Annotated in this window: 51 protein-coding genes (2 of these 51 cut by a window edge); 33 read left to right on the top strand and 18 right to left on the bottom strand. The window is 68.0% G+C overall.

Annotated features, from left to right (window positions below; all coding sequences use genetic code 11):
* The 4 genes from DQ353_RS01100 to DQ353_RS01115 form a co-directional block, all read left to right on the top strand.
* Nucleotides 1–36 carry the 3' end of a proteasome assembly chaperone family protein gene (locus DQ353_RS01100; RefSeq protein WP_113760952.1) on the top strand. It extends 900 nt beyond the left edge of the window, so only the last 36 of its 936 coding nucleotides appear in the window; its start codon lies beyond the left edge, outside the window; its stop codon occupies nt 34–36.
* Nucleotides 36–1,355 carry an MFS transporter gene (locus tag DQ353_RS01105; RefSeq protein ID WP_113760953.1) on the top strand — a complete coding sequence of 440 codons (1,320 nt, stop codon included), beginning with the start codon at nt 36–38 and terminating at the stop codon, nt 1,353–1,355. Before DQ353_RS01100 ends, DQ353_RS01105 begins: the two co-directional genes overlap by 1 nt.
* A gap of 142 nt (nt 1,356–1,497) precedes the next feature.
* Nucleotides 1,498–2,655 carry a DUF4192 domain-containing protein gene (locus DQ353_RS01110; protein WP_181578187.1) on the top strand — a complete coding sequence of 386 codons (1,158 nt, stop codon included), beginning with the start codon at nt 1,498–1,500 and terminating at the stop codon, nt 2,653–2,655.
* A 295-nt stretch (nt 2,656–2,950) separates the two neighbouring features.
* A complete protein-coding gene (locus DQ353_RS01115) occupies nt 2,951–4,183 on the top strand; it encodes an RNA polymerase sigma factor (RefSeq protein ID WP_113760955.1) in 1,233 nt (410 codons plus the stop codon).
* Nucleotides 4,184–4,389: 206 nt separating this feature from the next.
* On the opposite strand, the gene DQ353_RS01120 is transcribed toward DQ353_RS01115, so the two are convergent.
* Nucleotides 4,390–4,614 carry a DUF7455 domain-containing protein gene (locus tag DQ353_RS01120; RefSeq protein WP_113760956.1) on the bottom strand — a complete coding sequence of 75 codons (225 nt, stop codon included), beginning with the start codon at nt 4,612–4,614 and terminating at the stop codon, nt 4,390–4,392.
* 198 nt (nt 4,615–4,812) lie between these two features.
* On the opposite strand from DQ353_RS01120, the gene DQ353_RS01125 reads away from it, so the two are divergent.
* On the top strand, nt 4,813–6,918 hold the full coding sequence (locus DQ353_RS01125; protein WP_113760957.1) for a DNA gyrase/topoisomerase IV subunit B: 2,106 nt from the start codon (nt 4,813–4,815) through the stop codon (nt 6,916–6,918).
* 89 nt (nt 6,919–7,007) lie between these two features.
* On the opposite strand, the gene DQ353_RS01130 is transcribed toward DQ353_RS01125, so the two are convergent.
* Together DQ353_RS01130 and DQ353_RS01135 are read right to left on the bottom strand one after the other, a co-directional pair.
* Nucleotides 7,008–7,970, bottom strand: coding sequence for a M56 family metallopeptidase (locus DQ353_RS01130; protein ID WP_113760958.1), 963 nt, complete (start codon nt 7,968–7,970; stop codon nt 7,008–7,010).
* Between the two features lie 24 nt (nt 7,971–7,994).
* Nucleotides 7,995–8,369: a BlaI/MecI/CopY family transcriptional regulator gene (locus tag DQ353_RS01135; RefSeq protein ID WP_113760959.1), complete on the bottom strand. Its 375-nt coding sequence runs from the start codon at nt 8,367–8,369 to the stop codon at nt 7,995–7,997.
* Nucleotides 8,370–8,573: 204 nt separating this feature from the next.
* Here DQ353_RS01135 and DQ353_RS01140 point away from each other — a divergent pair, with 204 nt between their 5' ends.
* The 3 genes from DQ353_RS01140 to cydC are packed head-to-tail and all read left to right on the top strand — an operon-like array spanning nt 8,574 to nt 14,566.
* On the top strand, nt 8,574–10,148 hold the full coding sequence (locus tag DQ353_RS01140; RefSeq protein WP_113760960.1) for a cytochrome ubiquinol oxidase subunit I: 1,575 nt from the start codon (nt 8,574–8,576) through the stop codon (nt 10,146–10,148).
* A 31-nt stretch (nt 10,149–10,179) separates the two neighbouring features.
* Entirely contained in the window at nt 10,180–11,202 is a 1,023-nt protein-coding gene (cydB, locus tag DQ353_RS01145; RefSeq protein WP_113760961.1) for a cytochrome d ubiquinol oxidase subunit II, read from the top strand.
* Between the two features lie 25 nt (nt 11,203–11,227).
* The gene (cydC, locus tag DQ353_RS01150) at nt 11,228–14,566 is read left to right on the top strand and encodes a thiol reductant ABC exporter subunit CydC (protein ID WP_113760962.1); all 3,339 of its coding nucleotides are present in this window, start codon (nt 11,228–11,230) and stop codon (nt 14,564–14,566) included.
* Nucleotides 14,567–15,360: 794 nt separating this feature from the next.
* On the opposite strand, the gene DQ353_RS01155 is transcribed toward cydC, so the two are convergent.
* The gene (locus DQ353_RS01155) at nt 15,361–18,018 is read right to left on the bottom strand and encodes a DNA gyrase/topoisomerase IV subunit A (protein ID WP_113760963.1); all 2,658 of its coding nucleotides are present in this window, start codon (nt 18,016–18,018) and stop codon (nt 15,361–15,363) included.
* 125 nt (nt 18,019–18,143) lie between these two features.
* Here DQ353_RS01155 and DQ353_RS01160 point away from each other — a divergent pair, with 125 nt between their 5' ends.
* The 3 genes from DQ353_RS01160 to DQ353_RS01170 are packed head-to-tail and all read left to right on the top strand — an operon-like array spanning nt 18,144 to nt 22,760.
* A complete protein-coding gene (locus DQ353_RS01160; RefSeq protein ID WP_113760964.1) occupies nt 18,144–20,846 on the top strand; it encodes a bifunctional acetate--CoA ligase family protein/GNAT family N-acetyltransferase in 2,703 nt (900 codons plus the stop codon).
* A gap of 31 nt (nt 20,847–20,877) precedes the next feature.
* The gene (locus DQ353_RS01165; RefSeq protein WP_113760965.1) at nt 20,878–21,552 is read left to right on the top strand and encodes a DUF5998 family protein; all 675 of its coding nucleotides are present in this window, start codon (nt 20,878–20,880) and stop codon (nt 21,550–21,552) included.
* Between the two features lie 23 nt (nt 21,553–21,575).
* Entirely contained in the window at nt 21,576–22,760 is a 1,185-nt protein-coding gene (locus DQ353_RS01170; RefSeq protein ID WP_113760966.1) for an alkaline phosphatase family protein, read from the top strand.
* Nucleotides 22,761–22,884: 124 nt separating this feature from the next.
* On the opposite strand, the gene sepH is transcribed toward DQ353_RS01170, so the two are convergent.
* Nucleotides 22,885–23,973, bottom strand: coding sequence for a septation protein SepH (gene sepH, locus DQ353_RS01175; protein WP_113760967.1), 1,089 nt, complete (start codon nt 23,971–23,973; stop codon nt 22,885–22,887).
* A gap of 332 nt (nt 23,974–24,305) precedes the next feature.
* Here sepH and DQ353_RS01180 point away from each other — a divergent pair, with 332 nt between their 5' ends.
* Nucleotides 24,306–24,614 carry a DUF4193 domain-containing protein gene (locus tag DQ353_RS01180; RefSeq protein WP_113760968.1) on the top strand — a complete coding sequence of 103 codons (309 nt, stop codon included), beginning with the start codon at nt 24,306–24,308 and terminating at the stop codon, nt 24,612–24,614.
* A 118-nt stretch (nt 24,615–24,732) separates the two neighbouring features.
* On the opposite strand, the gene DQ353_RS01185 is transcribed toward DQ353_RS01180, so the two are convergent.
* Nucleotides 24,733–25,266 (bottom strand): DUF3093 domain-containing protein, encoded by a 534-nt coding sequence (locus DQ353_RS01185; protein WP_353616655.1) that lies wholly within the window; start codon nt 25,264–25,266, stop codon nt 24,733–24,735.
* Nucleotides 25,267–25,425: 159 nt separating this feature from the next.
* Here DQ353_RS01185 and dut point away from each other — a divergent pair, with 159 nt between their 5' ends.
* From dut to DQ353_RS01205, 4 genes are read left to right on the top strand one after another with little or no spacing between them, the layout of a single operon-like run.
* Nucleotides 25,426–25,896 carry a dUTP diphosphatase gene (dut, locus tag DQ353_RS01190; protein WP_113760970.1) on the top strand — a complete coding sequence of 157 codons (471 nt, stop codon included), beginning with the start codon at nt 25,426–25,428 and terminating at the stop codon, nt 25,894–25,896.
* 48 nt (nt 25,897–25,944) lie between these two features.
* Nucleotides 25,945–26,748, top strand: a complete 804-nt coding sequence (locus DQ353_RS01195; protein WP_113760971.1) for a DUF3710 domain-containing protein — start codon at nt 25,945–25,947, stop codon at nt 26,746–26,748.
* Between the two features lie 4 nt (nt 26,749–26,752).
* Nucleotides 26,753–27,163 (top strand): hypothetical protein, encoded by a 411-nt coding sequence (locus tag DQ353_RS01200; RefSeq protein WP_113760972.1) that lies wholly within the window; start codon nt 26,753–26,755, stop codon nt 27,161–27,163.
* A gap of 59 nt (nt 27,164–27,222) precedes the next feature.
* Nucleotides 27,223–27,951, top strand: coding sequence for a DUF3159 domain-containing protein (locus DQ353_RS01205; protein WP_113760973.1), 729 nt, complete (start codon nt 27,223–27,225; stop codon nt 27,949–27,951).
* 20 nt (nt 27,952–27,971) lie between these two features.
* Here the strand turns inward: DQ353_RS01205 and DQ353_RS01210 are convergent, their stop codons facing one another.
* Nucleotides 27,972–28,646, bottom strand: a complete 675-nt coding sequence (locus DQ353_RS01210; protein ID WP_113760974.1) for a potassium channel family protein — start codon at nt 28,644–28,646, stop codon at nt 27,972–27,974.
* Complete coding sequence (locus tag DQ353_RS01215) at nt 28,643–29,329, bottom strand: potassium channel family protein (protein ID WP_113761229.1); 687 nt, start codon at nt 29,327–29,329, stop codon at nt 28,643–28,645. The genes DQ353_RS01210 and DQ353_RS01215 overlap by 4 nt, the downstream gene beginning before the upstream one ends.
* 156 nt (nt 29,330–29,485) lie before the next feature.
* Here DQ353_RS01215 and DQ353_RS01220 point away from each other — a divergent pair, with 156 nt between their 5' ends.
* The 4 genes from DQ353_RS01220 to DQ353_RS01235 all read left to right on the top strand — a co-directional run bounded on the left by DQ353_RS01220 (nt 29,486) and on the right by DQ353_RS01235 (nt 36,395).
* Complete coding sequence (locus DQ353_RS01220) at nt 29,486–31,534, top strand: APC family permease (protein WP_181578188.1); 2,049 nt, start codon at nt 29,486–29,488, stop codon at nt 31,532–31,534.
* On the top strand, nt 31,531–32,883 hold the full coding sequence (locus tag DQ353_RS01225; RefSeq protein WP_113760976.1) for a class I SAM-dependent RNA methyltransferase: 1,353 nt from the start codon (nt 31,531–31,533) through the stop codon (nt 32,881–32,883). The genes DQ353_RS01220 and DQ353_RS01225 overlap by 4 nt, the downstream gene beginning before the upstream one ends.
* Before the next feature lie 181 nt (nt 32,884–33,064).
* The gene (acnA, locus tag DQ353_RS01230) at nt 33,065–35,770 is read left to right on the top strand and encodes an aconitate hydratase AcnA (RefSeq protein ID WP_113760977.1); all 2,706 of its coding nucleotides are present in this window, start codon (nt 33,065–33,067) and stop codon (nt 35,768–35,770) included.
* 205 nt (nt 35,771–35,975) lie between these two features.
* Nucleotides 35,976–36,395 (top strand): hypothetical protein, encoded by a 420-nt coding sequence (locus DQ353_RS01235; RefSeq protein WP_146755169.1) that lies wholly within the window; start codon nt 35,976–35,978, stop codon nt 36,393–36,395.
* 37 nt (nt 36,396–36,432) lie between these two features.
* Here DQ353_RS01235 and DQ353_RS01240 read toward each other — a convergent pair whose 3' ends face one another.
* The gene (locus DQ353_RS01240; RefSeq protein WP_113760979.1) at nt 36,433–36,852 is read right to left on the bottom strand and encodes an arsenate reductase/protein-tyrosine-phosphatase family protein; all 420 of its coding nucleotides are present in this window, start codon (nt 36,850–36,852) and stop codon (nt 36,433–36,435) included.
* A 230-nt stretch (nt 36,853–37,082) separates the two neighbouring features.
* Between DQ353_RS01240 and DQ353_RS21505 the strand changes: the two genes are divergently transcribed.
* The 6 genes from DQ353_RS21505 to DQ353_RS01260 all read left to right on the top strand — a co-directional run bounded on the left by DQ353_RS21505 (nt 37,083) and on the right by DQ353_RS01260 (nt 42,160).
* A complete protein-coding gene (locus DQ353_RS21505; protein ID WP_181578190.1) occupies nt 37,083–37,412 on the top strand; it encodes a hypothetical protein in 330 nt (109 codons plus the stop codon).
* Nucleotides 37,413–37,592: 180 nt separating this feature from the next.
* A complete protein-coding gene (locus DQ353_RS01245) occupies nt 37,593–38,642 on the top strand; it encodes a molybdopterin-dependent oxidoreductase (protein ID WP_181578191.1) in 1,050 nt (349 codons plus the stop codon).
* Nucleotides 38,624–38,827 carry a molybdopterin-dependent oxidoreductase gene (locus tag DQ353_RS21510; RefSeq protein WP_286166537.1) on the top strand — a complete coding sequence of 68 codons (204 nt, stop codon included), beginning with the start codon at nt 38,624–38,626 and terminating at the stop codon, nt 38,825–38,827. The genes DQ353_RS01245 and DQ353_RS21510 overlap by 19 nt, the downstream gene beginning before the upstream one ends.
* Before the next feature lie 183 nt (nt 38,828–39,010).
* A complete protein-coding gene (dxs, locus tag DQ353_RS01250; RefSeq protein ID WP_113760980.1) occupies nt 39,011–40,978 on the top strand; it encodes a 1-deoxy-D-xylulose-5-phosphate synthase in 1,968 nt (655 codons plus the stop codon).
* Nucleotides 40,975–41,574, top strand: coding sequence for a DUF402 domain-containing protein (locus tag DQ353_RS01255; RefSeq protein WP_113760981.1), 600 nt, complete (start codon nt 40,975–40,977; stop codon nt 41,572–41,574). The genes dxs and DQ353_RS01255 overlap by 4 nt, the downstream gene beginning before the upstream one ends.
* A gap of 13 nt (nt 41,575–41,587) precedes the next feature.
* Entirely contained in the window at nt 41,588–42,160 is a 573-nt protein-coding gene (locus DQ353_RS01260) for a hypothetical protein (protein ID WP_113760982.1), read from the top strand.
* 73 nt (nt 42,161–42,233) lie between these two features.
* Here the strand turns inward: DQ353_RS01260 and DQ353_RS01265 are convergent, their stop codons facing one another.
* Nucleotides 42,234–42,857: a maleylpyruvate isomerase family mycothiol-dependent enzyme gene (locus DQ353_RS01265; protein ID WP_113760983.1), complete on the bottom strand. Its 624-nt coding sequence runs from the start codon at nt 42,855–42,857 to the stop codon at nt 42,234–42,236.
* Between the two features lie 135 nt (nt 42,858–42,992).
* Entirely contained in the window at nt 42,993–43,628 is a 636-nt protein-coding gene (locus DQ353_RS01270) for a maleylpyruvate isomerase family mycothiol-dependent enzyme (RefSeq protein ID WP_113760984.1), read from the bottom strand.
* Nucleotides 43,629–43,813: 185 nt separating this feature from the next.
* Between DQ353_RS01270 and DQ353_RS01275 the strand changes: the two genes are divergently transcribed.
* Nucleotides 43,814–44,566 (top strand): DinB family protein, encoded by a 753-nt coding sequence (locus DQ353_RS01275; RefSeq protein WP_113760985.1) that lies wholly within the window; start codon nt 43,814–43,816, stop codon nt 44,564–44,566.
* Between the two features lie 95 nt (nt 44,567–44,661).
* On the opposite strand, the gene argG is transcribed toward DQ353_RS01275, so the two are convergent.
* Complete coding sequence (gene argG / locus DQ353_RS01280) at nt 44,662–46,089, bottom strand: argininosuccinate synthase (RefSeq protein ID WP_113760986.1); 1,428 nt, start codon at nt 46,087–46,089, stop codon at nt 44,662–44,664.
* A gap of 183 nt (nt 46,090–46,272) precedes the next feature.
* On the opposite strand from argG, the gene DQ353_RS01285 reads away from it, so the two are divergent.
* The 6 genes from DQ353_RS01285 (at nt 46,273) to DQ353_RS01310 (ending at nt 52,101) form a co-directional block, all read left to right on the top strand.
* Nucleotides 46,273–47,256, top strand: coding sequence for an aldo/keto reductase (locus tag DQ353_RS01285; protein WP_113760987.1), 984 nt, complete (start codon nt 46,273–46,275; stop codon nt 47,254–47,256).
* A 3-nt stretch (nt 47,257–47,259) separates the two neighbouring features.
* Entirely contained in the window at nt 47,260–48,330 is a 1,071-nt protein-coding gene (locus tag DQ353_RS01290; RefSeq protein WP_113760988.1) for a nucleoside hydrolase, read from the top strand.
* Between the two features lie 79 nt (nt 48,331–48,409).
* On the top strand, nt 48,410–49,216 hold the full coding sequence (locus DQ353_RS01295; RefSeq protein WP_113760989.1) for an ECF transporter S component: 807 nt from the start codon (nt 48,410–48,412) through the stop codon (nt 49,214–49,216).
* Nucleotides 49,217–49,224: 8 nt separating this feature from the next.
* On the top strand, nt 49,225–49,983 hold the full coding sequence (locus DQ353_RS01300; protein ID WP_113760990.1) for an energy-coupling factor transporter transmembrane component T family protein: 759 nt from the start codon (nt 49,225–49,227) through the stop codon (nt 49,981–49,983).
* Nucleotides 49,980–51,410, top strand: a complete 1,431-nt coding sequence (locus DQ353_RS01305; protein ID WP_181578193.1) for an ATP-binding cassette domain-containing protein — start codon at nt 49,980–49,982, stop codon at nt 51,408–51,410. Before DQ353_RS01300 ends, DQ353_RS01305 begins: the two co-directional genes overlap by 4 nt.
* 28 nt (nt 51,411–51,438) lie before the next feature.
* Nucleotides 51,439–52,101, top strand: coding sequence for a hypothetical protein (locus DQ353_RS01310; protein WP_113760992.1), 663 nt, complete (start codon nt 51,439–51,441; stop codon nt 52,099–52,101).
* A gap of 6 nt (nt 52,102–52,107) precedes the next feature.
* On the opposite strand, the gene DQ353_RS01315 is transcribed toward DQ353_RS01310, so the two are convergent.
* From DQ353_RS01315 to DQ353_RS01340, 6 genes are all read right to left on the bottom strand, one after another.
* Nucleotides 52,108–52,743 carry a cysteine hydrolase family protein gene (locus DQ353_RS01315; protein WP_113760993.1) on the bottom strand — a complete coding sequence of 212 codons (636 nt, stop codon included), beginning with the start codon at nt 52,741–52,743 and terminating at the stop codon, nt 52,108–52,110.
* 110 nt (nt 52,744–52,853) lie between these two features.
* Entirely contained in the window at nt 52,854–53,333 is a 480-nt protein-coding gene (locus DQ353_RS01320) for a Rieske (2Fe-2S) protein (protein ID WP_181578194.1), read from the bottom strand.
* A gap of 84 nt (nt 53,334–53,417) precedes the next feature.
* Nucleotides 53,418–53,849 carry a QcrA and Rieske domain-containing protein gene (locus DQ353_RS01325; RefSeq protein ID WP_113760995.1) on the bottom strand — a complete coding sequence of 144 codons (432 nt, stop codon included), beginning with the start codon at nt 53,847–53,849 and terminating at the stop codon, nt 53,418–53,420.
* 148 nt (nt 53,850–53,997) lie between these two features.
* Nucleotides 53,998–56,127: a 3-hydroxyacyl-CoA dehydrogenase NAD-binding domain-containing protein gene (locus DQ353_RS01330; RefSeq protein ID WP_113760996.1), complete on the bottom strand. Its 2,130-nt coding sequence runs from the start codon at nt 56,125–56,127 to the stop codon at nt 53,998–54,000.
* A gap of 3 nt (nt 56,128–56,130) precedes the next feature.
* Nucleotides 56,131–57,369 (bottom strand): thiolase family protein, encoded by a 1,239-nt coding sequence (locus DQ353_RS01335; RefSeq protein WP_113760997.1) that lies wholly within the window; start codon nt 57,367–57,369, stop codon nt 56,131–56,133.
* A 148-nt stretch (nt 57,370–57,517) separates the two neighbouring features.
* Nucleotides 57,518–57,671, bottom strand: the 3' portion of a protein-coding gene (locus DQ353_RS01340; RefSeq protein ID WP_113760998.1) for an HRDC domain-containing protein. The gene runs 1,163 nt beyond the window's last position; the window shows 154 of its 1,317 coding nt (coding positions 1,164–1,317); its start codon lies off the right edge, out of view — the gene reads right to left on this strand; the stop codon is at nt 57,518–57,520.

Genomic DNA, 57,671 nt, shown 5'->3' on the forward strand with positions numbered 1-57,671 from the left:
CCCGAACAAGGTGGCACGGCTGCCAAGGAATCCTAGTGACCAAGGCCGAACACCTCGACTCCGCCCGATCATGGGTGGTGTGGGCAGCCAGCCTCGGCGCCTACCTCATTGCCGTCACTCAGCGCACCAGCTTTGGCGTGGCCGGGCTGGAGGCCACAGACCGCTTTGATGCCACGGCCTCGATCCTGGCCACCTTCTCAGTGGTGCAACTGGTGGTCTACGCCGGGCTGCAGATCCCCGTGGGCATCCTGGTGGACCGGTGGGGCCCGCGGGCCATGATCACCGGGGGAGCGGCATTGATGATGGTCGGCCAATTCCTGCTGGCCATGGCCGATTCGGTCGCCTCCGGCCTGGTGGGAAGGTTCTTCGTCGGAGCCGGGGACGCGATGACGTTCGTCTCGGTGATCCGGCTGCTGCCGATCTGGTTCTCCGGCTACCGGATCCCCATGCTCACCCAGGTGACGGGCATGATCGGCCAGCTGGGCCAGTTGCTCTCGCTGATCCCGTTCGTGGCCCTGCTTCACCTGTGGAGCTGGACCCCGGCGTTCCTCTCCCTTGCAGCCCTGTCCATGGTGGGCTTTGCCCTGGCGCTGGTGCTGGTCAGCAACGGCCCGCGCACCGACGAGGCACCGCCGGCACAGGTCAAGGCCCGGACGCTTCTGGCCGACGCCTGGCGGGAACCGGGGACCCGGCTGGGGTTCTGGACGCACTTCACCACCCAGTTCACCACCAACGTCTTCCTGCTGACATGGGGATACCCCTTCCTGGTCTCGGGCCAGGGAATCAGCCCCGCGGTCGCCTCCGGGCTGCTGTCGATCTTCGTGGTTGTGGCGATGGTGGCCGGCCCGCTGCTCGGTGCTGCAGTGGCCCGATATCCCCACCGCCGCTCGGCGATCGCGTTCAACATCATCGGGATGATCGCACTGACCTGGCTCGCGGTGATCCTCTGGCCCGGCCGGGCCCCCATCTGGATGCTGGTCATCCTGATCATCTGCGTCGCCTCGGGCGGGCCGGCATCGATGATCGGCTTCGACTTCGTGCGCACCTTCAACCCGGCCCACGTCATTGGCACGGCAACCGGGATCGTGAACGTCGGCGGGTTCCTGGCGGCACTTGTCACCGTCTACGTGGTGGGCTGGCTGCTGGACATCCAGCAGCGGGCCGCCGGTGCCGGTGCCGAGCTCTACAGCCTCGACGCCTTCAGGTGGGCCCTGTCCTTCCAGTTCGTGATGATGCTTGGCGGCATCATCGGCATGGTGGTCACCCGCAACAAAGCCCGCCGGGCCATGGCCCTGCGCGGCGAGTACACCCCGCGCAGCCAACGGCGCCAGGACAACACCCCCGGGAACCGGTAGCACCTCCCCGCGGTCCCACCGGCGCCAACGGACGGTCCCTCAACTGTTCCGCACATGCCGCAGGGGCCCCGGGACGGCCGCATCCACAGTTTCCGGGGTGCACCCTGCCGACCCCTGCCACCGCGAGGGAAACATGGTGTGCATGACTACTACACCTTCAGCTTCCAGCTTTTCCTTGGCCAGCCCCGAAGAGGTCTTGGCGTACATTCCCCACGCATTGGGGTTCTACCCGCGCAACGCGGTGGTCCTGTTGATCATGCAGGGACAGAGCCTGGCCGCGACGCTGCGCGTGGACCTGCCGCGGCCCGAAAACGGGCAGGACCAAGCGGTCCAGTGGGCAGACCAGCTGGTCCAGCTGGTGCACAAGGTCCCGGATGCCACGGCGGTTTTCATGGCCCTCTACACGGGGCAGGCCCCGGGGGACGGGCATGAATCGCTGCCCAGGCACGAGCTTGTCCGTCGGCTCGCACCTTCCCTTGTGCGCTCGGGAATCCGCGTTCGCGATGCCTGGTACGTGGGTTCCAAGCGCTGGCACAGCTATTTCTGCGCCAGTGAAAACTGCTGTCCGGCCGAGGGCTTTGACCTGCCGGACCTGGCACTGACCGAGACCCACCTGAGGATGGTCGTGGCCGGATCGGCGCCCGAAGAACACATATGGGACGGCAGCGGAGTGGCCCCGTGGTCCAACAAGGCAACCATCCGGCAGTACGCGGGGATCCTGGTCCAGGAGTACGACGGAAAGGTCCCGCGCGAAACGCTGATCCGGGATTGGGCCCAGCTGCTGGAGGCCGCTCCCGTGGCCGCCGAACGCAGGATGCGCACCGACGAGGCGTTTTGTGCCTCGCTCCTGGTGTCGCTCAACGACCGGATGGTCCGCGACATCCTTCCCTTCCTGGCCGGACGTGGCGCGGTGCGTGCCGTCGAGGCGCTCAAGGAGGTGAGCCGGGCCGAAGACTTCGGGTCGGCCTCCCAGGATTTCTCCGACTTCCTGCTGGGAACCTCATCCTGCACCCCGGACTGGGAGCGGATCGATCGGCTCTGGTACTACTGCCGGGACCTGCTGGGAATCGCCGAAGGCACGGAAACCTCGGCGTTGCTGTGCCTGCTGGGTTGGATCAATTGGGCCAAGGGCAAGGGAAGCTCCGCGCTGAAGCTCTTTGCCACGGCTCTCGGGAATGACCCGGAATACCGGCTGGCACTGCTCATGAAGAAATTGCTGGAAACCGGCGAGATGCCGGGGTGGGTGGCAGATCCGCAGCGCGCCTGGCGGCTGCGCCTGGAAGGCCGGCTCAGTGCGTGAGCCGCCCGGGCCGGTCCCGTTGGGGAAATTGCATCCGGCACGTGGGCCAGATGAATTCCCTGGTGGTCGAAACGTGAGACACTGTTAACCAACAGACCCGGTTGGGTTCGTGCTCCATGGCTCTCAAGCCAACACCGTCGAGGTTCTCGATGGGAACAAATGGCGGGAAAAAGGCGTTCCATTTACTGGACCCTGATTCCCGACTCGCCTCTATTCGGCGGGACGCGGACTTGACAGGGTCATAGTGGTGTTACCGGTAGGTGGCATCGCGGACGAACCGTGAGAAAGGTATTTCGTGTCTTCTGAGACGACCACCAATGGCAAGGCAGCAAGCGCTGCCGCCGATCCGCAGGATGCAACTACGGATAAGGCAGCTGCAAAGCCGGCTGTCGCAAAGGCCGCCACCGCGAAGAAGCCTGCCGTCAAGCGGGCTCCTGCAAAGTCCCGTGCCAAGGCCGCAAAGGCCGACGAGGATGTCGAGACCGACGAGGTCGAGACGGACGAAGATGCCGAGGAAACCCCCAAGGCCCCGGCAGTTGACGAAAACTCCAGGGGATTTGTCCTCACCGCCGACGAAGACGATGCCCCGCAGCAGCAGGTCATGGTCGCCGGCGCCACCGCCGACCCGGTCAAGGACTACCTGAAGCAGATTGGCAAGGTTGCCTTGCTGAATGCCGAACAGGAAGTCGATCTGGCGCTGCGCATCGAAGCAGGGCTCTTTGCCAACGAGAAGCTCGTGGCCGACACCGGCAACAAGATGGACAAGCGCCTGCGCTGGGACTACGAGCAGATCGTGCATGACGGCAAGATCGCCAAGAACCACCTGCTCGAGGCCAACCTGCGTCTGGTGGTGTCGCTGGCCAAGCGCTACACCGGTCGCGGAATGCTCTTCCTTGACTTGATCCAGGAAGGCAACCTGGGCCTGATCCGTGCGGTCGAGAAGTTCGACTACACCAAGGGCTTCAAGTTCTCGACCTACGCCACCTGGTGGATCCGCCAGGCCATCACCCGTGCCATGGCCGATCAGGCCCGCACCATCCGCATCCCGGTGCACATGGTCGAGGTCATCAACAAGCTTGCACGCGTGCAGCGCCAGATGCTCCAGGACCTGGGTCGCGAACCCACCCCGGAGGAATTGGCCAAGGAACTGGACATGACCCCTGAGAAGGTCGTCGAGGTCCAGAAGTACGGCCGCGAGCCGATCTCCCTGCACACCCCGCTGGGTGAAGACGGCGACTCCGAGTTCGGCGACCTCATTGAGGACTCCGAGGCCGTTGTCCCCGCCGATGCCGTGTCCTTCACCCTGCTGCAGGAACAGTTGCACTCGGTTCTCGACACGCTTTCCGAGCGCGAGGCCGGTGTTGTGGCCATGCGCTTCGGCCTGACCGACGGCCAGCCGAAGACCCTTGATGAAATCGGCAAGGTCTACGGCGTGACCCGCGAACGCATCCGCCAGATCGAGTCGAAAACGATGTCGAAGCTGCGCCACCCGTCGCGGTCGCAGGTCCTTCGCGACTACCTCGATTAAGAACCCGGCCCCAGGGCCAAGGAAAGGTGCCGGTGTTGCATCCAGCGTTGCTGGGTCGACATCGGCACCTTTTGCTTTCCCCGGGTGATGCCCACCCCTCAAGAGCGCCGTGGTACACCGGACTTCCGGCTTAACGCCAGCGGGACCCCGGCTCGATGCCGGGGTCCCGCTGAAGGGGTCGGTGCGGCCGGTGGCCGGCGACCCGATTAGTCCTCGTCGTCGTAAACGGGCTTCTCGTAGAGGCGAGCCGTTTCGTCTTGCCATTCATTGGTCAAGGGGCGCAACTTTTCTTCCACGGCGCGTGCGTGGTGTCCGCAGAAGAATAGTTCACCACCGGAGGTCTCCAATACCGCGCGCACGAAAGCCTGTGCACCGCACCGGTCGCAACGATCGAGTGCAGTCAGCTCTCGGGTTACCGTCGTCGTTGTCATAATGACCTCCTTATTCGATGTGTATCCAATACAACCAGCAATCCGGCCGTTTTCTTCTTGAATAATTGCGCTTTCGCTGACCGCGTAGCCCCGGGAGGGGTGAGCTGCCGCTCACCGGCGGCACGCATCAGCGAATTGACGGGGCCAGAGACTATTGTGGATAGCGTCGTTCCGACGATTTGAGGAGTTTTAACAACCGTGGCCAAAAGCGCTGACTACAACGCCCGACACCTATCCGTCCTGGAAGGTCTCGAGGCGGTTCGCAAACGTCCGGGCATGTACATCGGATCCACCGACTCTCGTGGACTCATGCACTGCCTTTGGGAAATCATCGACAACTCCGTCGATGAGGCCCTCGCCGGCCACGGCCAGTCCATCAAGGTCCTCCTGCACCCGGACGGTTCGGTGGAGATCCACGATGACGGCCGCGGCATCCCCGTGGACATCGAACCGAAGACCGGGCTCTCCGGGGTCGAGGTCGTCTTCACCAAGCTCCACGCCGGCGGCAAGTTCGGCGGAGGCTCCTACACCGCTTCCGGCGGCCTGCACGGCGTGGGTGCATCCGTGGTCAACGCGCTCTCGGCGCGTTTGGACGTCGAGGTGGACCGCGGCGGCAAGACCTACGGGATGCAGTTCCGCCGCGGCGAGCCCGGCCGCTTCACCGACTCGGGCAAGCCCAAGCCCGATACGACCTTCGAGCCGTTTTCCACGGCCTCGGTCCTCGACGTGGTGGGCAAGGCCAAGCGCGGGGTCACCGGAACCCGCGTACGGTACTGGGCCGACCGCCAGATTTTCACGCCCGATGCCAAGTTCTCCTACACCGAGCTGCAAGCCCGTGCCCGCCAGACGTCCTTCCTGGTGCCGGGCCTGAAGATCACGCTGCGCGACGAGCGCGGCCTGGCCGACACCCTGGGTGCGGACGGCCCCTACGAGGAGGTCTTCCAGCACGACGGCGGGATTTCCGAGTTCGTGGAGTACCTGGCCAACGACGCGGCGGTCACCGACATCTGGCGTTTCCACGGTTCCGGGACGTTCAAGGAATCGGTACCAGTCATTGACGAGTCCGGCCACAGCCGGATCACCGAGGTCGAGCGGACCTGCGAGGTCGACATCGCCCTGCGCTGGGGGATCGGCTACGAGACGTCCCTGCGCTCCTTCGTGAACATCATCTCCACGCCCAAGGGAGGCACCCACCAGACGGGCTTCGAGCAGGCCCTGCTGAAAACCTTCCGCAAGGTCATCGAAACCAACGCCCGCAAGCTCAAGGCCGGCAACGACAAGATCGAGAAGGACGACGTCGGTGCCGGGCTCACCGCCGTGCTGACCGTTCGCCTGGCCGAACCGCAGTTCGAGGGCCAGACCAAGGAAATCCTGGGCACCTCCGCGGTGCGCCAGATCGTGGCCAAGGTCGTGGAAAAGAGCCTTGCGGCGAAGTTGAACTCGACCGCCAAGGGAGACAAGACCCAGGCGGCGATGCTCCTGGAAAAGGTCGTCAGCGAAATGAAGTCGCGCATCTCCGCGCGCGTCCACAAGGAAACCCAGCGGCGCAAGAACGCCCTGGAAACCTCCTCGCTTCCCACCAAGCTGGCCGATTGCCGCAGCACCGACACCCAGAAGACCGAACTGTTCATCGTCGAGGGTGACAGCGCATTGGGCACGGCCAGGCTGGCGCGTTCCTCGGACTTCCAGGCACTGCTGCCGATCCGCGGCAAGATCCTCAACGTGCAAAAGGCCTCGGTGGCAGACATGCTCTCCAACGCCGAATGCGCGGCCCTGATCCAGGTCGTGGGGGCCGGCTCGGGACGAAGCTTCGACCTATCCTCGGCCCGCTACGGCAAGGTCGTGTTGATGACCGACGCCGACGTCGACGGCGCACATATCCGCACGTTGCTGCTGACCCTGTTCTTCCGCTACATGCGCCCCATGGTCGAGGCCGGGCGGGTCTACGCGGCCGTGCCGCCGCTGCACCGGGTCGAGGTCATCAACCACGGTGCCAAGGACAACGAGATGGTGTACACCTATTCGGAGAACGAGCTGCACGAGGTGCTGGCCGCCCTGGAAAAGGCCGGCAAACGCTACAAGGAGCCGATCCAGCGCTACAAGGGCCTGGGTGAGATGGACGCGGACCAGCTGGCGGAAACGACCATGGATCCCCGCCACCGGACGTTGCGCCGGGTGGGGCTGGAACATGCGGAATCGGCCGAGCGGGTCTTTGACCTGCTGATGGGTTCGGATGTTGCCCCGCGCAAGGAATTCATCATCTCCGGTGCCGAACGCCTCGAACGCGATCGCATCGACGCCTAGGGCGACAAACAAAGGTCGGCCGGTTCCCTTCGGGGGAATCCGCCGACCTTTGCCTAACGGCTGGGGTCGGGAATCGGGTGTCCGGGCGGTCAGCTGAAGAGACCCGGTGCCACCAGCATGGTGGTCGGCAGTGCCAGGAGCAGCAGGGCCGCCGCAAGGATCGTGGCGCGCATGGCCGCAGGCAGCGGGGGCTTGGGAGTCAGCAGGCGGCGCAGGCGATGGGAGGATAGCTCCTCGGTCGGGGCGCCGCCGGTTCCGGCGGCCGGCAGGGGGGCCGCGGACTTCCCGGATGGCTCGCCCAGGGCGCCTGTGGCAACAGTGAGCAGGGCCCGCAACAGCACAGGGGCCGTGACCTCGCGCAGGGCGGCGTCGTCGGCAAGCATCTCGACCAGCTCCTGGACGGCGGCAAGCGAAAGCTTCGAGGTCGGAAGCCACGGCAGGGCGTCGTTCCACGAGGCGAAGGCCAGCAAGAGCAGGTCGTGGCGTTGTTCCAGGTGCGCCTTTTCATGGGCGAGGACCGCGCGCAGCTCATCGGGACTCAGGCGCTTGACCAGGCCGCGGGAGAGCACCGTGACCGAGCCGGTGAAGCCCGGCAGGCAGTAGGCGATGGGGGTCTCGTGGTCAAGGACCAGCGTGCCGGGATTGCCGGCGGATTCCTCGGTGAGCAGCGAAAGGATGTGCCGGTGCCGGGCCCGTTGGCGCGTGATGCGCCAGGCTGCCCGGATCAGGGTGAGGACCAGGTGGAAACCCAGCAGGGCCGCGGTGCTCAGCGCAAAGATGTGGATGGTGCCGGGCGAGTTGGCCTCCGGATCACCCAGGACGAGCCGGAGCCCGCCGCGGAGCGCTCCGATCAAGGTGTCGCCCAGCGGATCGAGGCCCCAAAAAAGAAGTGCGCCGATCATCGACAGTCCACCGGCCAGGGCGATGGCCTGCCACACAACCATCGCGGCAAAGGGGGATCTGGCGGTCCAATGGGCGCGCGAAAGGGCGACGGGTATCGGCCATGCAAGAAGCAGGGCCAGTCCCGCCAGGAGATAGGACGTCAGCAGCACGTTCGTTGACCGTGCCGATCGTCGCTAGGCGTTACGCGGGGTATCGAGGAGCAGGCGCAGGGACTGGGCTTCCTCGGCGGAGATGCCCCCGATGAAGCGAGCCAGCACGGCTTCGCGATCCAGCACGGTACCCAGTGCTTCGTTCATCAAGGACACGGTGTGTTCCTCGCGGCTTGTCACCGAGGTGTAGCGGTGCGGGCGGATGTCGCGTTCACGCGCCACCAGGCCCTTCTTTTCCAGCCGGGCCAGAACCGTCAGGACGGTGGTCACTGCAAGTTCCTTGCTGTCGACGCCGCCGGGCGCCGCAAGCAGGTCGCGAAGTTCATTGGCTGTGAGCGGGGTTTCGGCATCCCAAAGTAGATCCATTACTGCGCGTTCAAGGTCGCCAAGAGTGGCCAATCTAATTCCTTACAAAGTATTCCAAGCCCCGTGCAGCTAACGCAGGGGCCGACGGTCGGTGCCCTGGGCGCTTCCCGTTATGCACCAGTTTACCGCGTCCGGCGCAAATGTTCTACAGTGGGTAGAAACAAGTTCTACGATGCGTAGAACTCGTGGCGACGGGCCGACGCTGAGCCCGCGAATTTCTGCATTGAAGGGTTTGGCATGGATGCACTGGAAATTGCCAGATGGCAATTTGGTATCACCACCGTTTATCACTTCCTGATGGTCCCACTCACCATTGGCCTGGGCCTGGTGGTCGCGGTGCTGCAGACCGCCTGGCACCGCACCGGCAAGGAAGAGTACCTGCGCATGACCAAGTTCTGGGGAAAGCTCTTCCTCATCAACTTCATCATGGGCGTGGCCACCGGCATCGTCCAGGAATTCCAGTTCGGCATGGCATGGAGCGAATACAGCCGCTTCGTCGGGGACGTCTTTGGCGCACCGTTGGCCATGGAGGCCCTGCTGGCATTCTTCGTCGAATCAACCTTCCTCGGACTCTGGATCTTCGGCTGGGACAGGTTGCCCAGGCGCATCCACCTGGCCGCCATCTGGATCGCGTCGCTGGCCAGCATCTTCTCGGCCTACTTCATCCTTGTGGCCAACTCCTGGATGCAGCACCCGGTGGGCACCGAAATAGTCAACGGCCGGGCAGTGATGACCGACGCCTGGGCCGTGTTCACCAACAACACCGCACTGGTCACCTTCCCGCACACCATCTTCGGGGCCTTCGCGGTGGCCGGCGGATTCCTGCTGGGCATCTCCTGGTACCACCTGTACAAGCGCCGCCAATCCGGGATAGACACCGTCGATGCCGATGGGAAGGTCGTGGTGGGGGAGTCCGCAACCCTGGGCCGGAACCGAGACAGGATCGACTACAGGGTCTGGATCAAGTCCCTGCGCATCGGCGCCGTCGTTGCCATGGTGGCCTTTGCAGGTGTGGCCCTTTCCGGACACGCGCAGGCCCAGCTGATGATCCAGCAGCAGCCCATGAAGATGGCGGCGGCCGAAGCCGCATGCCACGACGGCACCGGATTCTCCCTGCTGTCCATCGGGGACCTGCGCAGCGGCGGGGCAACAACCTGCGACGACGTGGTCGGGGTCTTTGAGATCCCGGGGCTGTTGTCCTTCCTCGCGTACGACAACTTCACCACCGAGGTCAAGGGCGTCAACACGTTGCTGCCCGAGTACCAGGAAAAATACGGGACCCACCTGCCCGACAACCCGATCTACGGCGACCGCGCAGGAACCGAGATCAACTACCTGCCGGTCATGGAAGTCACCTACTGGGGCTTCCGCTTGATGATCACCCTCGGCGGCCTGTCGGCGGTAGCCGCGGCCGTGGCCCTGTGGCTGACCCGCAAGGGGACCGTGCCGCACAGCAAATGGATCTCCCGGCTTGCACTGTTCGGCATGCTGGCCCCCTTCGGGGCCAACTCCGCCGGCTGGATCTTCACCGAGATGGGCCGCCAGCCCTTCGTCGTGGCACCCAACCCGAGCTTCGAAGGCATCGACCAGGTGTTCATGCACACGGCCGCCGCCGTCTCCCCGGGAGTCAGCGCCGGGGAGATGCTCTTCTCGCTGATCGTCCTCACACTGATCTACGCGGTCCTGCTGGTGGTCGAGGTCGTCCTGCTCACCCGCTACGTGCGCGGCGGCATCGGATCGGCCATGCCCGAACTGCGCGACCACCCCGACGACGGCCAGCAGGACACCGACGTGCTGTCCTTCGCCTACTGACCAGCCGACCAACGAGTTAGGACACTTTTTCGTGGAATTCCTTCCCACCTTGTGGTTCATCCTGATAGCCGTGCTCTGGGGCGGTTACCTCTTCCTCGAGGGCTTCGACCTGGGCGTGGGCATGCTCATGAAGACCTTCGCCCGGAACGAGAAACAACGCCGCGTGCTGCTCAACACCATCGGACCGGTCTGGGACGGCAACGAGGTGTGGCTGATCACCGCCGGCGCCGCGACGTTCGCCGCGTTCCCGTACTGGTATGCCTCGCTTTTCTCGGCCCTCTATATCCCGCTGGTCCTGGTGCTCGTGGCACTGATCTTCCGTGCCGTGGCCTTCGAATACCGCGGCAAGGCCCACACCCGCACCGCGCGCAACGCCTGGGACTGGGCGATCTGCCTCGGCTCCTTCACCGCGGCGTTCGGTGTCGGCGCGATGCTCGCGCTGAGCACCACCGGGCTGCCGCTGAATGCCAACGGCGACCGCGTCGGCGGGCCCTTCGCCTGGTTCAACATCTACGCGGTCCTGGGCGGCGTCGGGGTCGTCGCCTTCTGCCTGGTCCAGGGCCTGGCATTCCTCGGTTTGAAGACCGACGGGGAGATCCGCACGCGGGCCGCCCGGATCCTGGCCCGCTGGCTGCCGGTGGCATTGTTGCCGCTGGCCGCGTGGGCGGTGGCCGTCGCGCTGCTGAACAACAGCGCCACGGCCCTGGCCCCGCTGGGGCTGGCCGTGTGCGCACTGGTGTTTGCCTGGATCCATGCCCGCAAGACCAACGAGGGCCTGGCCTTCATCGGGATGGGCATCTTCCTGCTGGCCGGTGTTGCTGCGATCTTTGTGGCCGCATACCCCAACGTGCTGCCCTCCACCATCGACGCCGCCTACAACCTGACCGTCACCAACGCATCCTCCAGCCCCTACACGCTCAAGCTCATGAGCATCGTGGCGGCGTTCGGGCTGCCGCTGGTGCTGGCCTACCAGGGATGGACCTACTGGGTGTTCCGCAAGCGCATCAGCGAGGCCCACATCCCCGAGGCCCACGCCGTGACACCGATCGTCTGAGCACCGGCAGGAGAAGACCCACACCATGAAACCCCTACTGCCCGCAGGAACCGGATCACGTATTGTGTTGGCGCTGCTCGCCGGGCTGGCAGCTCTCAAGGCAATCGGGCTGATCCTGCTCGCCGACGCCCTGGCCACGGCAATCGCCCAGCTGGCCGGCACCGGCACCGCCGATGTGCAAAGGCTGCTGGCCCTGGGGCTGGCCGGGGCGCTGCTGCGCGCCGGCGCCGTCTGGGGCACCCAATTCGCGGCACGGCATGCCGGTCTGGGGTCCAAGGAGAAGCTGCGCGGGCAGCTCATGAACGTGGGCCTGTCCGGAAGCGGTGCGGAAACCGGGTCGGGCCAGGAGCACGGGGCACTTGCGGCCCTGGCCAGCCGCGGGCTCGACGGATTGGACAACTACTACACCAAATACCTGCCGGCCGTTGTCGCCGCATCGGTCATCCCGGTCATGGTCGTGGCGCGGGTGCTGGTGGCCGACTGGGTCTCGGCCCTGGTCATCGTGTTGACCCTGCCGCTGGTTCCGGTGTTCATGATCCTCATCGGGCTGCATACGGTCGAACGGGTCAAGGCGGCCGCCGCCGGGCTGGATCGGCTGTCGAACCAGTTGCTTGAACTCGCCCAGGGTTTGCCGGCGCTGATCGGCTTGCGCCGCGCCAAGGGCAAGGGCCGTGCCCTGGCGCAGGTCTCCGAGGGGTACCGGGAAAGCAGCATGAAAACGCTGCGCACCGCTTTCCTTTCCGGCCTTGCCCTTGAACTGATTGCCACGATTTCGGTGGCGGTGGTCGCGGTGTTCATCGGTGTGCGGCTTGTCTACGGGCACATGGGACTCGAGGCCGGGCTGCTGGCGCTGGTCCTGGCCCCGGAGGCCTACCTTCCGCTGCGCGAACTCGGTGCCGCCTACCACGCCTCCGAGGACGGGGTCGAGGCGCTGGAACGCAGCGAAAAGTTCATCGCGGGCGGCACACCCGAACCGGCTTCCGGTGCCACGCGGTGCCCGTCCGCGGCGAACGCGCTTGAAATCCGCAACCTCACGGTGCACCACCCCGGACGCACCGAACCGGTGCTGCGCAACCTTGACCTCGAGCTTGGGCGCGGCCGGGTCCATGTCCTGGACGGGGCAAGCGGCACCGGCAAGAGCACGCTGTTGCATGCGGTGCTCGGGCAGCTTGCCGCAAGCGGCATGGAGGGCAGCATCGCCGTGCGACCCGAACGCACCGCCTGGATCTCCCAGCACCCGCGGTTCACCGAGGAAACCGTGCGCGGCGAAATCATGCTCCACGCAGGGAACACGCTGGACGAAGCGGGCCTCGCCACGGTGTGTGGAGATGCGAACATCACCCACCTGGCCGAACGCAGGCTTGTCGATTGCAGCCCGGGGGAATTGCGCCGCGTCGCCGTGGCCCGGGTGCTGGCCCGAGTTGCCACGGATCCCGACGTCGAACTGGTCCTCGCCGACGAGCCGACGGCGCACCTCGACGAGGTCTCCGCCGCCCGCATCAGGGCGGCACTGGCTCGGCTCTCGGTTGGCTGTGCGCTGCTCGTGGCAACCCATGACCGCGCGCTGGCGGCCTCGCTGCGCGGCCAGGATGCGCCGGCCGCCGCCAGCCGTCCGGATTCCCCGACCGGCTCGCAGATCCCGCGCCCGGGTGCGCCCGAGCTCCGCCGGGACCAGGCACCCGCCGGGAAGCGCACACCGTCCCACTGGAACCTGCTGCGTTCGCTGCCGTGGTTCCGGGGTGGCCTGGGCCTGGGGTTGCTGCTGGCGGTGCTGGCGGCGCTTTTCGGCGTGGGCCTGACCGGGATTTCCGGTTGGCTGATCGTCACGGCCAGTCACCAGCCGCCCATGCTCCACCTGATGGTCGCCATCGTCGGGGTGCGCACCTTCGGCATCGGCCGCTCGGTGCTCCGCTACGCCGAACAGCTCAAGATCCACGATGCGGTGTTGCGCTTCTCCGGAAACCTTCGCCAGCGACTCTGGGATGCGCTTGTCGCCCAACCGAAGATGTGGGGCGGGCTCACCCGCTCCGGTGCGGCGCTGGGACACCTGGTGGCCGAGGTCGACGAGGTCCGCGATGCGGTTCCCCGGGTGCTGGTCCCGCCCGTTGCCGGCGTGGCTACCTGGGCCGTGGTCAGCATCGGGATCGGTTTCTGGGCGCCGCAGGCCCTGTGGCTGTCGATGGTGCTGGGCGTGCTCGCCTTTGTCGCGCTTCCGCTGGCAGTGCTGGCCGCCGAAAAGCGCACCACCATTGCCGTGAGCGCACACCGCATCTGGCTGGGCTTCAGGGTCCCGACCCTGTTGCGTGCCGCGCCCGACCTGCGCGCCAATCATGCCGCGGGCACCGCCCTTGCGCAGTTCGCCGGTGAAGACGCCAAGGCCACGGCATCGCTCCGGGCCACGGCCCGCGGTGCGGGCCTGGCCCAGGGAGGCGCCGCTTTGCTCAGTGCCGTCGCCGCGGTGCTGGCCGTGGCCGTGACAACCGGCGGGGGAGAGGCAGCCGCCGTTGCCGGGCTGCTGCTCCTTGCCCTGGGCGAACCGATCGCCAACACCGCCACCTCCGTGCAGCAGCTGCCGCAACTCGACGACGTGCTCAAACGCGTGTGGACCAATATCGAGGCTGCCCCGGCACACGCCCCGCTGGCCGAAGACCGGGCCCCGGAGCAGGACGGAACCCGGGAAACCGGCATGGGTATCCGGCTTTCCAATGTCAGTGCGGGCTGGGATGATGGCCTGCCGGTCATTGAACACGCGGATATCGAGGTTGGGGCAGGTCGGTGGGTGGGACTGACCGGACCCTCCGGATCCGGCAAATCAACCATTCTTGCCACGTTCCTGGGGGCCCTTCCGCCATTGGGGGGAACGGTGCAGGTCAAGCACCGCGGTGGGCAATGGATGGAAGCAACCCCCGCCGATCTGGCCGCGGTGTCCTGGTGCCCGCAGGAAGCGCATCTTTTCGATTCCTCGGTCCGCTCCAACCTTTGCCTGGGCCGCGGCCTCGAGGACCAACCCGGCGACGGCGAACTGGTGGACGTGCTGGAACAGGTGGGCCTGGGCCGGTGGCTCGAGGCACTGCCCGGCGGCCTGGGCGGGCGCATCGGTTCCGGAGGGCACCACCTCTCGGGCGGGCAGCGCCAGCGCCTGGCCGTGGCCCGCGCACTTGTGGCCCGCTCCGCGGTGCTGCTGCTCGATGAGCCGACGGCCCACCTCGGTGCGGATGAGGCGGTGGAACTCATGGCGGACCTGCGTGGTGCATTGCGGGACCATGCGGTGCTGGTTGTCACCCACGACGCCGGAGTTGCGGCACTCACCGACCACGTCGTGGACCTGGCCGAGCTGAAGGCCGGGGTGCCGGTGGGCGTCTAGGTGCCGAGGCCTGCATCCCGGGCCAAGGCCACCGCCTCGGCCCGGCTGCCGGCCTCCGGCATGGCGAACCCGCTCGCGACATGGGTGCGCACCGGGTCTCGCTCCCGGCGTGAGCCCGGCCGTCGGGATGTTCCTGGGCGCGGGAAGAGGCGAGCAGGCTCCGGGGGCCTGGCGCCGCTCGGGGGCGGCCACGAGCGGGGAGGCGTCGAAGGCGGCGGCATTGAACTTGTTCACCACCCCGCCGTAGCCCCACAGCTTGGGCATCGACGCCGCACCGTTGCGGACCTTCCGGCACGTGGCGATGTTCTCGTAGCGGATGGTGCGCAATTGGCGCGAGGCGGTGCGTTGGATGAGCTGGTCATCACGGATGATGATGTACCAGTCCACGTAGCTGGCCACCAGCAGCGCAGTGCTGGGGAACAGTTCGATGCCGCAGATGACCATCGGCATCCGGTCCTCCGGGTCCACGGAGCCGCAGCTGGCGTAGGGGACGAGCAGCAGCCCAATCGGCGCAACCGGCCCGCCCGTCACGGCGCTGGTCTTCGGCTGCCGGATCGCTTCGGCGTTCTTCGGGTCCCGGTTCGGACGGGGCCTGGCCCGCCGGCCCACGGCAGTGGCCAGGAGCGGGACGAACATCACGAACCCCCAGCAGGATCCATCGGTCTTCGGCCCAGGGGATACCTCTGATTGACGGGGCACAAACGCCGTGTGGTTCCCGGCCTTCAGGACCTGGCCGGGGAGGCCGGCGTGGTCCGGGGGCAATCCCGGACCACGCGGTTGGCGGTTCGCCGGTGTTACTCCTCGAGCAGCGGGTCCTGGATTGCGACCCGGCGGGCGGGCTCGACCTGGACCACACCCGAATCGGCAAAGGGCAGGGAGTCTTCGTCGGGCGCGACCAGCTGCGCACGCTTCGAGGAACCAGGAGGCGGCAACTGCCCCTCCGGCGCCGTGGCGCCTTGCACATCGTTCCCCTCGGCCACCGGGGTGCCTCCGAGCAGGTCGATGCCCTGGGCCAGCGGAACGCCCGAGCCGTCGCGCTTGGCGTACTCGGTCGGCAGGGCACGCACCACACCGGTGGCGGAGGACGCCCGCGCCGGGCCGGCACCGGCATAGGCCAGCTCCAGGTGGTCCTCGCCCTTGAGGAAGCGGTGCGCCCGCACCCCGCCGGTCGCCCGGCCCTTGGCCGGGTACTCGGCGAAGTCGGTGACCTTCACCGAGTGCGAGGCGGTGCCCGGCAGCGTGTTCGACCCTGTCGCGATGGACACGAAGACCGGGGACGGGGCGTCGGATTCGACCACGCCGAAGAAGATCACCGCGTCATCGGCACCGAGCTTGATTCCGGCCATGCCCCCGGCGGTGCGGCCCTGGGGGCGCACCGCGGAGGCGGCAAAGCGCAACAGCTGCGCGCCGCGGGTGGCGAAGACCAGTTCCGTCCCGTCTTCTCCCACCGCGGCCCCGACCACGGTGTCGTTGTCCTTGAGCGTGATGGCTTCCCACTCGTCGCGGTTCAGCGGGTAGTCCGGGGCCAGCCGCTTGACCACGCCGTTGGCGGTGCCCAGCGCAACGATCTTGTTCAGCGGCACCAGGGCCACCATCTTCTCGCCCTTGTCAAGCTGGGCGAACTCGTCGACCTTCACCCCGCCGGTGAGCTGCGGGAATCCGTGGGCCGGGGGCAACAGCGGCAAATCAACGACCTGCAGGCGCAACATCCGCCCGGTGGAGGTGATCCCGCCGATCTCCCCGCGGGCACTGGTGGCCACCACGGAGGAGAGCACATCGTGCTTCACCCGTGCCCCGGCGCCGTCCAGCGGATCGGCCGAGGACATGCGGGCCACCTGGCCGGTGGCCGAGAGCAGCACCCGGCACGGGTCGTCGGCGATCTCCAGGCTCAGCGGCGCCGCCTTGCCGGTTGTGGCCACCGCCGGCATGGCGGTTCCCTTCAGCGGGGTGCCGGATTCGGATTCCAGCAGCACGGTCCGGCGCGGGGTGGCGAACTTCTCGCTCATTTCCGCCAGCTCTCCGGAAACCAGGTCGCGCAGCATGGTGTCGGAGTCCAGGATCGCCTTGAGCTCGTCGATGGCCGCGCGCAGTTCCTCGGCCTCCTTCTCCAGTTCCAGCCTGGAGAACTTGGTCAGCTGGCGCAGGCGCAGCTCCAGGATGTGGTTGGCCTGCAGCTCGGACAGGTCGTAAATGGTCATCAGGCGCTCGCGGGCCTGGGCGGTCTCGTCCGAGGAACGGATGATCGCGATGACCTCGTCGATGTCGACGATCGCAATGAGCAGGCCCTCGACCAGGTGCAACCGGTCCAGCTTCTTCGCCAGCCGGTGGCTGGTGCGGCGGCGCACCACCAGCAGCCGGTGCTCCACATACACGGTGAGCAGCTCCAGCAGCCCCAGGGTGCGCGGCTGGCCCTCGACCAGGGCCACGTTGTTGATGCCGAAGGAATCCTCCATCGGGGTGAACTTGAACAGCTGGGCCAGCACCGCGTTGGGGTTGAAGCCGTTTTTCAGCTCGATGACCAGGCGCAGCCCGTGGTTGCGGTCGGTCAGATCCACCACGTCGGCGATGCCGGTGAGCTTCTTGGCATTGACGGCGTCCTTGATCTTCTCGATCACCTTTTCCGGGCCCACCATGTAGGGCAGCTCGGTGACCACCAGGCCCGCCCGGCGCGCGGTGATCTGCTCCAGCTCCACCTTGGCCCGGGTCTTGAAGGTGCCGCGGCCCGTGCGGTAGGCGTCGCGGATCCCGTCCAGTCCCACGATCTTCCCGCCGGTGGGCATGTCCGGGCCCGGGATGAACTTCAAGATGGCCGCCAGGTCGGCATCCGGGTGGGCGATCAGGTGCCGGGCCGCGGCGATGACCTCGCCGAGGTTGTGCGGGGCCATGTTGGTGGCCATGCCCACGGCGATGCCGGTGGTGCCGTTGACCAAAAGGTTCGGGAAGGCGGCCGGGAGCACCGCCGGCTGCATGAACTGGTTGTCGTAGTTCGGGACGAAGTCCACGACGTCCTCGTCCAGGTTCGCGGTCATCGCCACCGCCGAGGCGCCCAGGCGTGCCTCGGTGTAGCGCGGGGCGGCCGGGCCGTCGTCCAGCGAGCCGAAGTTGCCGTGCCCGTCGATCAGCGGCAGGCGCAGCGCGAAGCCCTGGCTCATGCGCACCATCGCGTCGTAGATGGCGGTGTCGCCGTGCGGGTGCAGCTTGCCCATGACCTCGCCGACCACGCGGGCGCTCTTCACATGCCCGCGCTCCGGACGCAGGCCCATCTCGGACATCATGAACAGGATGCGCCGCTGCACCGGCTTGAGCCCGTCGCGGGCATCGGGCAGGGCGCGGGAGTAGATCACCGAGTAGGCGTACTCCAGGAAGGAGCCTTCCATTTCCTTGGTCACATCGATGTCAACGATGTGTTCCACGAAGTCCGCGGGCAGTGGTTCAGGCTTTTTGCGCGCCATATTGGGTGTGAATCCTCGATTCGGTACTGATGCCCGGCCTTTGGCAAGGCCGGGTTCATGGTCATGCTGCGGTTCCGGCGCGTCGATCCAAGTGCACGAGTCGCGGTGGCCGCTAGGCTAAGCCTATGGTGGATGGTCGTAAACCCGGTGAATATCCGTCCCATTGGGAAGCGGACGTTGTCTTGCGCAATGGCTCGACGGCACATTTACGCCCGATTCAACCAACCGACGCCGACAATTTGCAAAAAATGCATCGGAGCCAGTCGGAATCCTCCGTCTACATGCGCTATTTTACGTACAAATCTGCGCTAACGGCCAAAGAGCTCAAACGCTTCACCGAAGTCAACCACGTGGACCGGGTTGCTTTCGTGGTGATCCGCGGCGAGGACATCATCGGGGTGGGCCGCTACGACCGCCTCGACGACCCCACGGACGCCGAGGTCGCCTTCAACATTTCCGATGCCTACCAGGGCATGGGCGTGGGCTCGATCCTGCTCGAGCACCTGGCCGCCGCGGCGCGCGAAAACGACATCGAGCGGTTCTCCGCCGAGGTGTTGCCGGAGAACCGGAAAATGCTCACGGTCTTCGCCGAGGCCGGCTATGCGGTCAAGCGGCACTTCGACGAGGGCGTGGTGATGCTCGAGTTCCCCATCGACCCCACAGAGAAATCCCGGGCGGTGATGGAATCGCGCGAGCACCGCGCCGAGGCCAAGTCCCTGGCCGGGCTGCTGGCCCCGGCCTCCATCGCGGTGATCGGCGCCAGCCGCGAATGGGGCACCATCGGGCACACGCTGCTGCACAACATCATCGAGGGCGGCTACACCGGAACCGTGTACGCGGTGAACCCGCAGGCCTTCGAGCTCGGGGGGCTGGCCAGCTACGCCTCGGTGGCCGAGGTCCCCGGACCCATCGACCTGGCCGTGGTTGCCGTCCCGCAGGAATCCATCCACCAGGTCATCATCGAATGTGCGGCCGTGGGAGCCAAGGGGCTGCTGATCGCCACCGGCGGCTTCGAGAAGGATGGCGAATCCGGGTTGGCCCGCCAGCGCGAGCTGGTGCGTCTGGCCCGGGCCAACGGCATGCGCGTGATCGGCCCCGCCTCCCTGGGCCTGGTGAACACCGATCCGGCCACCTCGATGAACGCCTCGGTGGCCCCCGGCATGCCCAAGGCCGGCACCATGGGGCTGTTCAGCCAATCCGCCGCCGTGGGCGTGCTGCTCTATGCGGCCTCGGTGCGCCGCGGTGTCGGGGTCTCCTCGATCGTCTCGGCGGGGAACCGGGCCGATGTCTCGGGAAACGACGCCATGCAGTTCTGGGAGGACGATCCGGGCACCCGCGCGGTGGGCCTGTACCTGGAATCCTTCGGCAACCCGCGCAAGTTCTCCCGCATCGCCCGCCGGCTCTCGCACTCCAAGCCCGTGATCGTGGCCAAATCCGATGTCATGGGACTGCGCCTGCCCCCGGGCCATGCGGTGCGCACCACCCAGGCGCCCGCCGCCGCGGTCGACGCGATGCTGCGCCAGTCCGGGGTGATCCGGGTGCGCACCAACGAGGAATTGATGGAGGTCGCCCAGGTCGTCGCCGCCCAGCCGCTTCCGGCCGGAAACGGGATCGCGGTGCTGGCCAACTCCGCGGCCCTGGCCTCGGTGGTTGCCGACGCCGCCGGGCAAAACGGGCTTGACGTCACGTTCTCCGATGCAGACATCGGGCTGCACGAAGGGGCCTCCCGCGCCCTGCCGCGGCTGGCCGCGGCCCTGGCGCGGGCGCTGGAACACCCCGCGGTGCACTGCGGGATCATCACGCTGCTGCCCGAGCCCGGGCTCACCAACGCCATGCTGGCCAGGGCCATCCGCGAGGCCGCAGCACCCTCGGGCAAACCGGTGGTTGCCGTGTTCACGGGCCTGCTGGACCCGGTGTCCACGGCCGACGGGCTGCTCGATGCCGGCACGGATGCGGACGGGCGCGGCTACGGGCTGCCCTGCTACTCCAGCCCAGGGGTCGCGGTCAATGCGCTGGCGGCCGTTGTCCGCTATGCGCGCTGGGTCGCCCGGGCGCACGGGGAAGTCATCGCCCCGGAGGGCATCGACGTGGCGGCGGCCGCGGACTTCATCGAGGACGCGCTGGGCGCGGTGGTCGGGGTGGATTTGCTGCACCTGTCCAAGGCGCAGGCCGCGGAGCTGCTGGGCCACTACGGCATCCGGGTGCTGGAGTCCACTGGATTCGAGACCGCGGACCAGGCCGTTGCCGCCGCCGCGCGGCTGGGCTGGCCGGTGGCCATCAAGGCCCGCGACGAACACCTGCGCCACCGACTGGACCTGGGCGGGGTCCGGCTGAACATCACCGATGAATCCTCGCTGCGCACGAACATCGCGCACATGCGCGAGGTCCTGGACCCGTACGGGGCCACCGACCTGGAGATCCAGTCCATGGCCCCGGCCGGCCAGGGCTGCGTCATCCGCGCGGTCGAGGATCCGCTGCTGGGCCCGGTGGTCTCCTTCGGGCTGGCCGGGGACGCGGTGAACCTGCTCGACGACTGGGCGCACGGGATCCCGCCGCTGACCAACACCGACCTCGCGGACCTGGTGGGCACCCCGCGGGCCGCGGCCCGGCTGCGCGGCTACCAGGGGCTTCCCTCGGTGGACCTCGCGGCGTTGGAGGACCTGCTGAACCGGGTGGCGACGCTGAAGGACAACCACCCGGAGGTGTCCTTGCTGGAGATCAACCCGGTCATGGCCACCGCCGGAGGCACGGTGGTGCTCGGCGTGGACACCTGGCTGGGCAATGCGGAGCAGCGCACCGATTCGGCCCGGCGGGCCATGAGCCACTGAGCCGTCGGTGCCCTTGGGTAGACTAGGGGGCATGACCCCCCTTTCTTCTGCCTCGGACCCGGACCTGCAAGCTGACCTCAACCGTGCGGGTTTCTACCCCAAGATCGTTGCGGACGTCATCGACGAGGCGCTCGACGGCCGTGAACCCGGCGGCCACCTGGTGCATCTGGAGACCCACTTCGACCAGCACGAGGTCCATCGCCACATCACCGTGCTGGTGCTGGCCGAAGACGTCCTGCTGGTCACGCACGTCGATGACCAGCAGCTCGACGAAAAGGGCAAGGAAGTCATGGCCCAGATCTCCACCGAGCTGGTCCAGCTTTCCAAGGTCGCGACCGTGGCCACCAGTTACGTCTACCACCAGCCGCAGAACTACCGCACCGGCGACATGGTCAAGGAACTGACCCTGGGCATCGCCTGGGCCGGAGCCCAGCGCATCGACCTGGCCCCGGCCGGGTGCTCGGACCCCAATTGCGATGCCGACCACGGCTACACGGGCACCTCCCAGCAGGAGGACCTGGTGCTGCGCGTCAGCGCCGAGGCCGACGGCGTCAAGGCCGTGACCGCCGCCCGCGCCTTCGCCAAGGCCATGCGCCGGGCCTCCGCCCCGCGCGGCGCCGAGGTGCGCTCCGTCCTCCCGGCACCGGCAGCAGAGGTCCGCGGCCGCGTCGGCTCGCGCTTCGGCCGCAACACCCACCAGGGCTAAGGCCCCGGAAAGGCACACGCATCTTGGCAACCAGCACCCGAAAGACCCCGGCCTCCGCACTTCCGGCGGCCCCGCCCTACGGCAGCAAGACCATTGCCGAGCTGCTGCCCAGCGCCGCCGCTGCGCTGGGGGTGCCGGGCTTCGAAAACCACCTGGGGCTTCCGGCGGCCAACCGCGTTGCCGTGGTGATGGTCGACGGGCTGGGCAAGGCGCTGCTGCGCGCCCGCGGGGGCCACGCCCCGTTCCTGCGCAAGCTCATGGAGAATTCCCAGACCCTGTCTTCCTCCTTCCCCTCCACCACCGCGGCCTCGCTGGCGTCCCTGGGCACCGGCCTGCCGCCGGGGCAACACGGGGTGGTCGGCTACGACGCCGTGGATCCTGCCCGTCGCCGGGTGGTGAACCAGCTGGGCGGCTGGCCCAAGGACCTTGACCCGCTGTCCTGGCAACCGCACCCGACGGTCTTCGAGAAGGCCGCCGAGGCCGGGGTGCACACCGCCACGGTGTCCCTGTCCCAGTTCAAGGGCTCGGCGCTGACCGCTGCGGCGCTGCGCGGCCCGGTCTTCATGCCGGCCGAATCCACGCATGCCCGCGTGCGGGCCACCTGCGAGGTGCTGGCGGCCAACCCGCGCGCCCTGGTCTACTGCTACTTCAACGAGCTGGACAAGGCCGGGCACCGCCACGGCAAGGGTTCGGCGCAATGGGGCAATGCGCTGGAGGACCTGGACTCGCTCATGCGGACCCTGGCCGCCCGCGTCCCGGCCGGCACCCTGCTGCTGCTGACCGCCGACCACGGGATGGTCGACGTGGAGGAGAAGTGGCGGATCGACTACTCCGAGTTCCCCGACCTTCTCGACGGGGTGGAACTGACCGCCGGGGAACCGCGCGGGGTGCAGCTGCACTTCGACGCCCGCACCTCCGAGGACCGCCGCGCGGCCGTGGCCGAGGCCTGGCGCGAACGCTTTGGCGCCAAGGCCTGGGTGCTTTCCCGCGACGAGGCCATTGCGCACGGATTGTTCGGGCCGGTGGGCGAGGCGGTGCGTGAACGCATCGGGGACCTGCTGATCCTGGCCGCCGAGGACGTGGCGTTCCTGGACGGGCGCAGGGTCAACCCCGCGGCGTTCGCGATGGTCGGGCAGCACGGCTCGTTGACCCGCGCCGAGTGCGAGGTCCCGCTGCTGGTGCTGGCGAAGCCCGCGAAGAAGAAATAGCACCCACGCCAAGGGCCCGCACCCGGCAATCGAAACTTGCCGTGGGTGCGGGCCCTTGGTGTGCGCTCCGGGGCTCGCCCGGCCCGTCCGCTGGATGGCGCCGGGGCGAATCAGGTGGGGGAAGTCAGTCGTTGTTGTTGCGGCGCCCGAAGACGATCTCGTCCCAGCTGGGCACGGAGGAACGCTTGGCCTTCTTCTTGCCGCCGGCCTCGTCGTCGCCGGACTCGGCACCGTTCTCCGTGTCCTTGTCCTCGTCGGCGCCCTGCCGGGGGCCGGGCACCAGGGAGATCGAGGTGGTGCGGGTGCTGATGCCGTCGTAGAGCTTCGGCAATCCGTCGTCCAGCGGAGCGGGGCCGGCCAGGCGCGGGTCGTCGTCGGGGTGCGGGGAACGGGAGAGCATCGCGGCCAGGGCGTCGTCGCCCTCCTCGTCGATGCCCAGGCGCTGCCCGCGACGGGCGCTGAGCACGTCCAGCAGTTGCTCGGAGTCGGCCACTGCGGCCTCGAAGTCCACCTCGTCGCCGTCGGCCTCGACATCGAAGGGGGCATCGGCGACGGCGGTCAGCCGGCGGGCGCCGACCGGGGCATCGAGCGGCTCGAGCTCGCTGAGCACCTGGGCCCAGCGGTTCGCGTTCTGCAGCGACTTGCGGCTGGGATGGAAGGCCCACCTGGCCATCGATTCCTCGGAACCGGAATCCAGGGCGATGCTCGCATCGGTTTCGGGCAGCTCGAAGCGGGCCACCACGTCCCAGGAGCCGTCGGCGGCGCGCCAGGCATCCCAGGCAAGGGTCTCGTTGTCGATGCCCAGCGAGTGGATGCGGTAGGCGACCATTTCGCCGAGGTTGGCCGGCTCTTCGCCGAAGATGCTGCGGTAGCCGTCGTGGGTTTGCGGGGCCGAGACCTCGACGTTGCGGGCCTGGGCCGCGATGTATTCGCGTTCGGCCAGCACCGGGCCCTCGTAGCGCATGATGCGTTCCAGCGGCATGCCCGAATCGGCTGCGACTTCCTCGGCGGTGGCCCCCGAGCGGATCCGGGTCTGGATGTCGCGCGGCGACAGCGGGGCAACGGGTGCCAGGGAACGATCGGCCCGGGCAGCTCGAGTCAATGCACTGCGCAGCGCTTCATCGATGGGCAGCACAAAGCTGTTGCCATCCTCGCTGCTCAGGTGCAGGCTCTCACCGTTCTCGTGGATGCCCACCAGTCGGAGTTGACGCATGACTATCCTCCACAAACCGTCGTGTTATGGGTAAAACTCTGCCACCTGCACCGCCAAATACCTAAGAGGCGCCTTGGTGTGGCGCGCGGCGGCTTCATGATTATTCCCTCAAGGGAACGCAAAAACCGGTAAAACCGGGCAATAAATCCAGACTTCGGCCCGGAAGATGCAATGATAATCAGGCCGTGGGGAACCGGGCACAAAAATGACCTGTTCTGCGTTGAATCATAGGCGCATCCAAACGCGCGGGTTGACCGTGGCACCAACATGGCCCGCCGGGCAACCCCGATACGAACGACAGCTTGAACCAAGCGGAGTGTGAAGCAGCAATTATGGCAACCGACTACGATGCACCTCGAAGGCATGCCGAAGACGATGAGAAGCCCGAGGCAGTGCCCGAGCTGAAGGCGCAACGCAACACGAACACCAATGCCTCGAACCTCATTGACGAAGACGAAGCGGCACTGGCCGACAGCTACGAGCTGCCCGGCGCCGACCTCTCCGGCGAAGAGCTGGCGGTCATGGTGCTTCCGGCGCAGGCCGACGAGTTCACCTGTGCCTCCTGTTTCCTGGTGCGGCACCGCTCGCAGATCGCCCTGGAAAAGGACGGTTTGCTGTACTGCACCGACTGCGAGGGCTAGGCGGAGGGCCAGGCCCTCCGGCGAACGACAAAGCGCCCGCCGCTTCCGCATCTCCCCGCGTTTCTGCGGGGGACGGAGCCGGCGGGCGCTTCTTGTTGCCGTGGGGGACCGATGGGGACTAGGCCGTCTCCGGCCCGGCAGGGGAGTCCGGGGTGTGGGCGCTGTCCGGCTCGTTCCCGGCCTCCTGCGCCTCGCGGTACTGCACCATCAGCCCGCCCAGGACCGCGGTGAGTTCCTCCGGACGGCGGGTGGAAGCCAGCCAGTAGGGGGTGGCGTCGCGCTCATCGGTGATCTCGATGCGCACCACCGGGTCGATCCAGCCGCGGATGCACATGAAGGCGATGCCGTTCAGGCCCGGACCGCGCTGGTGGTAGGCGGCCGAACCGCGGTAGCCGGTGACCTCGCCGATGAACCCGCGCTCGATGGTGGCCCGTCCCACGCGCACGGAGTGGTCGGTGACCTCGATGACCGGGGTGTTCATGACCAGCGCGAAGGAGATCAGGCCCAGGGCGACGATCCCGGCAACGACGCCCCAGGAGATGCCAATGGGCATGAAAGCGACGGCGGCGGTGCCGCCCAGGCCCAGCGTCACGACCCAGATCCACCAGGCGGGCCACAGCTTTTCGCGGAAGAGGACGGGGGAAGATTGCATTGGGGAAGGGTTCTCGGCCATACCCACAAGCATAGGCGGTGGGCCGTTGCCCCGACGCCATCGCGAACGGCGGCAAGGGACTAGAGTTAAGGGCGAAACGCGCGCGTTCGCACCGACGGCGCGCACACCCCAACCCGAACCCCCTGGAGTGGAAAACACATGTCCGAATCGAGTGTCGATATCGCCCTGAAAATGCTTGATCCCGAGCTTCCGGTTCCAAGCTATGCGCACGAAGGGGATGCGGGAGCCGATCTGTGCGCCCGCGAGGACGTCACACTGGAGCCGGGGCAGCGCGCCTTGGTTCCCACCGGTGTTTCCCTGGCGCTGCCGCTGGGCTTCGTCGGACTCATCCACCCGCGCTCCGGCCTGGCGACCAAGCACGGATTGACCGTGGTCAATGCGCCCGGAACCGTCGATGCCGGGTACCGTGGTGAGTTGAAAGTCACGTTGTTGAACACGGATGCAACCACCCCGATCGTGCTGAAGCGCGGGGACCGCATCGCCCAACTGGTGATCCAGCGGGTCGAACGGGCCCGTTTCATCCAGGTGCAGGAACTTGATGACACCGCGCGCGGCGCCGGCGGCTTTGGCTCCACCGGCGGTTTTGAAGCCGCAACCACCAGCCACTAGGTACGGCCGCCGAAATCCCGCGGCCGACACAGCAAGAGAGCTACCTCAATGATTTTCAAGCGCAAGAAGAAGGCCGAAGCCCAGGCGCAGCCCGAGCAGACGATCGCCGAGCTCAACGCCGCGGCCGAGCAGGCCAAGGAACCGGCCGGGAAGCTCCCGACCGCCGCCGAACCTGCGCCCGCCCAGGGCTCCGGGGAAACCGCCGCGGCACCGGCCGTCGTTCGGGACACCGCCCAGGGCCCCTTTGACGGGGACGACTTCGAGGACCACGACGGCTACCTGGACCTCGGCGCCCTGCTGATCAAGCCGGTCCCCGGGCTGCAGCTGCGCCTCGAGGTCGAGGAATCCACGCAGCGGGTCATCGCGGTGGCCCTGGAGATCGGCGCCTCGCGCATGCAGCTGCAGGTCTTTGCCGCACCCAAGACCGATGACCTGTGGCCCGGGATCTCCACGCAGATCGCCACCGGGATCGCCGACCAGGGCGGGGAAACCGAAATGGTCCCCGGCCGCTTCGGCAACGAGCTGCTGGCCCGGGTTCCGCAGACGGCTCCCGACGGGCGCCAGGGCCATGTGGTGCTGCGCTTCCTGGGCATCGACGGCCCGCGCTGGTTCCTGCGTGCCGTGATCGGCGGCGCCGCGCTGACCGACATGGAGGAAGCCAAGACCATGGAGGATGCACTGGCCCAGGTCGTGGTGGTGCGCGGAGACACCCCGATGCCCCCGACCGAGCTCTTGCCGTTGACGGTTCCCGCCGGCGCGCTGGCCCGCCCGAACGAGGCCCCGGATGCCGCGGAGCAAGACCCTGACACCGAGCGCCCCGAACGCGGCCCGGAAACCACCCAGATCGGCTAGCGACGTGCCCAAGGACAAGGCGCCCAAGGCCAAGCGGGGCCAGCCGGCACCCGCCGCGGATCCGGCCGCGGCAGGTGCACTGCCGCAGACCGGAATCCAGCGACTGGCCTCGCTGGCCGAACTTCCGGTGCGCGGTCGCATCGCCCACCGCGGCTATGTCGAATCCATCACGATCCTTCCCCCGCAGCAGGCCCCGGCCTTCACCGTGACGATCGTGGACCACCCGGCACCCCCGGGGGGCCGCCGCAATGCGGTGCCGCACCTGCGGCTGGTCTTCGTGGGCCAGCGCCGCGTGCCCGGGCTCCTGGCCGGGTCCAGGATCCGCTACGAAGGCATGGTCGCGCCCATCGATCTGGTCCCCACGATCTTCAACCCGCGCTACGAAATCCTTCCCGAGCGCTCCGCCGCCAAGTAACAGGTGCCCGGCAGCGCCCCCATCCACCGCACCACGCCACCCAAGGACAAGACAGCGCCATGAGCGAGCACAGCGAAGAAACCCCCAAGCCCGAAGACCCCGGCGCGGACAGCGGCCCGAGCGCCGAGGACGTGGCCCGGCGCATTGGTGCCAATGCCGGGATCGAACGCCGCGACGACGGGCAGATCGACGTGCTCAAGACCATTGGCGGGGTGCGCGGGCTGGTCGAGTCGCTGCTTCCGGGATTGGTCTTCCTGGTCATCTTCACCCTTTGGCAGCAGCTGAACCCTGCGCTGATCGCCTCGGTGGCGGTGGCCGTGGTGTTCACCGTGGCCCGCCTGGTGCGCCGCGGAACCCTCACCCAGGCACTGACCGGGCTGGTGGGCGTGGCAATCTGCGCGATCTTCTCCCGCGTCACCGGGGAGGCCAAGGACTACTACGTCCCGGGTTTCTACACGAACCTGGCCTACGGCGGCGCGCTGGTCGTTTCGATCCTGGTTCGCTGGCCGCTGATGGGCGTGATCTTCGGTTTCATTCGCTCGGAAAACACGAAATGGCGCTCCAACAAGGCCCGCACCAAGGCCTACGCCTGGGCGACATGGATCGTGGTGGCGGTCTTCGCCGCCCGCCTGGCCGTGCAGGTTCCGCTGTACTTCGCCGACAACGTCGCGGCCCTGGGCGCCGCGCGCCTGGCCATGGGGGTCCCGCTGTATGCCGCGGGCCTGTGGGTCGCCTGGATGGTTTCCCGCCCGCACCCAGGAACCCCGGCCACCGACCCGGCCCCGTAGTCAAGGGCCGGCGCCGCCGGCTACCGCTCTTCGGGCTCCGAGTTGCGCAGCACCGCGCGCAGCTGGTCCTCGGCCAGGATGGTGGTCACGAAGAACAGCTCGTCCCCGCCTTCGACGACATCGTCGGGGCTGGGGGCCAGCGGCACGTCGTCGCGCAGGATCGCCACCACCGTGGCGTCGTCCGGCCACGGCACCGAGCCCAGGGTGCGCCCGATCAAGGCAGAATCGTGCGGCACGGTGAACTCCACCATCGACACGACCCCGGACTGCAAGGTCATCAGGCGCACCAGGTCGCCGATCTCCACCGCCTCCTCGACCAGGGCGGTCATCAGGCGCGGGGTGCTCACCGCGACGTCCACGCCCCAGGCGTCGTCGAACATCCAGTCGTTCTTCGGATTGTTGACCCGGCCCACGGTGCGCCCGACCCCGAACTCGCTCTTGGCCAGCAGGGAAACGACCAGATTGACCTTGTCGTCGCCGGTGGCCGAGACGACCACGTCGACCTCCTCGAGCTTGGCCTCCTTGAGCACCGAGAGCTCGCAGGCGTCGCCGAAGAGCCAGCGCGCACCCTGGACCCCGGCCCGCGAGACGACCTCGGGCTTTTCGTCGATGAGCAGCACCTCGTGCCCGTTGGTGATCAATTCCTTGGCAATGGAACTTCCCACGGAGCCTGCTCCGGCAATCATGACCTTCATTGTGCGTTCTGCTCCGTGGTTGGCTTGGGGGCGACGGAAAGGACCTTTTCGATGTCCTTGCCGGCATTGATCGGCATCATCGCGTGCACGATGTCGCCTTGCTGCAGCCGCATGCCGGGCACCGGCAGCACCCCTTCGCCAAAGCGCGAGAGGTAGGCGATGCGGATCGGGGCGGCGGCCTCGAGCTCCTCGAGCCCGTAGCCGTACCAGCCCTCGTGGACGTTGACCTCGCCGAGGATCAGCCGGCCGGAAGCCTCGCGGAAATCCCCGTTGAGCGAGTGCTCGGGCAGGATCCGGCGCAGCACCTGATCCGAGCTCCAGCGGACCGCGGCGACCGTGGGGATGCCCAGGCGCTGGTAGATCTCCGCGCGCCCGGGATCGTAGATCCGGGCCACCACGTGCGGGACGTGGTAGGTTTCGCGGGCCACCCGGGTGGCCAGGATGTTGGAGTTGTCGCCGCTGGAGACCGCGGCAAAGGCGTAGGCCTCGGAGATGTTTGCCCGTTCCAGGGTTTCGCGGTCGAATCCGACCCCGGAGACCTTCAGCCCGGAGAAATTGCGCCGCAACCTGCGGAAGGCGCGGTCATCCTGGTCGATGATGGCCACCGAGTGGCCGGCGTCGTCGAGCGTGTGGGCCAGGGTCACCCCGACCCGGCCGCAACCCATGATGACGAAGTGCGCCATGATCCATCCCCTTGTTCCCACCATGTGCCTGCGGTCCTCCGCGGCACGGTTCACTACCAGTGTTTCACGGTTCGGGGCCCGGATGCGTGATTGTTCACGTGCCCGGGTCCGGTGTGGTGTATGACAGGGCAGGGCAAAGACGGCTAGCTTTGGATCGTGCTTTCATTCCTTGCCGCGCTGAAGCGGATTCTGGTGGGGCGCCCCTTCAGGACCGAGAGGCTGAAGCAGGCGCCGCTTCGCAAACGCCTCGCGCTGCCCATTTTCTCCGCCTCCGCGTTCTCCTCCATCGCCTACGCCCCGGACGAGGTGATGCTCACCCTGGCGCTGGCCGGGCTGGGAGCCATGGCATTCTCGCCCTCGGTGGGCCTGGCCGTCATGGTCGTCATGCTGGTCATCATTGCCTCCTACCGGCAGTCGGTGAAGGCCTACCCCTCCGGTGGCGGGGACTATGAGATCGCCTCGGTGAACCTGGGGCACCGCGCCGGGACCACCGTGGCGGCTGCCCTGCTGGTGGACTTCGTGCTCACCGTCGCCGTGTCGATTTCCTCGGCATCGCACTACGTGGTCGCCGCGTTCCCCGCCATGGCCGGGTCCCAGACGTGGATCGCGATCGCCGGGGTCGTGATCCTCGCGGTGCTGAACCTGCGCGGGCGCGGGCGCTCCCGGATCGGCAGCGCGGCACCGGTGTACCTGTTTGTCGGGGTGGTCTTGGTGATGCTGGCTGCCGGCGGAATCCTGGCCGCGACCGGGAACCTGGGCACCGCACCGAGTGCCGGGTTCGAGGTCGTCCCGGACCCGGACTACCCGCACGGGCTCACCGGGCTGGCCGGGGTGCTGCTGGTGCTGCGCGCCTTCTCCACCGGCTCGGCCGCGCTGACGGGCGTGGAGGTCCCGATCTCCAACGTGCACACGCTGGCCGCGCCCAAGGCCCGCAATGCGGCGACCGTGCTGCTGCTGCTGGGGCTGATTGCCGGCGCGTTGACCCTGGGAACCATGTACCTGGCCCGGGCCGTGCAGGTCCACGTGGTCGAGGACCCGGCCACCGGGCTGCGCCTGGACGGCGGGCCGATTCCGGCGGACTACATCCAGCACCCGGTGCTGGGCCAGCTGGCCGAGGCGATCTTCGGCGGCGAATCGGTGGGCCTGTACCTGGTGCTGGCCTTGACCGTGGCGGTGCTGCTGATGGCCTCGCACACCTCCTTCAATTCCTTCCCGAACCTGGCCTCGCACCTGGCCACCGACGGCTACCTGCCCCGCCAGCTGCGCACCCGCGGGGACCGGCTGGGCTTCTCCAACGGCATCGTGGCCCTGGCCATTGCCGCCATCGTGCTGATCTGGGTTTTCAACGCCCACGTGCCGACGCTGATCCAGCTCTACGTGGTGGGGGTGTTCGTCTCCTTCACCCTCAGCCAGCTGGGCATGATCAGGCACTGGGGCCGCGAACTGGCCCAGACCCCGGACAAGCGGGTGCGCGCCCGTATCCACCGCTCGAGGCTGCTGAACCTGGTGGGCTTCGGCCTCACCGCGGCGGTGCTGGTGATCGTGCTTGGCACCCGGCTGGTGCACGGCGCCTGGCTGGCGGTGCTGGGCATCGCGGTGCTCTTCTTCATGATGGACGCGCTGCACCGGCATTACGTGCAGGTCGACGGGGAACTGGCCATCGGCGCCGAGGACTCGGCCACCGCGCTGCCGGCCCGCGTGCACGCACTGGTGCTGGTCTCCACGCTGCGCAAGCCGGTGCTGCGGGCCGTGGCCTTCGCCCGCGCCGCCCGGCCCTCGAAGCTTGATGCCATCGTCGTGGACGCTGACTCCGAGCGCACCGAGGCGACGCTGAAGCAGTGGGAAGCACTGGGCATCCCGGTGCCGATCACGGTGCTGGCCTCCCCGTACCGGGAGATCTCCGCGCCGCTGATCGAGTACATCCGCTCCATCAAGCGCGATTCCCCGCGCGACTTGATCGTCGTCTACATCCCCGAATACGTGGTGGGCCGCTGGTGGGAGCAGCTGGTGCACAACCAGACGGCGATGCGCATCAAGAACCGACTGCACTACGAGCCCGGGGTCGTGGTGGCCTCGGTGCCGTGGCGCCTGGCCTCCTCGGACGTCTCGACGTTCCTGGGTCCCACCGAGCAGGGCTCTGCCGGGGCCAAGCCCCGCAACACTTCCGCAACACTTCCGATCTCCAAGCCGAAAGACACTCCATGAGCACGCACGAAAACATCCTGAAGGTGCGCCTGGGCGCTCCTGCCCACGGCGGACACACCGTCGCTCGCCACGAGGGCCGGGTGATCTTCGTGCGCCACGGGATCCCCGGCGAACTGGTGTCCGTCGCCGTGCGCGAGGACGGCGAGAAGGCCCGCTTCTGGCGCGGCGACGTCGTGGAGGTCCACGAACCGGCCGAATCCCGGGTGCCGCATTTCTGGACGCAGGCCGATTCCCTGCACGCGGCTGCACGCGGCGCGCTGCCGGTGGGCGGCGCCGAATTCGGGCACATCTCCCTGGAGGCCCAGCGCGAGATCAAGGGCCAGATCTTCGTTGAGCAGCTGGCGCGCCTGGGCGGCATCGATGCCGCCGAGCACGGCTTTACCGGGGTGCGGGCCCCCGAGGGCGAGAGCGAGGACGCGCTGGGCTGGCGCACCCGCACGGCGTTCGCCGTCGATTCCAAGGGCCGCCTGGCCATGAGCCCCTTCCGCTCCAACGACCTGGTCCCGGTCAAGGAAATGCCGCTGGCGCACCCGAAGATCAACGAGCTCAAGCTCTGGGAACTGCCACTGGTGGGCATCAGCCGCGTCGAGGTTGCCGTCGGATCGGGGGAGGACTCCGGGGTGCTGGTGCTCTTCGTCGAGGACGGAACCGTCGCCGGGGCCGCCGGGCGCGCGGCCAAGCGCCTGCCGGAGTGGGCCTCCGCCGCCTCCGTGACCCAGGTCGGCGGCTCGGTCGCCGACGGCCGGGGGGTCCTGCAGCGCCTGCGCGGGCGCACCTGGCTTTCCGAGTCGGTTGCCGGGCACGACTACCGCATCACCGGCGAGGGCTTCTGGCAGATCCACCGCCTGGCGCCCGCGGCCCTGGTCGAGCGCGTCATGGCCCAGCTGGCACCGGGCTACGGTGCCCGGGTTGCCGACCTCTACGCCGGCGCGGGGCTCTTCAGCGCCCCGCTGGCCAAGGCCGTGGGGGACGACGGCATGCTGTTGTCCATCGAGGGTGCCCCGGGCACCAGCAAGGACGCTCTCAAGAACCTGCGCGAATTTCCCCAGGCGATCATTTCCCAGGGCCGCGTCGAGAAGACGCTGTCGCGGGAATTGAACACCCGCAAGGCCAAGCTCGACTCGATCGTGCTTGATCCGCCGCGCACCGGTGCCGGCAAGGCAGCGGTCTCCGCGATGGTCCGTTCGGGCGCCAAGAAGATCTCCTACGTTTCCTGCGACCCGGCCTCGTTCGCCCGCGACACGGCCGACCTGGGCACTGCCGGTTTCCGCCTGGACCAGGTCGAGGTCATCGACCTGTATCCGCACACCCACCACATGGAGACCGTCGGATTGTTTGTTCGCCGCTGAGCGATGATGTGACCCCGCTGAACCCGAAAATGTCGGGTTGGCGGGGTTCGATGGGCGGCGGGGGATAGACTGTCTATAGCTCTGTCGCAAGAAACCACGAGTTGAACTCAGTTAGGATCGCCTAACTGGATTTCCTTGTGGGTGTGCAACGAAGATGAAAAATCCGGCGAGAGGAGTCCCCGTGAGCAATGTGGACAGTTTTGGTGCCAAGGGCGTATTGGACGTCAAGGGCAACGAATATGAAATTTACCGGCTGAACGCCGTCGAAGGCGCGCAAAGCCTTCCGTACAGCCTCAAGGTTCTGTTGGAGAACCTGCTTCGCACCGAAGACGGTGCGAACATCACCGCGGACCACGTCAAGGCCGTAGGCCAGTGGGATCCCGCGTCTGAACCCAACACCGAAATCCAGTTCACCCCGGCACGCGTCTTGATGCAGGACTTCACCGGTGTTCCGTGCATCGTTGACCTCGCCACGATGCGCGAGGCCGTCAAGGACCTGGGTGGCGACCCCACCCGCGTGAACCCGTTGGCACCTGCCGAAATGGTCATCGACCACTCCGTGCAGATCGACGCATTCGGCAACGCCGGTGCGCTCGAGCGCAACATGGAGATCGAATACCAGCGCAACGGCGAGCGTTACCAGTTCCTGCGTTGGGGCCAGACCGCGTTCGACGACTTCAAGGTCGTCCCGCCGGGCACCGGCATCGTGCACCAGGTGAACATCGAGTTCCTGGCCCGCACCGTGATGACCCGCGAGGTCAACGGCGTGCTGCGTGCCTACCCCGACACCTGCGTCGGCACCGACTCGCACACCACCATGGTCAACGGCATGGGCGTGCTGGGCTGGGGCGTGGGCGGCATCGAGGCCGAGGCAGCAATGCTCGGCCAGCCGGTCTCCATGCTGATCCCGCGCGTCGTGGGCTTCAAGCTCTCCGGCGCGATCGCCGCCGGCGCCACCGCCACCGACGTCGTGCTGACCATCACCGAGATGCTGCGCAAGCACGGTGTTGTCGGCAAGTTCGTCGAGTTCTACGGGCAGGGCGTTGCCGAGGTGCCGCTGGCAAACCGTGCGACCATCGGCAACATGTCCCCGGAATTCGGTTCCACCGCGGCCATGTTCCCGATCGACGATGTCACCCTGGACTACCTGCGCCTGACCGGCCGCTCCCAGGAGAACGTGGACCTCGTCGAGGCCTACGCCAAGGAGCAGGGCCTGTGGCACGACCCGAGCCGCGAGATCCGCTTCTCCGAGTTCCTCGAGCTGGACCTGTCCACCGTGGTTCCCTCCATCGCCGGCCCGAAGCGTCCCCAGGACCGCATCGAGCTCTCCAGCGCGAAGGAGCAGTTCCGCAAGGACATCCACAACTACGCCGAAGGCGCAGCCGACGAGCTGGGCATCGGCCGCCCGTCGACCTCCGTCGAGGTCACCAAGGCCGACGGAACGTCGTTCTCGATCGACCACGGCCTGGTTTCCATCGCCTCGATCACCTCGTGCACCAACACGTCCAACCCCTCGGTCATGCTTGCCGCAGCACTGCTGGCACGCAAGGCAGTGGAAAAGGGCCTGGTGTCCAAGCCGTGGGTCAAGACCTCCGTCGCCCCGGGTTCGAAGGTCGTCACCGAGTACTACGAGAAGTCCGGCCTCATGCCGTACCTGGAGAAGCTCGGCTTCTTCATCGTGGGCTACGGCTGCGCAACCTGCATCGGCAACTCCGGTCCGCTGGACGCCGAGATCTCTGAGGCCATCCAGGCCCACGATCTCTCCGCAACCGCCGTGCTCTCGGGCAACCGCAACTTCGAAGGCCGCATCAACCCGGACGTGAAGATGAACTACCTGGCCTCCCCGCCATTGGTCATCGCCTACGCCCTGGCCGGCACCATGGACTTCGATTTCGAGAACGATTCGCTGGGCACCGACGAGGCAGGCAACGAGGTGTTCCTCAAGGACATCTGGCCGACCCCGACCGAGGTCCAGGCAACGATGGATTCCTCCATCGACGCCGACATGTTCGCACGCGGCTACGAAGGTGTCTTCGACGGGGACGACCGCTGGAAGGCCTTGGACACCCCGGCCGGAAACACCTTCGAGTGGGTCGAGGATTCGACCTACGTCCGCAAGCCCCCGTACTTCGATGGCATGAAGGCAACCCCGGAGCCGGTGCAGGACATTGCCGGCGCCCGTGTGTTGCTGAAGCTGGGCGATTCGGTCACCACCGACCACATCTCCCCGGCCGGTTCGTTCAAGTCCGATTCCCCGGCGGGCCAGTACCTGCTGGCCAACGGCGTGGACCGCAAGGACTTCAACTCCTACGGCTCGCGCCGTGGCAACCACGAGGTCATGATCCGCGGCACGTTCGCGAACATCCGCATCAAGAACCAGCTGCTGGACGGCGTCGAGGGTGGCTTCACCCGCGACTTCAGCCAGGAAGGCGCACCGCAGGCCTTCGTATACGACGCTGCACAGAACTACGCAGCAGCCGGCACCCCGCTGGTCGTGCTGGGTGGCAAGGAATACGGTTCGGGCTCCTCACGCGACTGGGCAGCCAAGGGCACCGCGTTGCTGGGCGTCAAGGCCGTCATCACCGAGTCGTTCGAGCGCATCCACCGCTCCAACCTGATCGGCATGGGCGTTCTGCCGCTGCAGTTCCCGGCCGGCGAAAACGCCGAGACCCTGGGCCTGACCGGCACCGAGACCTTCTCCGTCGAGGGAGTGACCGAACTCAACAACGGCACCACCCCCAAGACCCTGAAGGTCACCGCCGTGGCAGAAGGTGGCAAGACCGTCTCCTTCGACGCCGACCTGCGCATCGACACCCCGGGCGAGGCGGACTACTACCGCAACGGTGGCATCCTGCAGTACGTCCTGCGCCAGATCACCGCCAGCTAACCAGTTAGCGCAGATCAACGCACCGCAAGGGCGGACCGTACCGGAGCAATCCGGAACGGCCCGCCCTTGCGGCGTTAAGGTCAAGGCATCTCCCGCCTTTCCCCGCCGCAGCGCCGGCAAGGGTGCATTTTCATGGCAATCCTGCCGGTTATGGGCTTTACTGGTCCTAATACCCCTTGACGTCGTGGGAATGAGGTCGAACATCATGGATTCGGGCCAGCTGGTGTGGATCATCGTCATCGCCGTAGTTGTATTGGCACTGCTGGGGTTGGCGCTGTTCTTCGCGCAACGGCGGAAGAAGGAAAAAGACCTCGAACAGGCAAAAACCCTCCGCGAGGCGGCAGCAGAGGAGGAACTGGACGCGCGGGAAAAGGAAGCCCGGGCAGCCCGGGCGGAAGCGGACGCGCAGCAGGCGCGCGTTGACGCCGACCGCCTTCAGGACGAAGCCCGGAGACTCAACCACGGCGCCGAGTCGGCGCGATCCAGCGCCCGCGAACGAGCCAGACATGCCCGGTCGCTCGATCCGGATTCGGATGCCGGGGCAAGCCGTGGGCAGGACCCCGACGATGAGCGGCAGGAGCCGGTTCGCAACCCCCACCGGGATGAAGGCACTGCCGAGCGCTGAGACGGGCCCCCGTGCCCCGACCGGTTGCGCACGGGGGTCAGGCGGTTGTCGTGCCGAGCTCGGCTTTCAGAGCCGCCACCCGGGCAGCGAGGTCGTCGCGGAGGAACACCATGCGCTCGCGCTCGGTGGACAGTTCGACCGGGGCCTCGGCGGGAACCCAGCGCTCCATCGTGACGCCCTCGAGCTCGGGCACCTGGGCCTCGCCCACGATGACGACCCGGTCCGCGGCACGCAGCGCCTCCTCGGTCAGCGCGGTGGGGACCTCGGCACGCATGTCCGCGCCCAGCTCCGCGACAACGTCCGCGGCCAACTCGTTGATGTGCTGGGCCGGGAGCAGACCGGCCGAAAGGACCTGCACGCCCGTACCCGCGGCCTGGCGCAGCAATGCGGCGGCGAGCTGGGACTTGCCCCCGTTGGTGTTGCAGACGAAGAGGACATTGGGTTTCGTCTCTGGCACGGCGGCAGATCCTTTACTGGTGGTCGGGGTCGGGAAGCCGGCCCATCTCTTCCCTCCATCCTATGGTCCAGGGCCCTCGGGCGCCTATGCCGAGGGCGCCGGCCGCAGGCGCGACGCAAGGGAACCGCTTGGACCCCGCCCGGGAGGTACTCCGTGCCATCGCCCGACACCTCCAACACCGTGCGGCCGCGGCCCGCGGCCCGACGGGTCGATGCCGACCGGGATACGCCGTGAGTGAGCCGAAACCGGCAGCCGGGGGATTCCGTGGGCAACCCTCCATCGAGCCCCACGACGTTGTCGAGGAAACCCGGGCCGCTGGAGTCCCTGCCCAATACGGGGTTGCTCCCCGGGTGCGGGTGGGCCGTGGCCGCTGGCTGAACCTGCTGTGGCTGATGCCGCTGGGCTTCGTGGACCTGTTGGCCGCGGTCGCCGTGGCCAAGGGCCTGCGCGAAACCGCGGGGGCCGCGGACTTCCTCAGTCAGCACCCCGGCACGGTGCTGCCCGCCGGTGCCGAGGAGGCCGCGGGCTTCCCTCCGTGGTGGGCTGGCAGCACTTGTTGAACATGGTGCCGCTGATCCCGATCATCCGCTCCGGGGTGACGATCATCGCCGACCGCCCGGCTGTACTGGACAAGTAACTCCACGCCCGGCAGGGACTGGTTCAGGGTCCAGGGGCCCGTCCCCGCCGACCCGCTGTACATCGCCAAGGAAGACTCGATCACGCTGCCCGATTCCATCGGGATGCCCGGACGGCGGCACTTGATCGGGCTGGCCCGCTGGTGGCACCTGGGCGTGGACACGCTGTGGCTGGCCAACGGGATCGTGTTCCACCTCCTGCTGTCCACCTCCGGACGCCGGCTGCGTTTGGTGCCCACCAGCTGGGAGGCATTCCCCAACGCCGTCTCGGTCGCCGTGCAGTACCTGTCCCTGGATTGGCCCACCGACCACGCCTGGACCGGGGACAACTTCCTTCAGATGCTGGCCTACTTCGTCACCGTGTTCATCGCCGCGCCACCGGACCTTCTCACCGGGCTGGGCATGTACCCGGCGCTGTCCACCAAGTTCCGGTGGATCAGCAGGTTCTTCAGCATCCAGGTGGCCCGTTCCCTGCCTTTCCTGGTTCCTGGTGTGGTTCCTGGTGTTCATCGTGATGCACGTGTCGCTGGTCATCGCCACCGATGCGCTGCACAACCTGAACATGATGTAGGCCAACAGGGACGAGCCGCACGGGTGGGCCGGCTTCCGGATCTTCGCGCTCTCGCTGGCTGTCATGACGGTGTTCTGGGTGGCGGCCACCCCGTTCAGCCACCGGCACCGGCGGGTGGTCCGGCGGGTGGGCTACGCGCTCAGCGGGCCCGGCAGCGACTCTTCGAGCATCTGGATTCGAAGCCGGGCCGGTACACCGAAAAGGACATTTCCCCCTACCTGTGGCACAACGGCAAGTACCCGGTGGGCGAGGACCACCAGCAGCTGAGTGACGGGAACCTTGCCGAGTATCGGCTGCAGATCTCCGGGCTGGTGGTGAACCCGGTCGCGCGGAGCCTTCAGGAATTGCGTGCGCTGGAGCACCACGAGCAGATCACCCAGCATTTCTGCATCCAGGGCTGGTCCGGTGTCGCCAAAGGGGGAGGGGTGTCCATCGGCACCGTCCTTGATTCGGCCAGACCGGATCCGAAGGCGAAATGGGTGATCTTCTACTTATTCGCCGAGGTCCGGACGGCGGGATCTACTACGCCGTGCAACCCATCGAGCAGATGCGCCACCAACTCACGATGCCGGCCTACGACATGAACGACGGGGAACTGTCCTTCGGCCACGGGGTTCCGCTGCGGCTGCGCCACGAGGTCCAGCTCGGCTTCAACCTCGTGAAATGGAGCAAGGGCATCGAATTGGTGGAGGACTTCGGGCCATTCGGCGGCGGCGAGGGCGGGTACAACAACGAATTCGAGTTCTTCGGCTACCGGCAATCGAGCTGAGTCGCGTCCCGTCCGAAGGTTTTCCGGAACCTTCGCCGCAGCCCCGCGCAGCAGGTGGACGGCGGGACCCGCCGCCCCTGCCCGGGGGAGCAACGATGTGGCGTGCACCGCCATGGTACCCGGGTCCCAACCCGTACGCGGTAAGATTGAACGGGTATTTGTCATCTCGAAAGGACTGCCTCCGTGCCATTGCTTCAGACCATCAAGGAACCGCGGGACCTTCGTGGCCTGGACGCGGCCCAAATGCAGCAATTGGCCAAGGAAATCCGCTCGTTCCTGATCAAGAACGTGGCTCGAACCGGCGGACACCTGGGCCCGAACCTCGGCGTGGTCGAGCTGACCCTGGGCATCCACCGGATCTTCGATTCGCCCACCGACTCCATCATCTTCGACACCGGGCACCAGTCCTACGTGCACAAGCTGCTGACCGGCCGCCAGGACTTCTCCACGCTGCGCCAGGAAGGCGGGCTCTCCGGATACCCGGAACGCGCCGAATCGGTGCACGACATCGTCGAATCCTCGCACGCCTCCTCCTCGCTGTCCTGGGCCGACGGGATCTCCCGCGCCCGCAAGCTCACCGGCGAGGCCGAGCGCTACGTGGTCGCCCTGGTGGGCGACGGCGCCCTGACCGGCGGCATGGCCTGGGAAGCTGTCAACAACATCGCCGCCGACAAGGACCGCCGGGTGGTCATCGTGGTCAACGACAACGGCCGCTCCTACGCCCCGACCATCGGCGGGCTTGCCGACCAGCTGGCCGGGCTGCGCCAGCGCCTGGACCAGTTCCGCACGCACCCCGCCTACGAAGACACCATGGACAAGCTCAAGAACCGCCTGAAGGACTCGGGTGCCGTGGGCCAGTTCGCCTACAAGTCCCTGCATGCCACCAAGAAGGGCATCAAGGACTGGTGGGCCCCCCAGGGACTCTTCGAGGACCTGGGCATGAAGTACATCGGCCCCATCGACGGGCACAACCAGGGGGCCGTCGACGAAGCGCTGCTGCAGGCACGGAAGTTCGCCGGCCCGGTCATCGTGCACGCGCTGACCGAGAAGGGCCGCGGCTACGCACCTGCCCGCGCCGACGAGGCCGACCAGTTCCACGCCGTGGGGGTCATCGACCCGCAGACCGGCGAACCGGTCTCCAAGGCCTCGGCCCGCTCCTGGACCTCCGTCTTCGGCGAGGAAATCGCCGACATCGCCGACGAGCGGGCGGACATCGTCGCCATCACCGGGGCGATGCTGCAACCGGTGGGCCTGAAGACCATGTCCGAACGCCACCCCGACCGCGTGCTGGATGTCGGCATCGCCGAGCAGCACGCGATGACCTCCGCCGCCGGCCTGGCCTTCGGCGGCCTGCACCCGGTGGTCTGCGTCTACGCGACCTTCCTGAACCGCGCCTTCGACCAGCTGCTCATGGACGTGGCCCTGCACAAGGCAGGGGTCACCGTGGTCCTGGACCGCGCCGGGGTCACCGGCCCCGACGGGCCCAGCCACCACGGCATGTGGGACATGGCACTGATGCAGATCGTCCCCCACCTGCACCTGGCCGCCCCGCGCGACGCGGTGCGGCTGCGCGAGGAATTGCGCGAGGCGGTGGCCATCAAGGACGCGCCCTCGGTCATCCGATTCTCCAAGGGCAGCGTGGGACCGGAGATCGTCGCGATCCAGCGCCTGCACGACGGCGTGGACATCCTGGCCAAGCTCGGCGCCGGCGAGGAACGCGACGTGCTCATCGTCTCGGTCGGCGCCATGAGCGAACTCTGCCTGGACGTCGCGGCGCGCCTGAACGCCCAGGGCATCACCGTCACCGTGGTCGACCCGCGCTGGGTGCTTCCGGTGCCACGCTCCATCATCGGCCTGGCCGCCCGCCACCGCATCGTCGTCTGCGTCGAGGACGGCGTCCGCGCCGGCGGCGTGGGATCGCGGATCCGCCAGGAAATGCGGGCTGCCGGGGTCGACACGGCGCTGAACGAGGTCGGGCTGCCCACCGAGTTCCTCGCCCACGGCACCCGCGGGGAGGTCCTGGAGCGGGTCGGGCTCACCGCCGACCGGATCGCCAACGACACCCTGGCCCAGGTGCTGGGCACCAAGGTCCCCTTCGCCCGGCCGCTGCCCGGGGCCGAGATGCCCACCGGACAGATTCCCCAGCTGTGAGCGCAGCAGCACCGGTGCCCGCGAACCTGCCCCGGGACCCGGCCGGCGCCGCCCCCGGGGACCTGGTGGTGGCCCGCGCCTGGAAATACGACGGGCACCCGCACTGGGTGGTGCCCGGGCGCTACCTGGGCGCGGATACCCATGGCCATTGGATCTACCAGCCGGCAGGCTCGCTGGTTTCGCGTCCCGGCCACGGACACTGGGCCGACACCGATGCGGTCTGCCTGGTGCCCCGTGCCGGAGAATGGCTGGGCACGTTCTACGACGACCCCGCCGAGGACTTCCGCGTGTACCTCGATCTGTCCACCCAAATCGGCTGGCGCGAACTGGCCCGCGGCGGCTGGGAAGCGAACTCCGTTGACATGGACCTTGATGTCGTCGACTCGCGCTCGCGCGGGATCTACCTCGATGACGAGGACGAATTTGCGCAGCACGCCGCGGCCATGGGCTACCCGCCGGCGCTGGTCCGGAGCATCGGGGCCGAGGCACGGACACTGCTGCGTGCCGTCGGGCAGGGGCAGGCCCCCTTCGACGGCACCGCCACCGGCTGGCTGGCCCGCGGCCGCACCGAATTTTCACAGACACCATCCCGCTAAGGAGCACCACCATATGTCAATAGTTCGCACCTACCGCCGCGACGAAGATGGAACCCTGTACTTCCGCGAGGCCTGGTTCTCCACCTACGAGGGCGAGGAACTTGGCCAGTTCGTCGTCAACCACGGCACCGTCGGGCACATGTCCACGACCGAGACCGCCAAGGACGTCAACGAGGCCACCGCGGTGGGGCTGCTGGATGCCTTCACCGAGCAGTGCCAGATGGACGGCTTCGCGACCATCACGGACGCCGACCAGGGCTGGGTCATCGTGCAGTACGCGCTGAAGACCGCCGAGGGCACCGACCGCGACCGCTACCTGGAAGCCACGGCCAAGGAGGCCCTGGTGGGCCACCTGGCCTGGCGCGGGCTGGGAACCGTGGAGTCCTCCGACTTCGCGACCCGCAAGCTGAACATCAGGATCCTCTCGCCGGAGCCGAAGAAGGCCGTGTCGGCCATCAAGACCTGCCTGCGCGAAGCCAAGCTGGACTTCACCAAGCTGTCCATCGCGACCGCGCCGTTCGAGGATGTCGAGAAACTCCGCCAGGCCTACCCGCTGCCGGCCAAGGCACCCTTCACCCTGGGCTAAGTGCCCCGGACAAACGCCCGGGAACGAGGAATCGTTGCCGGGCGTTGTGCTGCCCGAATGCGGTGCGCCGTGGCTACCATGGATCCAGATTCGTGGAGGGGTCCAGAGGACCGCGGCCGGCCAGCCAGGCCATGAACAATCGCTTTTCGGCGGGGTTGCCAAGCCTATCCGGGGCGGTTGCGAGGAGCACCTGGAGATCCCAGCCCACATATTCCTCGGGCCAGTCCAGTGGCGTGTAGCCGAGCCCGAGATCCACATGGTGCATTTCCACTTCGCGCAGCCGGTGGGCGGGGCAGCCCGAAACGCCGTAGTGCCCTCCGCCGAGGAAATGGCCGTTGGGCCACCCGGCGTCGGAGGACCGGTCGAACACCGCTTCCAGGTGCGCCATGCTGCTGCGGAGGTCGGCAACGACCTGAACGGCAGGCCTTCCGGCCCCATCCTCGATCTCGTCAAGGCGCTGGCCTTCTCCGCTTGCGTACTTGGGAACATCCTGCCCGTCCAGGGCGCCGGCCAGGCGTCGCGCGTGCGCATCGGCGTTGCGGGCCAGATGGATCAGGACATGGCCCACGCTCCAGCCCGGCAGTTGGCTCGGTGCGCGAACCTCGGGGTCCGCCAGGTTTGCCACATTGCCCATCAACCGCGCCTGCGCCTCGCGGCACAGCCGGGAGGCGCGCTCCGGATCGTTCTCAAGGTCCACGGCTGCACCATCCTTTCCTGTTCACTTTCACTCTTGCCCACGCGATTCTTCCACACGCGTCTCGGGCGTCGTCCACCGGGCCACCAGGTCCACGACGCTTCCGTGTCCAAGGCTGCCCGTGGCGCTGCCCGGGACTCAGGAACACCGCGTCCGCAGGGTTTCGACGCCTTCCCCGGTGAGCTGCCCGCAGTAGGCGCCGCGTCCGGCCATGGCCATCACCAGCGCCAGGGTTGTGCCCGTGACGAGCGGGCCGGCACCGCTGGCGAACGGGCCGTCGGTGGCCTCAAGCCGCAAACCGGCCGTGTTCGTCTTGCCCGGCACGGTGAAGTCCACCTTCGCGAGGAAGCGGGCGACCGCGGTGGCGGCCGCCACGTCGACGTCGTGAGCGATTCCCAGCGGATGGCGGATGTCTTGGCCGTGGATGACCACCTCGCCCACCCATGCCTCGATCGGCCCAAACGTCGAGGTGGTGCTGGTCTCGATCGCACGAAAGCGTGCCAGCGTTTCGGCGGGTGTTGCACCGCGGTGCTCGGCCAGCCGCCGGTCGTTGTGCAGGTCGAAATCGAATCTGGCACCGAGCACGCTGGCAACCCAGCGGGCCGGGCCAACGCTTGCCGCCGCGGTCAGGTGCGCAACAACATCCTCCACGCTCCAGCGCCCGCACAGCGAGCCGGTTGCCCACCGGGCATCCTCGAGGCCGGCAAGATCCCGGGACAGGGCCGCGCGCTCGGCGTGCGCCCAGGACCAGAGCCGGTTGCGTGCGGTGTTCATGGGCAAGGTTTCTCCGAACGTAGGCAACGGGGCATGGTCGAGAAGTCTAGCAAGCCGATGCCGCTGCCGGCATCCGGGAACGCCCACGCCGGTGGTACCGTGGGCTCGCGGCCACCCGAGTGGCCGCCGCACACCATCCCGCCCGGCGGCCCTCGCCGTGGCGAGCTGCCCCCGGGAGGACCAGCATGGCAATCTTCGGCCCAAGCGATGACCTGCACGGATCGAGATTCAACGACACAGACCTGCGCGGATCCTGGTTCAATGGCTGCGACCTCTCGGATGCGACGATGCGCGGGGGCAACATGCAGGGAGCCGAGATCGATGACCCCTGGCTGCTGCGGGACGGGGGAGTCCTGCTGGTCAACGGCATTGATGTGGTGCCCTTTGTGCGTGCGGAACTGCTGCGCCGCTTCCCGGGCAGGGCAACGATGCGGGCCGCGGACCCCGAGGGATTGCGCGCCGCCTGGGCGGCGGTGGAGCAGGCCTGGGCATCCACCATGGAGCGGGCCGCGGCGCTGCCGGCGGGGGTGGTCGACGAGTCGGTGGACGGGGAATGGTCCTTCTCCCAGACGCTGCGGCACCTGGTCATGGCCACCGACATCTGGCTGCGCCTCACCATCGAAGGCATCGAGGCCCCGTTCCATCCCCTGGGCCAGCCCAACGACGGTTTTGCGGAGTACGGCTACGACGCCTCCGTCTTCAGTCCCGGCGTTCCCGCCTACGCCGAGGTGCTCGAGGCCAGGGCCGGGCGCGTGGCGATGGTGCGCGGGTTCCTGGCCAGGCTCACCGACGGTGATCTCGAGGACAAGCACCCCAACCCCTGGAGCCCGCACCGCGAGGAGAGCACGCGCTCCTGCCTGCACGTGATCCTGTCCGAGGAATGGGAACACCTCCGCTTTGCCGTGCGCGACCTCGACGCCCTCGCGAAACGTGTTTGACGCAGGGCACGAAAAACGGGCGGCGCCCTCACCGATTCCTCGGTGAAATGCCCCGCCCGTCCCGGCAGCCCAAGCGGGCCGCCGGCATGGTGCTTCTAGTCCGTGCCCGAATCGAACGCGGCACGCTCCAAGGCGCGATCGGAAGCCAACTCGTCGGCGTCGACGGCCTCGGCATCGACGATCGCCGAAGCTCCGCCTGCCTCAAGCTTGCCGACGAGCTCGACGGTCTTGTTGCCCAGCAGGCCCTGGTTGGCGTACTGCTCCAGGCGCGAGCGGGAATCGGCGATGTCCAGGTTGCGCATGGTCAACTGGCCGATGCGGTCCAGCGGGCCGAAGGCGGAATCGCCAACGCGCTCCATGGACAGCTTGTCCGGGTGGTAGCTGAGGTTCGGGCCCACGGTGTCGAGTACGGTGTAGTCGTCGCCGCGGCGCAGGCGCACGGTGACGGTGCCGGTGACTGCCGAGCCGACCCAGCGCTGCAGGGACTCGCGCAGCATCAGGGCCTGCGGGTCCAGCCAGCGGCCTTCGTACATCAGGCGGCCCAGACGGCGGCCTTCTGCATGGTAGTTGGCCACGGTGTCTTCGTTGTGGATCGCATTGAGCAGGCGCTCATAGGCGATGTGCAGCAGCGCCATGGCCGGGGCCTCGTAGATGCCGCGGGACTTCGCCTCGATGATGCGGTTCTCGATCTGGTCGCTCATGCCCAGTCCGTGGCGGCCGCCGATCTTGTTGGCCTCGTCGACCAGTGCCACCGCATCGGCGAATTCCACGCCGTTGATGGCGACCGGACGGCCGGCCTCGAAGGTCACCGAGACGTCTTCGGCCTTGATGGCGACCGATTCGTCCCAGTAGCGCACGCCCATGATCGGCTCGACCGATTCCAGGGAGGTGTTCAGCAGTTCGAGGGTCTTGGCCTCGTGGGTGGCGCCCCAGATGTTGGCGTCGGTGGAGTAGGCCTTCTCGGCCGAGTCGCGGTACGGGAAGTTGCGCTCGATGAGCCATTCGCTCATTTCCGAGCGGCCGCCGAGCTCGTGGACGAATGCCGGGTCAAGCCACGGCTTGTAGATGCGCAGCTTCGGGTTCGAGAGCAGGCCGTAGCGGTAGAACCGCTCGATGTCGTTGCCCTTGTAGGTCGAGCCGTCGCCCCACACGTCCACGCCGTCTTCGCGCATGGCGCGCACCAGCAGGGTGCCGGTCACGGCGCGGCCCAGCGGGGTGGTGTTGAAGTAGGCCTTTCCACCGGAGCGGATGTGGAAGGCGCCGCAGGCCAGGGCCACCAGGCCCTCTTCGACCAGGGCCGGCTTGCAGTCGACCAGGCGTGCGGCCTCGGCGCCGTATTCCAGGGCGCGGCCCGGGACTGCATCAATATTCGGTTCATCGTACTGGCCAAGGTCGCCGGTGTACGTGTAGGGGATGGCACCCTTTTCACGCATCCAGGCAACAGCAACGGACGTATCGAGGCCACCGGAGAACGCGATACCTACGCGTTCGCCAACGGGCAGGGAGGTGAGGACTTTAGACATGATCCCCATCCTATAGCGTGCACGGGGGTTTCCGCGGAACAATGACAGGACCGCCGGGCGACATGCAACGGGCCGAAAAGCAGGTCATACTTGAATTTTCCGGGGGCCGTGGTCGCGGGCCCGTGCCGGTGGCGCCCCCGCGGGCGGAACCGGATGCATAATTATTTGAAGGGATGAATCCTTATGAGTACTGTGGAGTATCGCCGTTTGGGCAGTTCCGGACTGGTGGTTTCGGCCGTCGGGCTCGGCTGCAACAACCTGGGCCGCGCCGGGACCGCCACCGAGGACCAGGCCGGAACCGACGCCGTCATCAACGCCGCACTTGAGTCGGGAATCACATTCTTCGACGTGGCCGACACCTACGGCCGGGAGCCCGGTCTCGCGGAAACCATGCTCGGGGCGGCGCTGGGCAAGCGCCGCGACGAAGTCGTGGTCGGCACCAAGTTCGGCATGGACATGGGCGGGGCCAACGGCAACGACTTCGGTGCCCGCGGCTCGCGCCGCTACATCGTCCGCGCCGTGGAGGCCTCGCTGCGCCGGCTGGGCACCGAGTACATCGACCTGTACCAATTCCACAGTCCGGACCCGCTGACCCCCATCGATGAAACGCTGGCAGCCCTCGATAACCTGGTGGCCGCCGGCAAGGTGCGCTACATCGGGCACTCGAACCGCGCCGGCTGGCAGATCGCCGAGGCCGAATTCACCGCCCGCAGCTCCGGGGGAACGCGCTTCATCTCCTCGCAGAACCACTACAACCTGCTGGATCGGCGCGCCGAGCTCGAGGTGGTCCCGGCCGCGGAGGCATACTCGCTGGGCCTGCTGCCGTACTTCCCGCTGGCCAACGGGCTGCTCACCGGCAAGTACTCCGCGGGGCGGGCCCCGGAAGGCTCCCGGCTGACCCACGCCCGGACGCACCTGATGCACACCGTGGACTTCGGGCAGCTGCGCACCTTCTCCGATTTCGCCCGCGAGCGCGGCTTCACCGAACTTGAAATCGCCTTCTCCTGGCTCGCCGCCCAACCTTCGGTCGCCAGCGTCATAGCCGGGGCCACGCTGCCCGAACAGGTCGCGCAGAACGCCGCGGCGGTCTCCTGGAAGCCGTCGGAAGAAGACCTGGCAGAACTCGACACGATCTTCCCGCGCGTCCCGAAGATCGCGCTTTTCTAGGCCATGAGCCAACCGCGCATCCGGATCCTGCTCGACAACGACACCGGGATCGACGACGCCCTGGCCCTGGCCTACCTGGCCGCCTGCGAACACGTCGAAATCGTGGCGGTCACCGCGACGCCCGGCAACGTGGAAGCCGACCAGGTCGCGGCGAACAACCGGGCGCTGCTGGCGCTGTGCGGGGCCCCGCAGGTCCCGGTGCTCATCGGGGCACGAAAACCGCTGGCCCTCCCGCTGCTGACCACCCCGGAAACCCACGGGCCGCAGGGCGTCGGGTACGCCACACTGCCCGAGCCCGGACCGGCGGACCCGGGTGCGGGGGAGCGGGACGCGGTCGATCACTGGATCGAGGCGGCCCGCGCCAACCCCGGGGAGCTGACCGCGCTGCTGAGCGCCCCGCTGACCAACTTCGCGCTCGCGCTGCGCCGCGAACCGAAGCTGCCCTGGCTGCTGGGCAGGGTCGTGATCATGGGCGGGGCCTTCTACCACCAGGGCAACACCACCCCGACCGCCGAGTGGAACACGCACGTGGACCCGCACGCCGCCGCCGAGGTCTACGCCGCGTACACGGCCGCCGCAGAGGCCGGGCTGGAGGCGGCCAAGCTGCCGATCGTCTGCTCGCTGGATACCACCGAGCGCTTCGAGATGCACCCCGAACTGCTCACCGACCTGGCCGCGGCCGCCGGGTGCACCGAACCGGAGACCGTGCGCGAGGACGACCCGGAAGGCACCCGCAGCACTGCCTCGAACCCGCTGGTGCGCTACCTGTCCGACGCGTTGCGCTTCTACTTCGAGTTCCACCGCGACTACGACCAGGGCTACATCGCCCACGTGCACGACTTCTTCGCTGCCGGGATCGCCGCCGGCACCCTCGAATACAAGAGCCGGGCAGCGAACGTGGCAGTGGAAACCGAATCCCCGCTGCTCATCGGCACCACCGTGGCGGACTTCCGCGCGCTCTGGGGCAAGCCGGCCAACGCCCACGTGGTCACCTGGAACGACCCGGCCGCAGGATTCGCCGAGCTCGTCGAGAAACTCGGTGCGCTGGCCCGGCGGGTGACACCGGTGCCCTGAGCTAGAATCGTTGACCGGGTCGAGGTGACATAGGCCCGCACTCCACACCCGCTTCTGCGTACCCGAGGAACACCACGCCATGTCACCGAACCTGATCCTGCCCCAGACCGCCACCGGGCACCCGCTGCGCCGCCGGATGCTGGCCGCCGCCGGGGCCCTGCTGCTTGCCGGAACCTACACCGCGCTGGTCCTCACCCAGCCCACCGGCCTGACCGACGGGCTGGGCCAGACCGTGGCACTGGCCACCTTCGCCGCCTACCTGGCCGCCGCACTGCTGCTGCTGGCCGCAGTGCTGCCCGAACTGCCGGTGGCCACCCTCACCCTGATCCCCGTGGCGCTGGCGCTGAACATCGTGCTGGGCCAGTTCGTCGGTTCCGTGATGGTCCCGCTCTACCTGGACTCGCTGGGCACCGTGCTGGTCGGCTTCCTGGCCGGGCGCCGGGCCGGTGCCGCCACCGGCGTGCTCGGCACGCTGATCTGGTCGCTGTTCAACCCGACGGTGCTGCCGTTTGCCGCGGGAGCCGCACTGGTCGGCTTCCTGGCCGGCACCGCCGCCCGCTTCGGCACGCTGCGCCGCCCCTACCTGGCCCCGGTGGCCGGGCTGGCCGTCGGCGTGCTGGTGGGAGTGCTCTCCGCCCCGGTCGCCGCCTTCGTCTTCGGCGGCACCTCCGGGGTCGGCACCGGCGCGCTGGTCGCCGCATTCCGTTCCATGGGCGATTCGCTGCTCTCGGCGGTGACCAAGCAGGCGCTGATCTCCGATCCCGGGGACAAGGCCATCGTCTTCCTGCTCGCCGCGCTGCTCATCTACGCGCTGCCCGGCCGGCTCAGTGCCGGCTTCGCGTTTGTGCGCCGCCACAACGTGCTCGGCTCCCACGGCTCCAAATAGCAGCTCCCATGCCCCGCACCTGCCAGCTGCACCCCTTCACCGTGCTCGCCCTCGCCGCAGCGGTCACCGCCACCACCACGGCGGCAGGCCGCTGGTGGCTCAGCGTCGCGGTGCTGCTGGCATGCCTGCTGCTGGCTGCCTGGGCGCGGCGTGCCCGCAGGCTTGCCGGGCTGGCTGCGGCCATCCTGGCGCCGGCCTGGGGCTCCCAGCTGCTGATCCACGGGATGGCGGACACCGCCGGCGGCCACGTGCTGGCCGCCGCGGGCCCGCTGCGGATCACCGCCGAGGGGCTGGCGACCGCCGGGGCGCTGGGCTTGCGCACCGGGGTCCTGGTGGCGGCGGGGCTGCTGTGCACGTTGCTGATCGACCGGCACGAGCTCATTGCCGCGGTGGACCTGTCACCTGCCCCGCCGCAGCTGGGCTACCTTCTCGCGGCCACGCTGTTTCTGCTGCCTGCCCTGGAGCGGCGGCAGCGGGCCATCGGCCAGGCGCAATCGCTGCGCGGGGCAACCCCTGGAGGCGGGCCGCGCGGCTGGTTCCGCCGCGTGAGGCTGCGCTCGGTGCCGCTGGTGCTCGGTGCCCTGCAGGACGCCGCGGACCGCTCCGCCCACCTGGCCGCGCGCGGCTTCCCGGCCGCGGGGCCGCACACCCGCCTGCGCGAGGTGCAGGACTCGGCCGCCCAGCGCCGGGTGCGCCGGATCGCCCTGGCCTGCACCGTGCTGGGCCCGGTCGCGGTGCTGGCACCTTCCTGGATGGGTGCCGCGTGAGCGCGGGCCAGAACGCCGTGCTCGGGCTGGAACTGGCACGCTTCCGCTATGCCGGGGCCTCCCGCGACACGCTTTCCGGGATCAGCCTGTCCCTGGCGCCGGGCTCGCTGACGGTGGTCCTGGGGGACTCGGGATCGGGCAAGTCCACGCTCGGAGCCGTGCTGGCCGGGATGCTGCCGCGCCACGACGGAGACGCGCTGGACGCGACGCTTCACCTGGCCGGCCAGGAGATCCGCCACCGTCCCGGCGCAGCGGTGCGCATCGATCCGGTCGGCTGGGCACGGCAGGTCGGGCTGCTGCCCCAGGATGCGCGCCACTTCCTCTCCGGGGTGCGCGCGACCGTGGCGGAGGAATTGGCCCTGGGCCTGGAGAACGCCGGGGTTCCCCGCGCGCAGATGCGCCGGCGGATCGCCGCGCTCGCTGACCAACTGGAACTGCACGAGTTGCTTCAACGCGATCCGGCCAAGCTCTCCGGCGGGCAGGAACGCCTGGTGGCGCTGGCGGCGCTCGGGCTCGATGCGCCGGCGGTGCTGGTCCTGGACGAACCGCTGGCCGGCCTGGACTCCCCGGCTGCGGCCCGGATCTGGGAACTGCTGGACCGGCTGCGCGGTGGCGGCACCGCGCTGGTGCTGCTCGCCCGTGCCCTGGACCGGCTGGCGGCCGGCGCCGACACGGTGCTGGCCCTGCGCGAGGGCAGCTGCCACGCGATGGACACCGCTCTGCCGACCAGTGCCGCACCCGTGGCACCTGCGGCGCGCCGGGCACCGGGGGCGGAGCTGCTTCTCGGCTTCTCCGGGGTCGGGATCGGCTACCCGGGATCAGCAGGCCCCGTCGTTCAGGGCCTTGACCTGAAGGTGCGTGCCGGTGAATGCGTGGGGCTGGCCGGGCCCAACGGAAGCGGCAAGACCACGGTGCTCAAGGCCGCCGCCGGCCTGCTGCGCCCCGGCGCCGGGCAGGTGCACGGCAGCTCGCTGGCCGCCGGCACCGTGGGCCTGCTGCTGCAAAACCCGTCCGACCAGCTCTTCGAGCGCACCGTTGCCCGCGAGGTGGCCTTCGGCCTGCCCAAGCGCGGCCCGGAGGTGGCGCGGATCCCTGCGGTGCTGGCCTCGCTGGGCCTGGACGGGCATGCCCAGGCCCACCCCTACGAGCTGCCGGCCTCGGCCCGCCGGATTGTCGCCCTGGCCACGGTGCTGGTGCGCGAGCCGGGGGTGTTGCTGCTTGACGAGCCGACCGAGGCATTGGACGCGGACGGGTTGGCAAGGCTGCACGCGGCGCTCGCGGCGGTGCTTGACCGCGGAGGGGCGGTGCTGCTGGCCACCCACGATGAGGCGTTCATGGCCGCCACCGCGCACCGGGTGCACCGTATGGGCCCGGCCGTGCCCGCTGGGACAGGACCGGTGGCCCCGGGTAGAGTGGGGGAACTTTAGGCCGGGGCAGATTGGCGACGGGAGTGGAATGCCGCATGAGTTTGAGCGCTGGGAAGTGCTGGTGCGCGATGAGGCGCGCGTCGGGGTGCTCTACCGCTTGCTGGAATCCAGTGTCCTGCTCACCCGCGTCTGGGTCGAGGGAGACGGTGAGCCCTACCGTGCCGAGTCGCGCCTCCGTCTGGAGCCCGGGAACGGAAGCTGGGAACTGAGCTGGTACAGGGACCGGAACCTGGGCATGGCCAAGCTGATGCGCCGGGAGCCGCAGGGCCTGCCCTCCGGCTCCATGCCGAGCTACGGAGATATCCTGATGCTGTTCAAGGCCATGGAGGATCCGGGGAGCCCGTTGCACTACTGGCGGCTGAACGAGGCTGCCTGGGACGCGCAGGATGCCAACGGCCACCTGGGCGCCGAACCCAATGCGCACATCCAGCGGGTCGGTGCGCTCGAACAACTGCCCATCCCGTTGGGTGCCACGGTGTCGACCCACCGCTACGAGGCATGGGCCGACGGGGTCCTGGTCGCCACGTACTGGGTCGATGAAGGCAACGAATTGGTGTGCACGCTGTGGGGCGTGGACCTGCACAGCTACCGGGTGCCGGGGACGGCCAGCGAGGCCGGATGGATGTCGCTGTCCGGGCTCGACGACGGAACCATCGAGTTCATGACCAGGGGCTTTGACGCGGGTTCCTGACGGCTCCTAGTAGCCGCGCGAGGTGTCGGCCAGATCCTGGGAGGATTCCAGCGTGGAAATGAATTCGTCGGTGGTCGCCGGGGTGGAGAACATCGGGTAGTTGAAGCGGACCGCGGATTCGCCTTCCTCCACGGAGGTCGCCGCGACGGCATCGGTGAGCGTCACGACCTCGAAGCCGCGCTCGTAGGCGGTGCGCATGGTCGATTCCACGCAGCAATTGGTCAGGAATCCGGCCAGCACCACCTTGGTGATGCCCTTGGAGCGCAGGATGAAATCCAGGTTCGTGCTGCCGAAGGCATCCAGTCCGCGCTTGCCCTCGATCACGATGTCGGCCGGCTGCGGGGTGAAACGCGCGTCGAATTCCGCGCCCCACTGGCCCTTGACGAAGGCGGTGGCATCGACCACGCCCTTGAGGATCCCGTAGGGGTGGGCGGAGATCTCGTTGTAGCCCGGCGCGAAGCCGATGGGCGAGTGGATGACCGTGGCGCCGTGCTCGCGGGCCGCGGCCAGGGCCTTGGCGGCATTTTCCAGCGTCGAGTTGGCCTCCATGGAATCCTTGACCGCGTTGTGCAGGACGCCGCCCGGGGAGGTGAAGTCGTTTTGGAACTCGATGAACACCACTGCGGTGGACTCATTGGACATGGCTGGTCGGCTCCTTCGGGACAAGAAAATGGGTAGGCGCCCACCGGGCACCTACCCACCAACCTATGACGCCTTGCCCTCCAAGGGAAGGGATGCCGCCTCCAGCGGCCCTAGACGTAGATCAGGACCTTGTCGCCCTTGATTTCGGCGGCGAAGCGCTCCAGTGCGGCACGGGCCGGACCGGCAACGGCACTGCCGTCCTCGGGTTGGAAGTAGGAGCCGTGGCAGGGGCAGTAGAAGGCCTCGCCGTTGGGATCCTTGGTGGTCACCGCGCAGCCCTGGTGGGTGCAGATCGCGGTGTAGGCCAGCACCGTCTTCTCGTTGGGGCGGAAGAGCAGGAACCCTGCCTGCTTTCCGGCTTCCTCGCCCCGGGTGCGCACCGCGGCGACCGACAGCCGCGTTCCCACGGGCAGCTCGGCCACGGTGGCCACGACGGTTCCCTCGCCTTCGGGTGCCGGGGGAGCGGAAGGCTCGTTGTTCGGTGCGGCCGAGGAACCGTCGCCGCAGGCGGCCAGTGCCAAGGTGGCGCTGGCGGCCACGGTGGTGCCGACGAAGGCGCGGCGCGTGCAATCAGGGATGGGCAAACTCATGGGACCCATCATTCCATGCGGGCGCACCGCGCAAGCGCAGCCAGGGCTGCGATGTCACTTACAACCGTGCCGGGTTGCCGCCCGCTAGAGGAGGATCTTGACCTCGGGTCCATCCACCTCGGTGGCGAAGCGGGCCAGGGACTTCGGGGCCGGACCCTGGATGACCGAACCGTCCAGCTTCGAGTACTCCGAGCCGTGGCAGGGGCACTTGAAGATCTCGCCGCTGCCGGTGCCGACCTTGCACCCCTGGTGGGTGCACACCGAGGTGTAGGCCAGGACCGTTGACTCGTCGGGGCGGTAGAGCAGGTAGCCGGCACCGTTGACGGTGACCGAGGCGGTGCCCTTGACCGGCAGCTTGGCCAGCTCGATCGCGTCGAAGGGCTTGCCGGTGGCTTGCGGGAGATCCTGGGCCTTCCCGCCGGAGCCGCACGAAACCAATGTCACCGCGGCGCCGGCAACCAGGGAGGCCTCGATGACGCTTCTGCGGGTGGGCATGAGGGCGATGTGCTGTTTCATAACCAAAGTGTCGCGCACATTCGGGCCAAGGTCGATGGATGGGAGCCGGGATTATTTTTCGCCCGGATCTTCTGGAGACGGTGAAGGCCGGATGCCGGCCAAAACGCCGGCACCCCGCCTTCACCTGCCCTGCTGCAAGGGAACCGGTTTAGTGCTGGTGGAACTTCTTGCCGTTGACCCGCTCGGAGGCGCCGACCTGGTCAAGGTACGGGGTGATGCCGCCCAGGTGCATGGGCCAGCCGGCACCCATGACCATGCACAAATCGATGTCCTCGGGACCCGCTACGACACCCTGGGCGAGCATCAACCCGATTTCCTGGGCCAGCGCGTCCTGGGTGCGCACCAGCAGTTCCTCGGAGGTGCTCGGGGTGTTCCCGAACTCCAGCAGCCCCAGCGTGGAGGCCGGGATTTCCATCCCGCCGTCGCCGGTGGGGGCCCAAAGGGACTTGATGCCGTTTTCGATGAGCACCTGCTGGTTGCCCGAGACGCGGAAGCGCTCGCCGAAGGCGGCATGCAGCGACTCGGAGACGTGGTGGGCCACCGGGATCCCGACCATGGCCAGCAGCTTGAACGGGCTCATGGGCAGGCCCATGGGACGCAGCGCGCCGTCGGCCACCGAGGCCTCGGTGCCGTCGTCAAAGGCGTTGGCGATCTCGCCCATCAGGCGCAGCAGGATCCGGTTCACCACGAAGGCCGCCTCGTCCTTGACCAGCACGCTGGTCTTGCGCAGCGATTTGCCCAGGGCGAAGGCGGTGGCCAGGGCGGTGTCGTTGGTCCATTGGGTCCGGGCGATCTCCAGCAACGGCATCTGGGCGACCGGGTTGAAGAAGTGGAAGCCGACCAGCCTTTCGGGGTTGTCCAGGTCCCGGCCCATCTCGGTCACCGACAGGGAGGAGGTGTTGGTGGCCAGGATGCACTCGGGGGACACCACGGCCTCGACCTCGGCAAAGACCTGCTTCTTGAGGGCAAGTTCCTCGAAGACCGCCTCGATGACGAAGTCGGCATCCGCAAAGGCCTGTTTGGACACCGAGCCGGTGACCAGGGCCTTGGTGCGGTTTGCGGCGTCGGGGGAGATGCGGCCCTTGGCCAGCTGCCTGTCGACCTCGGAATGGATGTAGGACAGGCCCTTCTCGACGCGTGCGGCGTCGATGTCGGTGATGACCACCGGCACCTTCAGGTTCCTGGCGAAGAGCAGCGCGAGCTGCCCGGCCATGAGCCCGGCCCCGACCACGCCGACCTTGGTGACGGGGCGGGCGAGCTTCTTGTCCGGGGCGCCGGCGGGTCGCTTGGAGCGCTTTTGCACCAGGTCCAGGAATGCGTACACGGTGTTGTGGAAGGCGTTGGTCTGCATCATTTCGGTCAGCGCCGCGATTTCCAGGGCCGCCGATTCCTTCTGGGTGATCGACGCTCCGGCCTCGAAGACCTCCAGCACCTTGGCCGGGGCCGGGGCGGCGTTGGAGGTCTTGGCCTCCACGAAGGCCCGGGCCTTGGCTGCGGCGGCCGCCCAGCGGGCCGACACCCCGGGGTTGCCGTTCGGTTCCACGGCGTTCGGGCGCGGGACCTCGGCGCCACCGAGCACGTTCCCGGCCCAGAGCAGGGATTGCTCCAGGAAGTCCGCGGGCTCGAACAAGGCATCGGCGATGCCGAGCTTGAACGCCGCGGCCCCGTTCAGCGAGCGGTTGTTGTTCAGCGGGTTCTCGATCATCACCGTCATGGCCGCCTCGGGGCCGGTCAGGCGCGGGAGCCGGTAGACCCCGCCCCAGCCGGGGATCAGGCCGATGAAGGCCTCGGGCAGCCCGATGCCGTTGGCCCCGGTGGAGACGGTGCGGTAGGAGCAGGCCAGGGCGATTTCCAGCCCGCCGCCCAGGGCGACGCCGTTGATGAACGCGAAGGTCGGCACGCCCAGGTCGGCCAGCAGGTCGTAGCAGGCATGGCCCAGGGTGGCCATGGCCGCCCCGTGTTCGGGGGAGGCGAGGTTCTTCACGCCGTTGAGGTCCGCGCCGGCGACCAGGAAGTAGGGCTTCCCGGTCACCGCCAGCGCGGCGATCGCACCGTTGGCGGCCCGTTCCTTCTGCGCGGTGAGCGCCGCGTGCAGTTCCAGCAGGGTGTTGGGGCCCAGCGTGGTGGGTTTGGTGTGGTCGAACCCGTTGTCCAGGGTCAGCAGCGCAAGCGTGGCGCCGCCGGGCAGCACCACGTCTTCGACGAGGGAGTGGGTGATGATCTCGTCGGGGACCAGGGCGGCGAGGGAAGCGAAGTTTTCAATGGTGCGCGAGCTCATGGCTTAGGCATCCTTTCCGAAGTCTGCGTGGTGCGGGTTTTCCCAGATGACGGTGCCGCCCATGCCCAGGCCGATGCACATGGTGGTCAGCCCGTAGCGGACCGATGGGTCCTGTTCGAACTGGCGGGCCAGCTGGTTCATCAGCCGTACGCCCGAGGAGGCCAGCGGGTGGCCCACCGCGATGGCGCCGCCGTAGCGGTTCACCCGCGGGTCGGTGTCCTTGATCCCGTAGTGGTCAAGGAAGGAGAGCACCTGCACGGCGAAGGCCTCGTTGATCTCGAACAGGCCGATGTCCTCGATGCCCAGACCGGCCTGGGCCAGGGCCTTTTCGGTGGCGGGGACCGGGCCGATGCCCATGACCGAGGGGTCGACCCCGGCGAAGGCGTAGGAGACCAGGCGCATCTTCACGCTTAGCCCCAGTTCCTCGGCGGCCTGCGCGCTGGCCAGCACCGCGGCGGTGGCCCCGTCGTTCAGGCCCGCGGCGTTGCCGGCGGTGACCCGGCCGTGGGCGCGGAAGGGGGTGCGCAACCCGGCCAGCGATTCAAGGGTGGTGCCCGGGCGCGGGGGTTCGTCGGTGGTGCGCAGCGTGAAGCCCTCGGACGGGCGGCGCGCGGCGACCGGGACCAGATCCGGCTGGATGTCTCCGGCCGCGTAGGCCGCCGCCAGCTTGGCCTGGGAGGCCACGGCATAGGAGTCGGTGCGTTCCTTGGTGATGGCCGGGAAGCGGTCGTGCAGGTTCTCGGCGGTGTTGCCCATGTTCAGGGCCGCCGGGTCCACCAGGCGTTCGGCGGCGAAGCGCGGGTTCGGGTCGGCACCGGCACCCATGGGGTGGTTGCCCATGTGCTCGACGCCGCCGGCGATCACCACGTCGTAGGCGCCGAAGGCGATGGAACCGGCGGTGGTGGTCACCGCGGTCATGGCCCCGGCGCACATCCGGTCGATGGCAAATCCCGGGACCGATTGCGGCAGTCCGGCCAGCAGTGCGGCGGTGCGTCCGATGGTCAGTCCCTGGTCGCCGGTCTGCGTGGTGGCCGCGATGGCCACCTCGTCGATGCGTTCGGGCGGCAGCGAGGGGTTGCGGCGCATCAGCTCGCGGATGCATTTGACCACTAGGTCGTCGGCGCGGGTGCCGTGGTACATACCCTTCTCACCCGCCTTGCCGAAGGGGGTGCGGACGCCGTCGACGAAGACGACGTCGCGGACGCTGCGCGCATGGCGCGTGTTCACTGGCTGGGGGCTCACCGGTACTCCTTGTGATCGGGATGTGGATGTGATCCACCCCATACGCTACTGGTGAGTAACTTAGAGTGCAAGCCGGACGCTCCCGGGCACGAAAAAGCCGGGCAGGTGATTCCCGGATATTCCCGGAAAAAACCTGCCCGGCCGATCATCAGCGCTTGGCCAACTCGTCCGGATCCAGCAGCGCCACGGTCAGCACCGGGCCCACCAGGTCGATCTGCCACTGCCGGGCACCCAGGGCCCGCAGGGCGTCCGCCACGGTGTCCGGGTCGATCTGTGCCGGCGGGCTCCAGCACAACCGGCGC

The sequence above is a fragment of the Arthrobacter sp. AQ5-05 genome (assembly GCF_003287975.1).
In the GTDB taxonomy this organism is placed as follows: domain Bacteria; phylum Actinomycetota; class Actinomycetes; order Actinomycetales; family Micrococcaceae; genus Paeniglutamicibacter.

Coding starts and splice junctions, on each gene's coding strand:
- DQ353_RS01225 (WP_113760976.1), top strand. CDS start 31,531: ATGAGCACGCACGAAAACATCCTGAAGGTGCGCCTGGGCGCTCCTGCC.
- DQ353_RS01260 (WP_113760982.1), top strand. CDS start 41,588: ATGTCAATAGTTCGCACCTACCGCCGCGACGAAGATGGAACCCTGTAC.
- DQ353_RS01210 (WP_113760974.1), bottom strand. CDS start 28,646: ATGAAGGTCATGATTGCCGGAGCAGGCTCCGTGGGAAGTTCCATTGCC.
- DQ353_RS01120 (WP_113760956.1), bottom strand. CDS start 4,614: ATGACAACGACGACGGTAACCCGAGAGCTGACTGCACTCGATCGTTGC.
- DQ353_RS21510 (WP_286166537.1), top strand. CDS start 38,624: ATGCCGGCCTACGACATGAACGACGGGGAACTGTCCTTCGGCCACGGG.
- DQ353_RS01215 (WP_113761229.1), bottom strand. CDS start 29,329: ATGGCGCACTTCGTCATCATGGGTTGCGGCCGGGTCGGGGTGACCCTG.
- DQ353_RS01245 (WP_181578191.1), top strand. CDS start 37,593: ATGCCCGGACGGCGGCACTTGATCGGGCTGGCCCGCTGGTGGCACCTG.
- DQ353_RS01320 (WP_181578194.1), bottom strand. CDS start 53,333: ATGAGTTTGCCCATCCCTGATTGCACGCGCCGCGCCTTCGTCGGCACC.
- DQ353_RS01325 (WP_113760995.1), bottom strand. CDS start 53,849: ATGAAACAGCACATCGCCCTCATGCCCACCCGCAGAAGCGTCATCGAG.
- DQ353_RS01185 (WP_353616655.1), bottom strand. CDS start 25,266: ATGCAATCTTCCCCCGTCCTCTTCCGCGAAAAGCTGTGGCCCGCCTGG.
- DQ353_RS01180 (WP_113760968.1), top strand. CDS start 24,306: ATGGCAACCGACTACGATGCACCTCGAAGGCATGCCGAAGACGATGAG.
- DQ353_RS01195 (WP_113760971.1), top strand. CDS start 25,945: ATGATTTTCAAGCGCAAGAAGAAGGCCGAAGCCCAGGCGCAGCCCGAG.
- DQ353_RS01315 (WP_113760993.1), bottom strand. CDS start 52,743: ATGTCCAATGAGTCCACCGCAGTGGTGTTCATCGAGTTCCAAAACGAC.
- argG (WP_113760986.1), bottom strand. CDS start 46,089: ATGTCTAAAGTCCTCACCTCCCTGCCCGTTGGCGAACGCGTAGGTATC.
- dut (WP_113760970.1), top strand. CDS start 25,426: ATGTCCGAATCGAGTGTCGATATCGCCCTGAAAATGCTTGATCCCGAG.
- DQ353_RS01310 (WP_113760992.1), top strand. CDS start 51,439: ATGCCGCATGAGTTTGAGCGCTGGGAAGTGCTGGTGCGCGATGAGGCG.
- cydC (WP_113760962.1), top strand. CDS start 11,228: ATGAAACCCCTACTGCCCGCAGGAACCGGATCACGTATTGTGTTGGCG.
- DQ353_RS01290 (WP_113760988.1), top strand. CDS start 47,260: ATGAGCCAACCGCGCATCCGGATCCTGCTCGACAACGACACCGGGATC.
- DQ353_RS01275 (WP_113760985.1), top strand. CDS start 43,814: ATGGCAATCTTCGGCCCAAGCGATGACCTGCACGGATCGAGATTCAAC.
- DQ353_RS01160 (WP_113760964.1), top strand. CDS start 18,144: ATGGTGGATGGTCGTAAACCCGGTGAATATCCGTCCCATTGGGAAGCG.
- sepH (WP_113760967.1), bottom strand. CDS start 23,973: ATGCGTCAACTCCGACTGGTGGGCATCCACGAGAACGGTGAGAGCCTG.
- DQ353_RS01235 (WP_146755169.1), top strand. CDS start 35,976: ATGGATTCGGGCCAGCTGGTGTGGATCATCGTCATCGCCGTAGTTGTA.
- DQ353_RS01110 (WP_181578187.1), top strand. CDS start 1,498: ATGACTACTACACCTTCAGCTTCCAGCTTTTCCTTGGCCAGCCCCGAA.
- DQ353_RS01270 (WP_113760984.1), bottom strand. CDS start 43,628: ATGAACACCGCACGCAACCGGCTCTGGTCCTGGGCGCACGCCGAGCGC.
- DQ353_RS01330 (WP_113760996.1), bottom strand. CDS start 56,127: ATGAGCTCGCGCACCATTGAAAACTTCGCTTCCCTCGCCGCCCTGGTC.
- DQ353_RS01300 (WP_113760990.1), top strand. CDS start 49,225: ATGCCCCGCACCTGCCAGCTGCACCCCTTCACCGTGCTCGCCCTCGCC.
- DQ353_RS01165 (WP_113760965.1), top strand. CDS start 20,878: ATGACCCCCCTTTCTTCTGCCTCGGACCCGGACCTGCAAGCTGACCTC.
- DQ353_RS01295 (WP_113760989.1), top strand. CDS start 48,410: ATGTCACCGAACCTGATCCTGCCCCAGACCGCCACCGGGCACCCGCTG.
- DQ353_RS01140 (WP_113760960.1), top strand. CDS start 8,574: ATGGATGCACTGGAAATTGCCAGATGGCAATTTGGTATCACCACCGTT.
- DQ353_RS01285 (WP_113760987.1), top strand. CDS start 46,273: ATGAGTACTGTGGAGTATCGCCGTTTGGGCAGTTCCGGACTGGTGGTT.
- DQ353_RS01205 (WP_113760973.1), top strand. CDS start 27,223: ATGAGCGAGCACAGCGAAGAAACCCCCAAGCCCGAAGACCCCGGCGCG.
- DQ353_RS01155 (WP_113760963.1), bottom strand. CDS start 18,018: ATGGCGCGCAAAAAGCCTGAACCACTGCCCGCGGACTTCGTGGAACAC.